At 71.1% G+C, this 57,496-nt stretch carries 49 protein-coding genes, 1 tRNA gene and 1 pseudogene (2 of these 51 running past the window's edge); 25 read left to right on the forward strand and 26 right to left on the reverse strand.

Going from position 1 to position 57,496, the window contains the following annotated elements:
- Positions 1-1,125: the 3' portion of an acyl-CoA dehydrogenase family protein gene (locus tag ACIBSV_RS04885; RefSeq protein ID WP_395859535.1), read on the forward strand. Its footprint begins 21 nt before the window's first position; the window shows 1,125 of its 1,146 coding nt (coding positions 22-1,146); the start codon falls outside the window, past its left edge; it ends in the stop codon at positions 1,123-1,125.
- A gap of 85 nt (positions 1,126-1,210) precedes the next feature.
- Here ACIBSV_RS04885 and ACIBSV_RS04890 read toward each other — a convergent pair whose 3' ends face one another.
- From ACIBSV_RS04890 to ACIBSV_RS04915, 6 genes are all read right to left on the reverse strand, one after another.
- On the reverse strand, positions 1,211-1,354 hold the full coding sequence (locus ACIBSV_RS04890; RefSeq protein WP_395859536.1) for a hypothetical protein: 144 nt from the start codon (positions 1,352-1,354) through the stop codon (positions 1,211-1,213).
- Between the two features lie 96 nt (positions 1,355-1,450).
- Positions 1,451-1,975, reverse strand: coding sequence for a hypothetical protein (locus ACIBSV_RS04895; protein WP_395859537.1), 525 nt, complete (start codon positions 1,973-1,975; stop codon positions 1,451-1,453).
- Positions 1,976-2,033: 58 nt separating this feature from the next.
- The gene (locus ACIBSV_RS04900; protein WP_395859538.1) at positions 2,034-2,780 is read right to left on the reverse strand and encodes an ABC transporter ATP-binding protein; all 747 of its coding nucleotides are present in this window, start codon (positions 2,778-2,780) and stop codon (positions 2,034-2,036) included.
- Positions 2,777-3,538: an ABC transporter ATP-binding protein gene (locus ACIBSV_RS04905; protein WP_395859539.1), complete on the reverse strand. Its 762-nt coding sequence runs from the start codon at positions 3,536-3,538 to the stop codon at positions 2,777-2,779. The genes ACIBSV_RS04900 and ACIBSV_RS04905 overlap by 4 nt, the downstream gene beginning before the upstream one ends.
- The gene (locus tag ACIBSV_RS04910; protein ID WP_395859540.1) at positions 3,528-5,756 is read right to left on the reverse strand and encodes an ABC transporter permease; all 2,229 of its coding nucleotides are present in this window, start codon (positions 5,754-5,756) and stop codon (positions 3,528-3,530) included. Before ACIBSV_RS04910 ends, ACIBSV_RS04905 begins: the two co-directional genes overlap by 11 nt.
- Before the next feature lie 251 nt (positions 5,757-6,007).
- On the reverse strand, positions 6,008-7,564 hold the full coding sequence (locus tag ACIBSV_RS04915) for an ABC transporter substrate-binding protein (protein ID WP_395859541.1): 1,557 nt from the start codon (positions 7,562-7,564) through the stop codon (positions 6,008-6,010).
- A 459-nt stretch (positions 7,565-8,023) separates the two neighbouring features.
- Here ACIBSV_RS04915 and ACIBSV_RS04920 point away from each other — a divergent pair, with 459 nt between their 5' ends.
- The 4 genes from ACIBSV_RS04920 to ACIBSV_RS04935 all read left to right on the forward strand — a co-directional run bounded on the left by ACIBSV_RS04920 (position 8,024) and on the right by ACIBSV_RS04935 (position 11,568).
- On the forward strand, positions 8,024-8,863 hold the full coding sequence (locus tag ACIBSV_RS04920) for a spermidine synthase (protein WP_395859542.1): 840 nt from the start codon (positions 8,024-8,026) through the stop codon (positions 8,861-8,863).
- A 217-nt stretch (positions 8,864-9,080) separates the two neighbouring features.
- Positions 9,081-9,566, forward strand: a complete 486-nt coding sequence (locus tag ACIBSV_RS04925; protein ID WP_395859543.1) for a nuclear transport factor 2 family protein — start codon at positions 9,081-9,083, stop codon at positions 9,564-9,566.
- On the forward strand, positions 9,563-11,050 hold the full coding sequence (locus ACIBSV_RS04930; protein ID WP_395859544.1) for an MFS transporter: 1,488 nt from the start codon (positions 9,563-9,565) through the stop codon (positions 11,048-11,050). The genes ACIBSV_RS04925 and ACIBSV_RS04930 overlap by 4 nt, the downstream gene beginning before the upstream one ends.
- Positions 11,051-11,064: 14 nt before the next feature.
- The gene (locus ACIBSV_RS04935; RefSeq protein ID WP_395859545.1) at positions 11,065-11,568 is read left to right on the forward strand and encodes a tetratricopeptide repeat protein; all 504 of its coding nucleotides are present in this window, start codon (positions 11,065-11,067) and stop codon (positions 11,566-11,568) included.
- Between the two features lie 468 nt (positions 11,569-12,036).
- Here ACIBSV_RS04935 and ACIBSV_RS04940 read toward each other — a convergent pair whose 3' ends face one another.
- The 5 genes and pseudogenes from ACIBSV_RS04940 to ACIBSV_RS04960 form a co-directional block, all read right to left on the reverse strand.
- On the reverse strand, positions 12,037-13,035 hold the full coding sequence (locus tag ACIBSV_RS04940) for an LLM class F420-dependent oxidoreductase (protein WP_395859546.1): 999 nt from the start codon (positions 13,033-13,035) through the stop codon (positions 12,037-12,039).
- Positions 13,032-14,228, reverse strand: coding sequence for an acetyl-CoA C-acyltransferase (locus tag ACIBSV_RS04945; protein ID WP_395859547.1), 1,197 nt, complete (start codon positions 14,226-14,228; stop codon positions 13,032-13,034). Before ACIBSV_RS04945 ends, ACIBSV_RS04940 begins: the two co-directional genes overlap by 4 nt.
- Before the next feature lie 70 nt (positions 14,229-14,298).
- Positions 14,299-15,453: pseudogene (locus ACIBSV_RS04950) on the reverse strand (acetyl-CoA acetyltransferase); the annotation flags it as partial.
- Positions 15,450-17,243, reverse strand: a complete 1,794-nt coding sequence (locus ACIBSV_RS04955; RefSeq protein WP_395859548.1) for a class I adenylate-forming enzyme family protein — start codon at positions 17,241-17,243, stop codon at positions 15,450-15,452. The pseudogene ACIBSV_RS04950 and the gene ACIBSV_RS04955, both read right to left, overlap by 4 nt.
- On the reverse strand, positions 17,240-18,697 hold the full coding sequence (locus ACIBSV_RS04960; RefSeq protein WP_395859549.1) for a carotenoid oxygenase family protein: 1,458 nt from the start codon (positions 18,695-18,697) through the stop codon (positions 17,240-17,242). Before ACIBSV_RS04960 ends, ACIBSV_RS04955 begins: the two co-directional genes overlap by 4 nt.
- Positions 18,698-18,863: 166 nt before the next feature.
- Between ACIBSV_RS04960 and ACIBSV_RS04965 the strand changes: the two genes are divergently transcribed.
- The 6 genes from ACIBSV_RS04965 (at position 18,864) to ACIBSV_RS04990 (ending at position 24,274) form a co-directional block, all read left to right on the forward strand.
- Positions 18,864-19,778 (forward strand): winged helix-turn-helix transcriptional regulator, encoded by a 915-nt coding sequence (locus tag ACIBSV_RS04965; RefSeq protein ID WP_395859550.1) that lies wholly within the window; start codon positions 18,864-18,866, stop codon positions 19,776-19,778.
- A gap of 172 nt (positions 19,779-19,950) precedes the next feature.
- Positions 19,951-20,481, forward strand: coding sequence for a hypothetical protein (locus ACIBSV_RS04970; RefSeq protein ID WP_395859551.1), 531 nt, complete (start codon positions 19,951-19,953; stop codon positions 20,479-20,481).
- A 137-nt stretch (positions 20,482-20,618) separates the two neighbouring features.
- Positions 20,619-21,842, forward strand: coding sequence for a sensor histidine kinase (locus ACIBSV_RS04975; RefSeq protein ID WP_395859553.1), 1,224 nt, complete (start codon positions 20,619-20,621; stop codon positions 21,840-21,842).
- Positions 21,839-22,507, forward strand: coding sequence for a response regulator (locus ACIBSV_RS04980; protein ID WP_395859554.1), 669 nt, complete (start codon positions 21,839-21,841; stop codon positions 22,505-22,507). Before ACIBSV_RS04975 ends, ACIBSV_RS04980 begins: the two co-directional genes overlap by 4 nt.
- Before the next feature lie 121 nt (positions 22,508-22,628).
- The gene (locus tag ACIBSV_RS04985) at positions 22,629-23,531 is read left to right on the forward strand and encodes an ABC transporter ATP-binding protein (RefSeq protein WP_395859555.1); all 903 of its coding nucleotides are present in this window, start codon (positions 22,629-22,631) and stop codon (positions 23,529-23,531) included.
- Positions 23,528-24,274, forward strand: coding sequence for an ABC transporter permease subunit (locus ACIBSV_RS04990; protein WP_395859556.1), 747 nt, complete (start codon positions 23,528-23,530; stop codon positions 24,272-24,274). The genes ACIBSV_RS04985 and ACIBSV_RS04990 overlap by 4 nt, the downstream gene beginning before the upstream one ends.
- Positions 24,275-24,424: 150 nt before the next feature.
- Here ACIBSV_RS04990 and ACIBSV_RS04995 read toward each other — a convergent pair whose 3' ends face one another.
- Positions 24,425-25,186, reverse strand: a complete 762-nt coding sequence (locus ACIBSV_RS04995; protein WP_395859557.1) for a hypothetical protein — start codon at positions 25,184-25,186, stop codon at positions 24,425-24,427.
- Between the two features lie 251 nt (positions 25,187-25,437).
- On the opposite strand from ACIBSV_RS04995, the gene ACIBSV_RS05000 reads away from it, so the two are divergent.
- Entirely contained in the window at positions 25,438-25,944 is a 507-nt protein-coding gene (locus ACIBSV_RS05000; protein ID WP_395859559.1) for a hypothetical protein, read from the forward strand.
- 324 nt (positions 25,945-26,268) lie between these two features.
- Here the strand turns inward: ACIBSV_RS05000 and ACIBSV_RS05005 are convergent, their stop codons facing one another.
- Positions 26,269-27,855 carry an amidohydrolase gene (locus tag ACIBSV_RS05005; RefSeq protein WP_395859560.1) on the reverse strand — a complete coding sequence of 529 codons (1,587 nt, stop codon included), beginning with the start codon at positions 27,853-27,855 and terminating at the stop codon, positions 26,269-26,271.
- 340 nt (positions 27,856-28,195) lie between these two features.
- Between ACIBSV_RS05005 and ACIBSV_RS05010 the strand changes: the two genes are divergently transcribed.
- The 5 genes from ACIBSV_RS05010 (at position 28,196) to ACIBSV_RS05030 (ending at position 34,467) form a co-directional block, all read left to right on the forward strand.
- Positions 28,196-29,218, forward strand: a complete 1,023-nt coding sequence (locus ACIBSV_RS05010) for a FecCD family ABC transporter permease (RefSeq protein ID WP_395859561.1) — start codon at positions 28,196-28,198, stop codon at positions 29,216-29,218.
- Positions 29,215-30,252 carry a FecCD family ABC transporter permease gene (locus ACIBSV_RS05015; protein ID WP_395859562.1) on the forward strand — a complete coding sequence of 346 codons (1,038 nt, stop codon included), beginning with the start codon at positions 29,215-29,217 and terminating at the stop codon, positions 30,250-30,252. The genes ACIBSV_RS05010 and ACIBSV_RS05015 overlap by 4 nt, the downstream gene beginning before the upstream one ends.
- A complete protein-coding gene (locus ACIBSV_RS05020) occupies positions 30,249-31,046 on the forward strand; it encodes an ABC transporter ATP-binding protein (RefSeq protein ID WP_395859563.1) in 798 nt (265 codons plus the stop codon). Before ACIBSV_RS05015 ends, ACIBSV_RS05020 begins: the two co-directional genes overlap by 4 nt.
- A 108-nt stretch (positions 31,047-31,154) precedes the next feature.
- Complete coding sequence (locus ACIBSV_RS05025) at positions 31,155-32,108, forward strand: ABC transporter substrate-binding protein (RefSeq protein ID WP_395859564.1); 954 nt, start codon at positions 31,155-31,157, stop codon at positions 32,106-32,108.
- Positions 32,109-32,250: 142 nt separating this feature from the next.
- Positions 32,251-34,467, forward strand: coding sequence for an ATP-binding protein (locus ACIBSV_RS05030; protein ID WP_395859565.1), 2,217 nt, complete (start codon positions 32,251-32,253; stop codon positions 34,465-34,467).
- 8 nt (positions 34,468-34,475) lie between these two features.
- Here the strand turns inward: ACIBSV_RS05030 and ACIBSV_RS05035 are convergent, their stop codons facing one another.
- Both ACIBSV_RS05035 and ACIBSV_RS05040 read right to left on the reverse strand, forming a co-directional pair.
- The gene (locus ACIBSV_RS05035) at positions 34,476-34,868 is read right to left on the reverse strand and encodes a hypothetical protein (protein WP_395859566.1); all 393 of its coding nucleotides are present in this window, start codon (positions 34,866-34,868) and stop codon (positions 34,476-34,478) included.
- Entirely contained in the window at positions 34,865-36,088 is a 1,224-nt protein-coding gene (locus ACIBSV_RS05040; RefSeq protein ID WP_395859568.1) for a hypothetical protein, read from the reverse strand. The genes ACIBSV_RS05035 and ACIBSV_RS05040 overlap by 4 nt, the downstream gene beginning before the upstream one ends.
- A gap of 343 nt (positions 36,089-36,431) precedes the next feature.
- On the opposite strand from ACIBSV_RS05040, the gene ACIBSV_RS05045 reads away from it, so the two are divergent.
- Positions 36,432-39,566 carry a BTAD domain-containing putative transcriptional regulator gene (locus ACIBSV_RS05045; RefSeq protein WP_395859569.1) on the forward strand — a complete coding sequence of 1,045 codons (3,135 nt, stop codon included), beginning with the start codon at positions 36,432-36,434 and terminating at the stop codon, positions 39,564-39,566.
- 231 nt (positions 39,567-39,797) lie between these two features.
- Here ACIBSV_RS05045 and ACIBSV_RS05050 read toward each other — a convergent pair whose 3' ends face one another.
- From ACIBSV_RS05050 to ACIBSV_RS05060, 3 genes are all read right to left on the reverse strand, one after another.
- On the reverse strand, positions 39,798-40,664 hold the full coding sequence (locus tag ACIBSV_RS05050) for a RimK family alpha-L-glutamate ligase (RefSeq protein WP_395859570.1): 867 nt from the start codon (positions 40,662-40,664) through the stop codon (positions 39,798-39,800).
- A gap of 16 nt (positions 40,665-40,680) precedes the next feature.
- On the reverse strand, positions 40,681-41,637 hold the full coding sequence (locus ACIBSV_RS05055) for a RimK family alpha-L-glutamate ligase (RefSeq protein ID WP_395859571.1): 957 nt from the start codon (positions 41,635-41,637) through the stop codon (positions 40,681-40,683).
- Positions 41,638-42,203: 566 nt separating this feature from the next.
- Positions 42,204-42,869, reverse strand: a complete 666-nt coding sequence (locus tag ACIBSV_RS05060) for a hemerythrin domain-containing protein (protein WP_395859572.1) — start codon at positions 42,867-42,869, stop codon at positions 42,204-42,206.
- A gap of 1,228 nt (positions 42,870-44,097) precedes the next feature.
- Between ACIBSV_RS05060 and ACIBSV_RS05065 the strand changes: the two genes are divergently transcribed.
- Positions 44,098-44,976, forward strand: a complete 879-nt coding sequence (locus ACIBSV_RS05065; RefSeq protein ID WP_395859574.1) for an acyl-CoA thioesterase — start codon at positions 44,098-44,100, stop codon at positions 44,974-44,976.
- Positions 44,977-45,076: 100 nt separating this feature from the next.
- Here the strand turns inward: ACIBSV_RS05065 and ACIBSV_RS05070 are convergent, their stop codons facing one another.
- The 3 genes from ACIBSV_RS05070 to ACIBSV_RS05080 all read right to left on the reverse strand — a co-directional run bounded on the left by ACIBSV_RS05070 (position 45,077) and on the right by ACIBSV_RS05080 (position 48,520).
- On the reverse strand, positions 45,077-45,691 hold the full coding sequence (locus tag ACIBSV_RS05070; protein ID WP_395859575.1) for a zinc ribbon domain-containing protein: 615 nt from the start codon (positions 45,689-45,691) through the stop codon (positions 45,077-45,079).
- A gap of 507 nt (positions 45,692-46,198) precedes the next feature.
- The gene (locus ACIBSV_RS05075) at positions 46,199-46,903 is read right to left on the reverse strand and encodes a hypothetical protein (RefSeq protein ID WP_395859576.1); all 705 of its coding nucleotides are present in this window, start codon (positions 46,901-46,903) and stop codon (positions 46,199-46,201) included.
- Positions 46,904-48,076: 1,173 nt separating this feature from the next.
- Complete coding sequence (locus tag ACIBSV_RS05080) at positions 48,077-48,520, reverse strand: hypothetical protein (protein ID WP_395859577.1); 444 nt, start codon at positions 48,518-48,520, stop codon at positions 48,077-48,079.
- On the opposite strand from ACIBSV_RS05080, the gene ACIBSV_RS05085 reads away from it, so the two are divergent.
- Positions 48,520-48,813 carry a hypothetical protein gene (locus tag ACIBSV_RS05085; RefSeq protein ID WP_395859578.1) on the forward strand — a complete coding sequence of 98 codons (294 nt, stop codon included), beginning with the start codon at positions 48,520-48,522 and terminating at the stop codon, positions 48,811-48,813. The genes ACIBSV_RS05080 and ACIBSV_RS05085 overlap by 1 nt on opposite strands.
- An 8-nt stretch (positions 48,814-48,821) precedes the next feature.
- Here ACIBSV_RS05085 and ACIBSV_RS05090 read toward each other — a convergent pair whose 3' ends face one another.
- Positions 48,822-49,025: a hypothetical protein gene (locus ACIBSV_RS05090; protein WP_395859579.1), complete on the reverse strand. Its 204-nt coding sequence runs from the start codon at positions 49,023-49,025 to the stop codon at positions 48,822-48,824.
- Between the two features lie 297 nt (positions 49,026-49,322).
- Positions 49,323-49,406 (reverse strand) — tRNA-Leu (locus tag ACIBSV_RS05095).
- A 190-nt stretch (positions 49,407-49,596) separates the two neighbouring features.
- Between ACIBSV_RS05095 and ACIBSV_RS05100 the strand changes: the two genes are divergently transcribed.
- From ACIBSV_RS05100 to ACIBSV_RS05120, 5 genes are all read left to right on the forward strand, one after another.
- Positions 49,597-49,767, forward strand: a complete 171-nt coding sequence (locus ACIBSV_RS05100) for a hypothetical protein (RefSeq protein WP_395859580.1) — start codon at positions 49,597-49,599, stop codon at positions 49,765-49,767.
- Positions 49,764-50,420: a hypothetical protein gene (locus tag ACIBSV_RS05105; RefSeq protein ID WP_395859581.1), complete on the forward strand. Its 657-nt coding sequence runs from the start codon at positions 49,764-49,766 to the stop codon at positions 50,418-50,420. The genes ACIBSV_RS05100 and ACIBSV_RS05105 overlap by 4 nt, the downstream gene beginning before the upstream one ends.
- Positions 50,421-50,733: 313 nt before the next feature.
- Positions 50,734-51,078 (forward strand): hypothetical protein, encoded by a 345-nt coding sequence (locus ACIBSV_RS05110; protein ID WP_395859582.1) that lies wholly within the window; start codon positions 50,734-50,736, stop codon positions 51,076-51,078.
- Positions 51,079-51,305: 227 nt separating this feature from the next.
- A complete protein-coding gene (locus tag ACIBSV_RS05115) occupies positions 51,306-52,496 on the forward strand; it encodes an FAD-dependent oxidoreductase (protein WP_395859583.1) in 1,191 nt (396 codons plus the stop codon).
- 185 nt (positions 52,497-52,681) lie between these two features.
- Positions 52,682-53,815 carry a terpene cyclase gene (locus ACIBSV_RS05120; RefSeq protein ID WP_395859584.1) on the forward strand — a complete coding sequence of 378 codons (1,134 nt, stop codon included), beginning with the start codon at positions 52,682-52,684 and terminating at the stop codon, positions 53,813-53,815.
- Positions 53,816-53,887: 72 nt separating this feature from the next.
- On the opposite strand, the gene ACIBSV_RS05125 is transcribed toward ACIBSV_RS05120, so the two are convergent.
- The 3 genes in view from ACIBSV_RS05125 to ACIBSV_RS05135 are tightly spaced (each overlapping or abutting the next) and all read right to left on the reverse strand, a layout consistent with a single transcriptional unit that may run on beyond the window.
- Positions 53,888-54,793: a DUF4231 domain-containing protein gene (locus ACIBSV_RS05125; RefSeq protein WP_395859585.1), complete on the reverse strand. Its 906-nt coding sequence runs from the start codon at positions 54,791-54,793 to the stop codon at positions 53,888-53,890.
- Complete coding sequence (locus ACIBSV_RS05130) at positions 54,790-56,127, reverse strand: toll/interleukin-1 receptor domain-containing protein (protein WP_395859587.1); 1,338 nt, start codon at positions 56,125-56,127, stop codon at positions 54,790-54,792. Before ACIBSV_RS05130 ends, ACIBSV_RS05125 begins: the two co-directional genes overlap by 4 nt.
- A protein-coding gene (locus tag ACIBSV_RS05135; protein ID WP_395859588.1) for a hypothetical protein crosses the window boundary here: on the reverse strand, positions 56,124-57,496 show its final stretch. 1,570 nt of this gene lie beyond the right edge of the window; the window shows 1,373 of its 2,943 coding nt (coding positions 1,571-2,943); its start codon lies beyond the right edge, outside the window; its stop codon occupies positions 56,124-56,126. Before ACIBSV_RS05135 ends, ACIBSV_RS05130 begins: the two co-directional genes overlap by 4 nt.

Genomic DNA, 57,496 nt, shown 5'->3' on the forward strand with positions numbered 1-57,496 from the left:
TCGCTGCTGTACGGCGAGGTCGAGGAGGATCTGCGCGCGACGTTGCGCGAGTTGTTGCGGGATCGCTGCGGGTGGCACGACGTGCTGGCGCGGATCGACACCGACGAGGCGTACGACGACGGGCTGTGGAAGGCGGTCGCGGCCGAGCTGGGCCTGGCCGGGCTGTTGATCCCGGAGGAGTTCGGCGGGGCCGGCGCGGGGCCTCGGGAGGTCGCGGTGGCGCTGGAGGAGCTGGGGCGCGCGGTGGCGCCGGTGCCGTTCCTGGCCAGCGCGGTGCTGGCCGGCTCGGCGCTGCTGGCCTGTCCGGCCGGCGAGGCGCGCGACGGCGCGCTGCGCGTGCTCGCGGACGGCACCCGCACCGGCACGCTCGCGGTGACCGCGAGCACCTGGCCGGGGGCCGCCTTCCCGCTGTCGGTGACCGGTGCGCCGGACGGGCCGGGGTTGTCGCTGACCGGTGCGGTGACCGGGGTGTTGGCCGCGGATCGGGCCGAGTTGTTGGTGGTCCCGGTGATCGTGGCCGGCGAGCCGCACCTGGCCCTGGTGGCGGGCGACGCGGCGAACCTGACCCGGCGCGCGGTGACCTCGCTGGACGCGACCCGCCCGGTGGGCGAGTTGACGTTGGATCAGGTGCACGGCCGGGTGCTGGCCGGGCCCGAGCACGCCGAGGCGGCGTTCGGGCACGCGCTGCGGTACGGCGCGGCGCTGCTGGCGTCGGAGCAACTGGGGGTGGCCGAGCAGGCGTTGGCCGAGGCGGTGGCGTACCTGAAGGTGCGGCACCAGTTCGGCCGGCCGATCGGCTCCTTCCAGGCGTTGCGGCACCGCGCGGCCGATCTGTGGTCGGACATCGCCGCCGCCCGGGCCGCGGCGCGCTACGCGGCGGCGTGTCTGGCCGAGGACTCGGCGGACGCGGCGGTGGCCACCGCGCTGGCCCAGGCGTACTGCGGCGACGTCGCGGTGCGCGCCGCGGAGGAGTGTGTGCAGATGCACGGCGGGATCGGCTTCACCTGGGAGCACCCGGCGCACCTGTACCTCAAGCGGGCGATGGCGTCCTCGCTGCTGCTGGGCACCTCGGACCGGCATCGGGCCACGCTGGGCACGCTGGTGGACCTGCCGCCCGCGATCTGAACGGGCGTCGACGCGGCTGTGGCCGGCCTCCGTGCGGAGGCCGGCCACAGCCGGGTCACGAGCGCGCTGTGCGAAACGGGCACGCCTAGCTGCGCAACATCAGGATGATCATCACGACCGCGACCGTCATCAGCACGGCCCACACCACCGTGACCAGCCGGAGGCGCTTTCCGTCCCGGGCGGGGGTGTCGGTCGGACCGGGGTCCGCCGGTTGCGGGTTGTCGCTCATGTCCTCGCTGCCCTCCACGGGTGCTGCGCGCGGCGTCCGTCCCGTTCAGGATGACACCGCGCGCGGCCCGTTGAGGAGTCCTCCCCCGAATGTCGCTCAGTGCCCCGCCGGGGTGGCGGGCAGCACCGCCGTGGCGTCCGTGCCCGGCCCGGCGACCGCCGGGGCGGCCTGCGGCGTCTGCTGGGCGGCGATCAGCCGGGCCAGCCAGAACCGCAGATACGTGGACAACGAATAGCGGATGAAGAGGGCGAACCCGAGGAGCGAGACCGGGATCGCCGCGAGACCCAACGTGATCGCGTCGTTCTGGGTCAGGATCAGCGTCGTGCCGTGCGACATGAAGTAGGCGCCGATGCCCATGCCGATCCCGAGCACCATGAGACCGACGCCCAGCCACATCAACTGGGTGTCGAGCATGGTCTTGGGCGCGCGCAGTTTGAGGGCGCCGACGTCGGCGGTGAACTGCCGGGTCCGATCCTGAGTGGCCGCCGGGATCGCCGCGTGGCGCGGGGCGAACGCCGGTGGTGGTCCGGCCGTCGGCACCCCCTGCGGAACCGTCGGCGGCTCGCCGCCGGGCCTCGCGGGTGCGGGGTGCCCGTCGGCGTTCACGCTGTTCATACTCATAAAGTGCTCACCTCGTGGGTCGCCGTGAGGTTGGTACGTACCCGACGGCCATGTGCGCTCAGCCGCCCAGGTACGCGCTGTGCAGGTCGCCGGCGATCTCGTCCGGGGTGCCGACCTGAAGGATCCGGCCACCGCTCATGACCGCGGCGAGGTCGGCGACGGCCAGGGCCGTGCGCGCGAACTGCTCGACCAGGAGCACGGTGACGCCGGTCTCGGCGATCTTGCCGACCACGTCGTACAACTGATCGACGACGAGGGGCGCGAGGCCCATCGAGAGCTCGTCGAGCAGGATGATGGCCGGGTTGGTGGCGATCGCCCGGGCGACGGCCAGCATCTGCTGTTCGCCGCCCGACATCGTGCCCGCGGCCTGCGTCCGGCGCTCCTTGAGGCGGGGGAAGATCGGGAAGACCTTCTCCTCGATCTCCTTGCGGGAGACCCCTCGGTAGGTCGCCATCCACAGGTTCTCGGACACGGTGAGATTGGGGAAGACGCCGCGGCCTTCCGGGATGCTGCACAGGCCGATCCGGGCCAGGTCCACCGGCGCCGCCCCGGTGACGCACCGCCCGGCGAGGTGGATGTCCCCGCCGGTGGGCTCGTGCAGCCCGGTGATCACCTTGAGCATCGTGGTCTTGCCGGCGCCGTTGGGCCCCAGGACCGCCATCACCTTGCCGGTGGGCACCGCGAGGTCCACCTTGTGCAGCACCTCGACCTGCTCGTACGCGGCGCTGATGCCGCGCAGTTCGAGCAGTGGCGGGATGCCGCCGCGCGGGCCGGCCGGCGGCGCGTCGGCCACGTTCAGCGTCATACGGTCTCCTGCAGGACTTCGGCGGCCTCCGCGGCGTCGGCGGTGCCCAGGTATGCCGCCTGTACGGCGGTGTTGGCGCGGATCTCGTCGCACGTACCGTTGGCGATTTTTTTGCCGAAGTCAAGCACGTGCAGTTCGTCGCAGGTGTTCATCACCAGATCCATGTCGTGCTCGACCAGGAGCACCGCGACCCCGTCGTCGGCGATCTCGCGCAACAACTGTCCGAAGCCCCGGGTCTCCTCGTCGTCCTGGCCGGAGGCGGGCTCGTCCAGGAGCAGGATCTTGGGCCGGGACGCCAGCGAACGCGCGAGCTCGACCACGCGGCCCTGCCCGGTGGGCAGTTGGTCGGCGCGTATATGCGCGATCTCGGTCAGGTTCAGGCGGTGCAGCAGGCGCGCGGAGGTGTCCTGCGGGGTCTCCTTGGTGCCCCGGTGCAGCCGGCGGTACTGCGCGGCGGCGACCTGGATGTTCTCCCGGACCGTCAACGAGCCGAACAGCTCCAGGCGTTGGAAGGTACGGGCCATGCCCAGGCGGGCCCGGCGGTAGGGCGCGAGCTTGCTGACGTCGCGCCCGTCCATCCTGACCCGGCCCGACGACGGCGGTTGGAGACCGGTGATCACGTTGAAGATCGTGGTCTTGCCCGCGCCGTTGGGTCCGATCAGGCCGGTGACCTTGCCCTCGTGGGCCCAGATGTTGACGTTGTTCAGGGCGGTGTGGCCGCCGAAGCGGACCGTGACGCCCTCGACCTCAAGCCCCATGACGCGCTCCAGGCAGGGTGGGTGACGGTGTGTCGGCCATCGCGACCGTCGGCAGCGAGGGCATCGCGATCAGCTTGTCCAGGGCCTCGATGTCGGCGGCCGCGAACCGGGCGCCGTTCAGGCCCAGCCCCTCGGGCTGCTCGGACAGGCCCGGCGGCAGCTCCTGTTCGGTGCGCGGTGCCTTGAGCATCAGTTCGGCCTTGACCGCGGCGGGGATGCCGATCACCGCGAGCAGGATCCCGATGACGAAGACCCAGTTCCCGATCACGTCGGTGAACCGCAGTACGACCAGCGCCAGTTGCGCCGCCGCGCTGGCGGCCAGGATGACCGGCCGGCGCAGTGCGGGCTCCCATTCCGGGCGAATCTTGGCGGCGATGAAGCCGTTCGGGTTCTTGCCCAGCGCGATGCCGTTGAGGCCGATCAGGATGGTGGTGAGCTGGGCGTAGTCGGGGAAGAGGTTGGTCATCAGCGGGGTGCCCAGGAAGATGCCCGCGAACAGCGCCGCGCCCGGCGAGGTCAGACCGGCGATCACCATCAGCATCAGCACCGAAAGCCCGGCGGTGAAGTCGAAGTTGACCGGCGACAGGGTGCCCAGCGCACCGCCCATGATGCCGCCACCGACGCCCGCCATCGCGGCGGACAGGCCGAAGACGGTGAGCGTGGTCAGCTTGTGGTTCATCCCGATCGTCGCGCACGCCGCCGGGCTGTCCTTCATCGCCAGCAGCCTGCGGCCGAACTCGCCGCGCCGGATCCACACCACCACCAGCGAGGACAGCGCGAAGAAGACCGCGCCGAAGATGAAGTAGGCCCGGTCGGAGGAGATGTCGATGCCCGGCCAGTCGAAGCGCTCGAAGTTGAGCGTGCCGCTGTTGAACAGGTCGATCTTCGTGTCGCCCCAGGTGAACGCGGGCAGTTGGAAGATCCAGCGGTCCAGCATGACCGCGAATGCGGCGGTGGCCAGGGCCAGGTAGATCCCGGACAGGCGCAGTGCGGGCAGCGCGACCAGTACGCCGATGCCCGCGCAGATCAGCGCGGCCCACAGCAGGCCCAGCGGGTTGCCGCCGGAGCCCAGGTGCGACACGCAGATCGCGCCGATGCCCGCGAAGCCCAGTTGGGCCAGCGACATCTTCCCGGCGTAGCCGACCAGCGGAATCACCGACAGGCCGATGATCGCGAAGCCCCACATCTTGGTGCTGGCGAACAGGTCGGCGGCACCGAGGGTGTTGGCGGCGACCACCGCGCCCGCGATCACCAGGCCGGCGAAGACGAGCGAGCCGGTCCAGGTCGGGCGGTGCGCGATCTCGCGGGTGCGGGAGGAGGCGTGGCCGCGCAGCCGGGAGGTGGGCAGCAGCAGGATCGCCACGAACAGCACCAGCACCGGCATCGAGTCGGTGAGGCCGGACAGGTAGGGGCCCGCGGTGGGGAACCTGGTCTCGGTGAGGTAGCCCTTGCCGTACTCGGTGACCAACCCGATGATCATCGCGCCGACGAAGGTCCACGGCAGGCTCTTGAGCCGGCCGATCACCGCCGCGGCGTAGGCGTTGACGATCAACAGGGTCAGCGGCAGCGCGGCGAAGGAGAGCTTGGGCGCGATCAGGATGCCGGCGACCGCGGCCAGCATGGTGCCGGTCGCCCAGGCCAGCATGCCGGGCACCTCGGGGCGCGAGCCGTTGAGCACCGCGAGGTTGCGGTCGTCGACGGTGGCGCGCATGGCCACGCCCGCGCGGGTCGAGCGCAGCAACACCCACAGGCCGATCGCCACGATCAGCGCCACGGCCAGGGTGATCAGGTCGTGGTAGGACACGCGCGTGCCGCCGATGTCCACGGACTCGCCGGGGAAGAAGTTGACCACGTTGCGCGGGGTCTGCGGATCCCAGATCCACATCACCGCGGCGAGCAGGCTCAGCAGCACCGCGACGGTGACCATCAGGCGCGTCGTCTCCGACGTGCCCTCCAGCCGTCGCATGATGGCGAAGTGCAGGAAGACCCCGAACGCGGGGGCCAGGATGCCCAGCACCACGACGATGGACAGCCATACCGGCCAGCCCCAGTCGAAGTGCAACTGCCAGTAGGTGAAGGCGGCGAGCGCGCCGGTGACACCGTGGGCGAAGTTGAAGATGCCCGTGGTGGTGTAGGTCAGGGTCAGGCCGCCGGCGGTGATGGCATAGATGCCGCCGGTGACCAGGCCGCTGATGGTGAGGATGATGAACTCGTGCACGCGCCCTCCGTTCGGGCCGGGCCGTGTCGCGGGGCGATCGGTCTCGGAGACTGGTGCGGCACGGCTCCTGACAGGTCGTCAGGGCCGCTGGGCCGCCCTCCCGCCCGGTGCGGGGCGAGAGGGCGACGGGTGTCGCTGGGTCGGACCGACCGGAGTGAGCGGCCGACGGGTGCAGCGGTGGTGCGGGTCGTGCGGTTGCCTGGTGGTGCGGTGTCGCGGGTGGCGCGGTGTCGCTCGGGTGTGCGGGCGACTCAGGCGTTCTCCTCCGGCGGCGCGGCCGGCGGCGGCTCGCCCGAGTCGGCGGGCGGCGGGCTGCCCCCACCGGAAGTCTCCGCGGGTGGCGGCGTACCGGCTCCCGGAGTGGTCGGCGGCGTCGAGGCCGGCGGCGCGCTCGGCGCACCTGGCGCGACCGCCACCACGTTGGCCGGGTCGCAGTTGAAGAACTCGGCCTTGTTCGGCTTGGTCAGCGCGGCGTCGTACTCGAAGCCCTTGGCGGTCGCCTTGACCATGGTGAAGCAGTCGGCGGCGCGCACGTCCTTGGTCTCCACGATCGGACCGGGCGCGAACAGGCCGCCCGCGTCCCAGTTGGCGCGCTTGCCCTTGGCGAGCACGCACTCCGTGGTGAGCTCCGTACCGCACTCCTTGACCGCGCTCGCCCACAGCAGCCAGGAGTTGATCCCGGACATGTGGAAGAACTCCAGGTCCTTGCTCGGCTCGGCCAGGTGCAGGATCTCCAGCGCCTTCTGCACGGCCGGGTTCTTGTCGCCGAGCGACTGCGGCACGAACGTCGGGTAGATGTAGGTGTCGGGGATCTTGGAGTTCTTGGCGGCGGCGAGGGTGTAGCGGTTGTAGGCCGAGGCGTCGCTGACGATGACCTTGGGGTGCCAGTTCATCGCGTCCATCTCGCGGAACATCGACGACGAGTCCACCGCGAGCCACGTGGTGATCAGCATCTCGACCCCGGCGTTCTTCATCTTCTCCAGCGTCGTGCGCCCGGGGGGCGGCATGACGGGGACGTCCTCCTTGTAGACGATCGTGCCGCCGGCCGCCTCCACACCCGCCTTGTAGCGGGCCATCGAGGGCCGCAGCGAGGCCATGTTCTGGCCGAGCAGGCCGACCTTGGCCTTGACCTCGGGGTGCGCGGCGAAGACCGCCTTGTACGCGCCCACGACCGTGGTGGACACCGGCAGGCCGACCGCGAGGTCCTGGAGGTCGGCCTTGGCCGATTCCTCGCCGACCACGTAGGCCGGGAAGGCGCCGAGCTTGCACCCGGTACGCGCCTTGACGCCGTCGTTGTCGAACGGGTTGCCGCCGCCGACCACCATGAAGTCGCTCTGGCAGGCCGCCGTCATCACGGTGCCGACGTTGCTGAGCGCGGCGTCGCGCTGGGTCAGCTTGATCGTGCGGCCGTTGATCCCGCCGAGGCCGTTGCACCACTTGGTGAAGCCGTCGGCCATCTCGAAGAACTCTTTGCCCAGGCCCGGTTGTGCGGGGGCGCCGGGGTCGCCGGTCACGCTGACCGAGATCTGCTTCTCGGTGACGCCTCGGTCGGCCTTCTTGGTGAGCGGCTTGCCGTCGCCCTTGCCGCAGACGTCCTTGAGCGTGCCGAAGTCACCGGGCGCGCCGGTGCCGACGGGAGCCTTCGGGTTCTGGGATCCCGCGGTGCCGGAGCCCCCCGATCCCGGACCCTTGGCCACCGCGTCGTCACCCGAGCGGCTACAGCCGACCGCCAACAGGAGCGGCACGACCAGCAAGCCGGCCGCCGCTCGGCGGCGCGTCCCACGCCGCCCGGCGGAAGTTGATGCCATCAGCCCTCCCGACACTTCGTTTCCGCGGGCCGGGCCGATGTGCCCGGTGCGCTCTCACGTACTTCTCCTGCGCTGTGCTCGCGTCGTTCTCGTCTTGTGCTTGCCCTGCCCCGGGCTCCGCCTGCGAGGCGTCCCTGCGACTGGATCTGACATGCCATCAGTCAATGGGCCATGAAGCAATGGCCGGGACCTTAACGGGGTGTCCTACAGGGTGCAAGAGTCACCGAACCGGCGAAAACCGCTGGCCGGCAGCCCATGCCCGGCCCTGTGCGAGGTGGGGCGCAGCACTGCACACGTGTCACCGTTCGGCCCCTCGGGATCGGACTTCCCCGGCTTCGTGATGGCACTGTTATGAGGTGCTCGCGATCCGCCGCACACGGCATGTGAAGGCGCCCGGGAGGCGAGAAGGCGACACGGCGACACCCGTTCTCCATAAAGCGACAAGGAGTCAGTGAACCGATGTACACGATCGATCCGACCACCGACGCACACGAGATCGAACGCGTCCCGGCGGCGGACGGCGAACTCGTCCTGCGGCAAGTGGGCGAGCACTACGAGATCATCAGCAACGGCTGCTTCCTGATGGACACGCGCGCGGGCGCGTCGGAGCGGCTGCTGGTACGCACGGCGTTGGACGCGCTGGAGGGGGTCGACGCGCGCGGCGCGCTCGCCACTCCCGAGGCACCCGACGCACCCGAGACGCTCGGCGTCGCCGGAGGGCTGCGAATCCTGGTCGGCGGACTGGGTGTCGGATTCACCCTGCGCGAGGCACTGACCGATCCCCGGGTCGAGCAGGTGACCGTGGTCGAACGTGAACCCGCCGTGGTGCGGTGGGGTCGAGGGCCGCTCGCCCCCTTCTCGGGGCACGCGCTGGCGGATTCGCGGGTGAGGGTGATCACATCGGATCTGGTGGCCTGGGTGCGCTCCCCTTCCATCGCGCCCGCCGACGGGGTGTCGGAGCGGGCGGACCGCGAGGCGGCGGCCCGGTCGGGCAAGGGGTCGGACGAGCGCCCCCACATGTCGCGCGAGGGGTCGGACGAGCGCTTTCACGCGTTGTGCCTGGACATCGACAACGGGCCGGATTGGACGGTCACCGACGGCAACGCGTCGCTGTACGACGACGCGGGACTGGCCGCGCTGCGGGCCAGGTTGTTGCCGGGCGGAGTGCTGACGGTGTGGAGCGCGACCGCGAGTCCGGCCTTCGCGGACCGACTGCGGGCCCGGTTCGCACAGGTGACCGTGCATCAGGTGCCGGTGCCGCGCGGGGAACCGGACGTGGTGTTCGTGGCGCGGGGGTAGCCGGCCGGCCGCGGCGCGGGTCGGCCGCGACCGGGACTCGGGCGCTTCGTACGCACCGACCCGGGCGCCCGGTCGGGTCGACCCCGGGCGCCCGGTTCGGACCTCCCGAACAGGTGGTTCGTTGCGCGGAAGATGTAACTGACGCGACGTCAGAGAAACTTGCGTGTGTCATCCAACTGCTGTCAGCATGCGATCGACGGCTGGTGAAAGGGTGGACATGCACGACGACGAGGCGGATTCGCCCGCTCTGCACGATTCGGGGGAACTGCGCGATCGCAGCGAGATCCGGGACGTGGCGCAGACCTACGCACACGGCGCGGATCGCCGCAAGCCCGACCTCGTCGCCTCGATGTTCACCCCCGAGGGCCGCCTGGTGATCCACCGCGACCCCGGATCCACCGAGCCGCCGGCGGTACGCACCGGCCGGGCCGAGATCGCCAAGGCGCTGACGAGCCTGGACCGATACCTGGCCACCACCCACCTGATCGCCAATCAGCTCGTCGCCTTCGAGCCGGGCGGCGATCGGGCGAACGCCGAGACGTACTGCATGGCGCACCACATCTACGAGTCGTGCGGAGTACGCCGCGACCGGGTGATGTCGATCCGCTACCTCGACACGTTCGCGCGCACCGACGAGGGCTGGCGCATCGAGACCCGCACGCTGCACTGCGACTGGGTCGAGGACCGGCCGCTGACGGCATGAGCACGGGCACCAAGGGGGCCGCGCGCACACCGACCAAGCGCCACGGCCCGACGATGATCCTGGTCGCCCTGTCCTTCGCCGCGACCACGATGGCGGTCATGCAGACCGTGGTCTCGCCGATCCTGCCGCAACTACAGAACCGTCTCGGCGTCTCCAGCTCGGCCATCGCGTGGGTGCTCACCGGCAACCTGCTCGCCGCCGCGGTGGCCACCCCGCTGCTGGGCCGGCTCGGAGACCTGCGCGGTCGTAAACGTTTCCTGCTGCTCGCGCTCGCGGCGGTCGCGGTCGGCTCGGTGCTGGCCGCGTGCACCACGTCCTACGTGATGCTGATCGCCGGCCGGGTGCTCCAGGGCATGGGCGGCGGCGTGGTCCCCCTCGCGCTGAGCGTGGTGCGCGACGAGTTCCCCAAGGAGCGCTCGGCGGGCAGCATCGCCACCATCGGCGCCACGATCAGCGTCGGCGCCACGTTCGGCTCGGTGATGACCGGCCTGATCGCCGACCGCTGGGACTACCACCTGCTGTTCTGGCTCTCCGCGCTGGTGGCGGCGCTGTCCATGCTGATGGTGTGGCGGGTGGTGCCGGACACCGCCGAACGGCGCCAGGGGCACGTCGACCTGATCGGCGCGCTGACCCTGTCCGCGTGGCTGGCCGCGCTGCTGGCCGCGGTGAGCATGGGCAGCCGGTCCGGATGGGGCGATCCGCTGGTGCTCGGCGGGCTGATCCTGGCCGCGCTGATGTTCGCCGCGTGGATCGCCTGGGCGCTGCACCACCCCGAACCCCTGGTCGACCTGCGGGTGATGGCCCGCCGGCCGGTACTGCTGGCCAACCTGTCCGGGGTATTCACCGGCATGGCGATGTACGGCTCCTCGCTGCTGTTCCCGCCGTTCATCCAGGCGCCGTCCGCGCTCGGCTACGGCTTCGGCAAGTCGGTGCTGATCGCGGGCCTGATCATGCTCCCGGGCACGATCGGCAACCTGGTGGCGGCGCCGGTGGCGGCCCGGATGACCAATCGGTACGGCCCCAAGCCCGCCCTGGTGCTCGGACCGCTGCTCAGCGGCGCGGCGTTCGCCCTGCTGCTGCCGCTGCACGGGCACTGGTGGGCGTTCTCGATGGTCGGTGTGCTGTTCGGCTTCGGCCTCGGGCTCGCGTTCTCCGCGATGCCCGCGCTGATCAACGACAACGTGCCCGCGGACATGACCGGCGTGGCCAACGGGATGAACGCGGTGCTGCGCACGGTGGGCGGGGCGACCGGTACGGCCGTGCTGGGCGCGATCCTGAGCGCGACCCTGGTCGACTCGGGCACCGCGCGGGCGGCGGGCGTGGCCCAGGCACCGGAGCTGACCGGCTACCTGATCTGCTTCGGCATGCTGGGCACCGGCTGCCTGCTCGCGGCGCTGCTCGCGTGGTCGATCCCGGCCACGCACCGAACCGGGCGGCCGGTTCGGGTGGTTCCCGAGCCCGACCGTGTGCGGGCCGCCCGATAGGGAACACTGCCCGGATGATCGACAACGAACGGGACACGGCCCTGGCCGAGGCCATCGCGCTGCGCGAGGCGGGCTTGGTGGAGGAGGCGCGGGCGCGGCTGGTGCCGCTGGTCGAGCGGTATCCGGGCGACGCGCAGGTCGCCTATCAGGCGGCCTGGGCACACGACGTGCTCGGCCTGGAACGCGAGGCCGTGCCGTTCTACGAATGGGCCCTGATCGGGGACGGGCTGCCGGCCGAGGACCGCCTGGGCGCGTTCCTGGGCCTGGGCAGCACGTACCGCGCGTTCGGCGCGCACGACAAGGCGGTGGCGATCCTGCAACGAGGTCTCACCGAATTCCCCGACGACCCGGGCCTGACCACGTTCCTGGCCATGGCGCTCTACAACGCCGGTGACCCCAAAACCGCGGTCGAATCCCTCCTCCACGTCATCGCCACCACCAGCACCCACCCCCACCTGACCCCCTACCGCAAAGCCCTGACCCTCTACGCAACCGACCTGGACGCCACCCACCCCTGAACAACCCGCCGCCCCAAGCCAACTCCCCCGCAACCCGTCCGGCGCTCGAGGACAAAGCGAGGTCGGGCCCACCCCAGCCCGCCGACCCACCGAGCCAACCCCCGCCAGCCCGTCCGGCGCTTGAGGACAAAGCCGGACCAGGCCCACCTCGGCCCGTCGACCGAAACCGACCCCCTCAGCCCGTCCGGCGCTTGAGGACAACGCCGAACCAGGCCCACCTCGGCCCATCGGCCAAAACCGACCCCCCTCAGCCCGTCCGGCGCTTGAGGACAAAGCGAGACCGGGCCCACCCCAGCCCGCCGACCCACCGAGCCAACCCCCGCCAGCCCGTCCGGCGCTTGAGGACAAAGCCGGACCAGGCCCACCTCGGCCCGTCGACCGAAACCGACCCCCTCAGCCCGTCCGGCGTTTGAGGACAAGGCGGGACCGGGCCGATTCCAGCCCGTCCGGCGCTCGAGGACAACAGCGTCAACAACCCACCAACGCCGACAACGTCGCAGAGCCACCCGGATCCCCAGCGGTAGCCGAAGGCACAAGGACGACCTCGTCCACCCCCGCCGCCCGATACGCCGCGATCCGCGAGCGCGCGTGCGCCACCGACCCCACCAACCCCACCACCGACACCGCCGCCTCCGGAATCGCCGCCAGCAATTCCCGCGGATGCGGCCCCGTCCGCGCGTACGCGACCAACTCCCCGAAGCCCGCACGCGCGAACATCTCGCCATACCCGGGTGCGGCCAGATACCCCACCAGCCCGCGCCGCAGTTGCTCCGCCCCCTCGACCGCGCCCGCCCCCACCGCCGCGCACACCCACGCGGCGACCCGAGGCCGAGGCCGCCCTGCCTCCTTCGCCGCTCGCGACAGGGAGACGATCAGATCCGCCGCGGTCTCCGGCGCGACCAGGTTCAACACCAGCCGATCCGCGTATCGCGCCGCCGTCCGGATCGCCGCCGGCCCGAACGCGGCCACGGTCAGCCCCGACCCGCCCGGTGCCGGCAACCGCAGCCGGTAGCCCTCGGAACGGACCACCTCCCCGTGCCCATCCGACCGAGCCCCGTCCAGCAACTCCCTGGTCTGCCGCGCCGATTCGGCCAGCGCGACGCCCGCACGGGCCCGCGAGCGCCCATGCCATCCCTCCACCACGACCGTCGAGGAGGTGCCCAGCGCCACCGTCACCCGCCGCCCGGTCAGTGCCCGAACCGAGGCCGCTCCCATCGCGATCGTCGCCGGATCACGCACGGTCACCGCCAACGGCCCCACGGTCAGCGGGATCCGCTCGGTGCCCCCGGCCACCGCGGTGGCCAGCGCGAACGCGTCATAGGTGGCCATCTCGCCGATCCACAGTTCGGCGTAGCCGAGTTCGTCCGCCAGCCGCGCCGTCGTCAGCGCCTCCTCCGCCGGCCGGTCCTGCCACAACCCGAGGGAGACCGACAGCCTCGACCCGCGGGATCGCACGTCCTCGCTCACGGCATCCTCTCCAATACCACTGCCGTCCCCAGTCCCGCCGCCCCACTCACCGCGGCCACGCCGAACCGACCTCCCGAGCGCGCGAGTTCGTTCGCACACGCACCGGTCAGGATCGCCCCGGTGGCACCGAACGCGTGTCCCATCGCGATCGTGCCGCCATTCACGTTGAACCGGTCGTCACCGAAACCCAGTTCGCGCCGGATCTTCAGACACAGCGCGGCGAACGCCTCGGCGAACTCGACCACGTCCACATCCCCCGGTCCGATCCCGGCCCGGGCCAGCGCCTTGCCGACGGCCCGCTGACCGGCCGTCAACATCCGGACTGGATCCACACCCGCCGAGGCCGAGGACACCACCCGCGCCACCGGTGGCAATCCCAGCCGCTCGGCCCAGCCGAGCGTGCCCAGCAGCAGTACGCACGCCCCGTCGGCCACCGACGGCGAGGTTCCCCGAGTGTGCAGGTGTCGGACCTCGCGCAGATGCGGCAGATGCCGAAGCGCGAGCGCGTCCTGACCACTCGCGCCCAACTCGGCGAACGCCGGTTCCAGTTCCGCGAGTTCCTCGACACGCGTGCCGGGCCGCACGTGTTCGTCGTGCGCCAACCCGCCCGGCAGCGCCGCCACCGCGTCGGCGAACCGGCCCTGGGCCCAGGCCCGCGCGGCGCGTTCCTGGGTATGCGCCCCGTACGCGTCCAACTCGGCCCGGTCGTACCCCTCCTCGGTCGCCACCACGTCCGCCGCGATGCCCATGTGCACACCGCCCACCCGCTCGATCACCGCCGCGTCGGTCCACAGCGGCCCCCGATCCGCGAACATCGGTACCCGGGATGAGGATTCGACCCCGCCCGCGATCACCAGGTCGGCCTGTCCGGCCCGGACCAGCGCCGCGGCCGAGGCGACCGCGTCGATCCCGGACGCGCAGAACCGGTTGATCATCTGGCCCGGAACGTTGTCCGGCCAGCCCAGCGTGAGCACGGCAGTACGCGCCGGGTTGGCGCCCTGCTCGTCCACCTGCCCCGCGCAGCCCAGCACCACGTCGTCCACCCGCGCCGGATCCACTCCGGTACGCGCCACCAGCGCCGCCGGCACGTGCTCGACCAGAGCCCGCGCGGGCAGCCCGGCCAGCCCGCCGCGCGGCGAGGCCTTCCCGCGCGGCGTGCGCACCGAGTCGAGGATGTACACATCGCCGCTCACGCCTCCGCCCCCGGCCCACGACCGTGGTCACGATCGTCGTGAAGGAACCGCCCACGTTGACCGTCAACGCCGTACGCGCGTCCTCGACCTGGATCGGCCCGGCCCGACCGGTCACCTGCCGCGCCGCGTCGAGCACCATCCGCACACCGGTCGCGCCCACCGGATGCCCCAGGCCCAGCAGTCCACCGCCGGGATTGACCGGCAGTCGCCCGCCCGGCCCGAACACCCCGTCGGCAACCAGACGACCCGCCTCACCCGGACCGCACACACCCAGGTGTTCGAGAGCCACCAGGCCGGTGATGGTGAAGCAGTCGTGCAGTTCGGCCACGTGCACCTCGGTGGCCCCGCGCAACCCGGCCCGCCGGTAGGCGTCCGCAACCGCGCCGGCCAAGTGCGGGAACATCACCGCCTCTTCGGCCCGACTCAGCTTGGCGGCCAGGGACAACGTGTCGGTGCGATGCCCGAAGCCGCGTACGCAGGCCAACTCCGCCGGGTCGAGTCCATGTTCGGCGACCCAGGCGGGGGAGGCCAGGACCAGTGCGGCGGCGCCGTCGGTGATCCGGCCGCAGTCGGTACGCCGCAGTCGCCCGGCGACCGGCGGATTGGCCGTGTCGTCGGCGGTGAAGGCCGCAGCCGGGAAGTCCCAGTCCCGGGCCTGCGCGAGCGGGTTGCGCGCGGCGTTCGCGAACGCGCCCGCCGCGAACGCGCCCAGGTGTGCGGGGTCCAGGCCGTATCGGGCGTCGTAGGCGTCGGCTATCTCGGCGAACAGCGCCGGCCACGGGAACCGCGCGTGCGACGCCTCGTGTCCGGCCCACGCGGCCGTGCCCAGATGGGCCGCACCCTCGTCCGCGGGCACATTGCGCATCAGTTCGACGCCGACCACGAGCGCGAGGTCGTAGCGCCCCGCCCCGAGATCGGCGCCGGCCGCGAGCACCGCGCAACTCCCGGACGCGCACGCCGCCTCGTGCCGCATGCTCGGCCGGCCCGCCAGCTCCGGTACAGCGGTCACCATCAGGCCGCCCAGGTGCGCCTGCCCGGCGAACAGTTCGCCCGCCAGGTTGCCCACGTGCACGACCTCGATCGCGTCCAAATCCACCTTCGCGTCCGCCGCCGCGGCCAGGGCGACCTCACGCATCGGGTCGACCAGGCCCAGGCCCTCCTTGGTCCAGTTGCGGGCGAAGTCGGTCTGCGCGCCGCCGAGGATGTAGAGGGGGGTCAAGGTCACGAGTCGGCTCCTTCCGGATGGTCCTCCACCGGAGCCGCGGACGAGCCGGGCCCCGATACCGAACCGGCGCCCGCCGCCGACGCCGAACCGGCCCCGAAGTCCACCAAGCGGGTGCGCAGTTCGGCCTTGCGCACCTTGCCGACCGGGTTGCGCGGCAGTTCCTCGACCAGTTCGAGCCGCTCGGGCAGCTTGTACACCGCGATGTGACGTTCCCTCAGGAACGCGCCCAGTTCGGTCAGGGACGGTGCGCGCTCGCCCGGCGCGACCACCACGACCGCGCAGGCCCGTTCGCCCATCACCGGGTCGGGCACCGCGACGATCGCGACCTCGGCGACCGCCGGATGCGCGCCCAGATGGTTCTCCACCTCGGCCGCGGAGATGTTCATCCCACCGCGCACCACGATGTCCTTGGCCCGGTCGACGTAGCGCAGCCGGCACGGATCCCCCGACGCGTCGGCCGCGTACGCGAACATGTCCCCGGTCCGAAACCAGCCGTCGTCGTCGAACGCTTCCCGCCGCGCCCGCGGATCGCGCGTGACATACCCGGCGAACACCCCCGGTCCCTGGAGCCGCAACTCCCCCGGTACACCCACCTCGGTGATCTCGACCTCGGTGGCCGGATCCACCAACCGGCTGCGCAGGCCGTGCGAGGCACGGTTGGACCAGGTGTGGTCGGGCGAGCCGAAACGCGGGAAGTAGTGCGCGCGGTCGCGGTGGTCGGGCACGCTGCTCGGATCCGCCGCCAGGCTCGCGCCCTCGTTGGAGCCGAAGTAGTTGATCACCTCGATGCCGAACCGCTCGGCCCAGCCGACCGTCATCTCCTCGGTCAGCGGCGCCGATCCCGAACCCACCACGCGCAGCGACGCGAGAACCCCGTCCGGCAGGGCGTCCTGGCGCAACAGCATCGCCAACAGCGCGGGCGGCACCACCGTGTAGGTGACCCGCTCGGCGGCCAGTTGGCCGAGGAACACGCCCGCGTCGAACGGGTGGTGCTGCACCAGGACGGCACCGGTGATCAACCACGGCAGGAACATCCCGGCGATGCCCGCCATGTTGACCATCGGGAACGGATTGAGCAGCACGTCCGCGCCGGTCAGCGAGGCGGCGTCGACACTGCCCAGCGCCATCGGCGTCCAGTCGTCGGCGCAGCGCGGAACCCCCTTGGGCATGGCCTCGGTTCCCGACGTCCAGCAGATCGTCACACAGTCGCCGGATTCGCTCTCCAGACCCGCCAGGTAGCGGCCGAGCGGCAGTGTCGAGACCCTGGCGCACGCGGCGTCGAGCGCGGTGACGCCCTCGGGGACGTCGTCGCCGAAGGCCAGTACCGCACGCGTGCCGGAGAGCGGCAGTCCCGCGATCACCCGCGCCGCGGGCCACGAGGCCGCCCGGGTGGCGGTGACGAACACCCGGACGTCGGCCAACCCTGCCAACTCCGTCAGTTCGTACTCGCGGTACTGCACCGGGAACGGCGTCGCGATCGCGCCGAGCCGGGTGATCGCCAGGTAGACGGCGGCGAGTTCGACCGAGTTGGGCAGGAGCACGCCCACCACGGTGTCGCGCACCACCCCGTGATCGAGCAGTACCGCGGCCAACGTATCCACGTAGACGTCGAGTTCGGACCAGGTCAGCCGCTTGGGCGGACCGTCCATCGACGCGATGCGGTTGGGCGGGTCGACGATCGCGGTGCGGTCCGGGTGTTCGGCCACCCGATCGCGGAACATCCGGTCCCAGGTCGGGCCGCCCCACCACGGCGCGTAGCGCGCGGCCCGCTCGGCGGTGTGCAGTCTCATCCTCGGCCTCCGAGCTGATCGGCGCGCACCCATGTGGCGTGGAAGCCGACCGGCACCCGCACCGGAAGCAGGATCCGGCACACCGGCCCGGCCGCCAGGTCGGCGGCGTCCAGAACCACCACCTCCGAGCGGTTCTCGCGTTCGTCGGTCACGAACGACACCAGGTAGCCGTCGTCCTCGCCGGTGCCCCCGTCGCGCGGGGCGAACGGCGCCTCGGACCCCCAACGCCCGGCACCGAAGCGATGGTCCTGGCGTTCGCCGGTGTGCAGGTCGTAGCGCACGATGCCGTCGAAGAGCAGGGTGTCCTCGCGCGCGATGTGCACGTTGTAGGCGAAACGGTTGCGCCGGCCCACCATGCGCAAGTCGATGGAGGGGAACTCGGTGTTGTCCTCGTCGCGCGGCCCCTCGACGGTGCGTCCGGTGGTCACGTCGAAGCGGTAGCGCCACAGTTGGGCATCCAGGCGCAGGTAGGCGAGCATCCGGGCGAGCGGGTGGGAGATCCTCGGCTGGTGCTGCGGGTCCTTGACCCGGCACACGTCCAGCACGATCTCGCCGTCCTCCTCCCAGGAATTGACGACGTGGTAGATGTACCCGGGCGCGGCCTCGAACCAGCGCACCCGCGAACCGTCGCCGTATCGGGGCAGGACCGCGAACCGGGACGGCAACGATCGCTCGAAGTGCAGCTTGTACCGGCCCTGTCGACGCGCCTCCTGGTCCTGGATCAGCGGCAGGTCCATCAGGATCGCGTGGTTCTCGGTGATCGCCATGTCGTGCGGCAGGCGCGGGCCGGGCAGGTCGACGTGCGTGGTGTGCGCGACCCTTCCGTCCGCGCCCACCACGCCGTAGCGCAGGTAGGGCGGTTCGGGTCCGTAGTCGAACCAGAACAGTTCACCGGTGGCCTCGTCCACCTTGGGGTGCGCCATGAAGTCGCCGGTGAGGGTGCCCAGGAAGGTCTCGGGACCCAGCGTCGCCAGCGACAGCGGGTCCAGTGCGCGCGGCGTACCGCACAGATACCAACTCGCCAGCAGCCTGCCGGCGAAGAACGTGACGTCGGTGTTCGCGGAGTCCTTCAGGCCCAGGCCGTGTCCGTTGCCGAACGGATTGCCCTTGGGATCCTCCATCACGCCCGTCCACAACCCGCGTCCGGCCCGGCTCTCCGCCTCGAACGCCTCGGTGCGCACCCAGCGGTTCGCGTACCGCGCCCGGCCGTTCTCGAAGTGCACCGCGTGCACCATGCCGTCGCCGTCGAACCAGTGGTGCCGGCCGGTCGCCGGGAACCGGCGGTTCGGGCCGTTGCGCACGTACACCCCGTTGAGATCGGCCGGAATGGAGCCGATTACTTCCAGATCGTCTGCGGAGATCTCATCCACGACCGGCGCGTACACGCCGAGCAGATAGGGATTCTCCTCTCCGTCTTCGACCGGCTTGAGCACTACGTGGGCTTCGTCGTTCATGGCCACTCCGAGGTCGATGGAGACTCGCCGGCAGGGAACCAGGTATGCCGGGAGGCTAACCCGAGGCGTCAAATACTTCTAGAGTGGAAGTAACCGGATCAGGCACTTCCCACTCGTATGGAGGGCTCGCCACGACCGGGGGAACGACCGAAGGAATACTTCGCCCATGGAGACTGCCCCCGCCCCGACCCCCGCCCACACCTCACTGGGGCACGGCCTGCTGGTGATGGGCGACCTGTGGAACCTGCTGATCGTGCGGGCCGCACTGGCCGGTCCGGTGCGATACGGCGACCTCAAGTCGGCGCTGGCCATCTCCGACCCGGTCCTCACCCGGCGACTGCGCGACCTGCTGGCCGACGGCGTACTGGCCGCGACCGGACCGCGCCAGGAGTACCGGCTGACCGACGCGGGCCGGGACCTGTGGCCGGCGTTCGTGGCGATCAACGCGTGGGACCGGCGCTGGGCACCCACCTCACCGCTTCGGATCCGGGCCCGCCCCCGACACCTGACCTGCGGACACGGCTTCGATCCGATCTTCGGCTGCGGCGCGTGCGGGGCGATCGGCGTGAGCGCGCGCGACACCGCCGCGGTCCGCGACCCCGCCGTCCCGGCCGAGGCCGCCAACCCCAGGCGGCGCTACCACCGCTCGGCCGCGGCGACCGGCGAGCACTCCCCGATCGCCGCGGCCGCCGTCCTGGCCGATCGCACCTCCACCGCGATCCTGGCCGCCGCGTTCCTGGGCGTGCACCGCTTCGGCGACTTCCAACGCCTCATGCACGACACCGCCCCGCACACCCTGACCACCCGATTGGGCCTACTCACCGACGAGGGCATCCTGACCCGGGTACCGCTCCAGGAGGGCGCACGCCGCACCGGCTACCGGCTGACCCCCAAGGGCCACGACTTCTTCCCCACCTTCGCCTTCCTGATCGCCTGGTCCGAACAACGCTTCAGCGCCGACGGCCTGGCCGGCGTCCGGATCACCCACGTCACCTGCGGCGACCCGCTCCGCCCCCGCTGGACCTGCAACGCGTGCAACGCCGAACTGTCCGCCGAATCGGTCGACCCGGGCACCTCCTGACCTCTCGACCCCGCTCCGCCACGCATGCGCCGCACAGTCGACGCGCCTGGCGGGTGGTGGGCTGAGGGAGTCCCCTTGATTGCCCGGATTTCGGTTGCCCGAGCGGAATGGGGACCGTCATGGTTTACCGGTGCCGCCGGTAAACGACGCGGTACGGAAAAGGGGCATCCTCATGACCAATCGGATCGGGTCGTTCGGCGCACGCACGCCATTCGCGGTGATCGCGGCCGTGTCGGCCACGTTCCTGCTGGTGGGAGCCTGCGACGGGAACGACAAGAAGACGGCGCACGTCGGCACCTCGAGCACGGGAACGCCCTCCGCGTCCTCGATGTTCACGCCGCGCACGGCACCGGCCACGTACCCCGTCTCGACCCGCGGCACGACGGGCCAGTCACCGTCCGCCACGAGCCGGAGCACGCGGACCGCCGAGACCTCGGCGACGCCGGAGAGCACGAAGACCGCGTACGACAAGGGCGAGTGCCTCAGCGGCAGCATCACCACGGGCGGCAGCCAGGAGGAGCTGACCTCGGTCCGCTGCTCCGACCCCAAGGCCAACTTCAAGGTCCTGCGCGTGTTCCCGTACACGATGTCCGGTCGCCCGTGCGACAACGTGAGCGGCGCGGACTACACGTACTCCAGCTACTGGACCCGCAACGGAGTCCCGACCTACGGCAGCACGTACTGCCTCTCCGAGATCGGCTGAACCCCGGTGGACCCGGCTCGATGTGCGCATCGGGCCGGGAACGGCCGCCGCCCGGCCGCGATACGTCGACCAAAGTCGATGCCCGCGTCGACCCACGACCACTGCCGGACCCGCCGAACCGCTGCCTACGCTGAGATGTGATCAAGACCCGAGCCCGTCGCACCGACCCGGCACAGGAGCCGACCACCCCCGCGCCGGCCGTGACCCGCCGCGCCCGGACCCACCGCGAATGGGCCGCCGATCTCGGTTACGCCCTGAGCGCGTTCGTGCTCGGCTCGATGATCCTCGTCACCGCGCTCCAGGAGGACGACAAGCCGCCGAACGTATGGGTCGAGGCCGTCCTCGGCGGCATCATGTTCGCGGGCATGCTGCTGTTCCGCCGGGCCCGGCCGACCCGACTCGCCGTGGTGTGGGTGACCGTCGGCTTCTTCTCGGCCGCCGTCACCGGCTCGGCCCCGGTCGTCCTGCTCAACCTGGCGATCCACCGGCCCTGGCGGACCAGCGTCTCGGTCGCCGCGTTCCAGGTCGCGCTGATCGCGGGCACGTTCTGGGTCGGCGCCGACTCCGCACGCAGCTACTGGACCTCGCTCCTGGCCATGTTCCTGCTGATCACCACCTCCGTGGTCACCGGCATGCTCATCCGATCCCAGCGGCAGCTGACCGCGAGCTGGCGCGAGCGCGCCCGGCAGGCCGAGGAGGGCCAGCGGCTGCGCGTGGAGGAGGCCCGCCACCTCGAACGCGAGCGACTCGCCCGGGAGATGCACGACGTGCTCGCGCACCGGATCTCGTTGCTGGCGATCCACGCCGGCGCCCTGGAATACCGGGCCGGCGCGTCACCGCAGGAGGCCCGCGCCGCCGAGGTCATCCGCCAGTGCGCGTTCGAGGCCCTGGAAGACCTGCGCGAGGTCATTGGCGTACTGCGCGCCCATCCCGACGAGACCGACGGCGACGGCGACGAACCCGAGCGCCCGCAACCGGTGCTCGGCGACCTGCCGGCGCTGATCGAGGAGTCCCGGCAGGCGGGCGCGACCGTGCACCTCGACCTGGCCGAACTGCCGTCGGTGTCGGGGCGCACCGGGCGGCACGCCTACCGGATCGTCCAGGAGGGCCTGACCAACGCCCGCAAGCACGCCCCCGGCGCACACGTACGCGTGCTGGTCGCGCCCGCTCCCGAGGACGGCCTCGCGATCGAGGTGGTCAACCGGCTGCCGCGCGGTCGCGCCGGCAGCGGCATCCCCGGCGCGGGGGCCGGGCTGATCGGGCTGCGCGAACGGGTGGCGCTGATCGGCGGCCGACTCGAGCACGGTCGCACCGGTGACGGTGACTTCCGGCTCCGGGTCTGGCTACCGTTGGCCAAGTGACTACTGCCGACGGCTGCGTACGGGTCCTGGTCGTCGACGACGACGCTCTCGTCCGCGCCGGACTCTCGATGATGCTCTCCGGACTGCCCGACGTGCGCGTGGTGGCGGAGGTGTCCGACGGTGCCGACGTCCTGGTCGCGGTCGACGAGCACCGACCGGACGTGGTGCTGATGGACATCCGGATGCCCCGGGTGGACGGACTGGCCGCCACCGCGACGTTGCGGGCCAGGCCCGAGGCCCCGGAGGTGATCGTGATGACCACCTTCGACACCGACGACCACATCCTCAAGGCGATGCGCGCGGGCGCGAGCGGCTTCCTGCTCAAACACACCCCGCCGCCGGACATCATCGACGCCATCCGCCGGGTCGCGGGCGGCGAACCGATGCTCTCCCCCGACGTGATGCGCCGGATGATGTCCTACGTCGCGGCAGCCGGTGTCGATCCGCGCCGAACCCGGGCCCGGGCCGCCCTCGACCGACTCAGCGAGGGTGAACGCGCGGTGGCCGCACTCGTCGGCAAGGGCCGCACCAACGCCGAGATCGGCAGGGAACTGTCCATCAGCATCGCGACCGTCAAGGCGTACGTCTCCCGGTTGCTGACCAAACTCGACCTCAACAACCGAGTGCAGATCGCCCTGCTGGTCCACGACGCGTGCGATTCCTGAGCCACCCGCGACTGTCGATCGTCGGTCCCCAGTCCTTGGTCGCGGCGGATATAGACCAAGGCCGCGGATCCTGGCCCCTCGGCCGCTGCGCACGAGCACCCGGCGCGGCCACGCTGGAGCCATGATCACAGTCGAGCACCTGACCAAGCGCTACGGGGAGCACGTCGCCGTCGACGACGTCTCGTTCCGCTGCGAGCCAGGCACCGTCACCGGGTTCCTCGGGCCCAACGGCGCGGGCAAGTCCACCACGATGCGGATGATCTGCGGCCTCACCCCACCCACCCGCGGCAGCTCCGCGATCCAGGGCGTGCCCTACCGGCAACTGGGCAACCCCGGGCGCCACGTCGGCGTGCTGCTCGACGCGGCCGCCCAGCACGTGGGCCGCAGTGGGCGCGAGACGTTGGCGCTGTGTGCCCGCGTGCTCGACGTGGACCGGGCCCGGGTCGAGGAACTCCTGACCCTGGTCGGCCTGTCCGGCCCGGCGGCCAAGCGTCGCGTCGGCGGCTACTCGTTCGGGATGCGCCAACGGCTGGGCGTCGCGCAGGCGCTGCTCGGCGATCCCGCCGTGCTGATCCTGGACGAGCCCACCAGCGGCCTCGACCCCGAAGGGGTCTACCAAATGCGCACGCTCCTGCGCGACTTCGCCGACCGGGGCGGCACCGTGCTGTTGTCGTCGCACCAACTGCGCGAGATCGAGGCGGTGGCCGACCGGATCGTGATGATCGCCAAGGGCCGCGTCGTGGCCGACGGCGCGAAGGGTGACCTGCTCACCACATCCGGCGGCACTCGCGTCGTCGGCCTCGACCCGGTCGCCCTGCGTACCGCCCTGGTCGCGGCAGCGCTGCCGCATCGCCCGGCCGACCCGGCCGGCGCCTACCTGGTGGATGCCCCGGCCGAGGCGGTCGGACGAGCCGCCGCGCACGCGGGGGTGGTCCTGGTGGACCTGCGGCCCGCCGAACACGAAGGACTCGAAGAGATGTTCCTGAGCCTGATCAACTCCGTGCCCCAGGAGATCGGGTCATGACGGTCGCCGCCCCCACGCTCGGCCGACTGACCGAGGTCGAACTGCGCAAGATGACCGACACTCGCGCGGGCAGATGGCTGCTGGGCGTGGTCGGGCTCGCCGCCGTGGCCCTGGTGATCGTGAACCTGACCGCCGCACCGCGCGAGAACCGCACCGTGCAGGACTTCCTCAGTTCCTCCCAGGCGGGCGTCGCCGTGCTCTTCCCGGTGATCGGCATCCTCGCGGTGACCGGCGAATGGTCCCAGCGCACCGCGCTGACCACCTTCGCCCTCGTACCGGACCGCCGCCGGGTGCTGACCGCGAAGGTCGCGGCGGGAGGAGTGTTGTGCGTGATCGGGCTCGTGGTGGGCCTGGTGTGCGCGACGCTCGGGCACCTGGTCGCCACGGTCACCGATCGCAGCGCGGGCACCTGGTCCATACCGCCCTCGGTGATCGCGTCGACATTGCTCGCCGCGGTCCTCGCCATCACCATCGGCCTGGCATTCGGCACGGTGTTGTTGAACGCGCCGCTCGCCATCGTGGCCTATTTCATGATCCCGAGCCTGTTGGGCATCCTCTCCGGCCTCGTCTCCGCCATGGAATCCACCAACCGCTGGATCAACCCGGGTTCGGTCCTGGAACCGCTCTACACCACCGGCATCACCGGTACCGAGTGGGCCAGACTCGGCACCGCGATGGCCATCTGGTTGGTACTTCCGCTGTTGATCGGCACGATTCGGGTCATCCGCACGGAGGTGCACTGACCCCCCGCACCACCTGCTCCGGGTCGGCGTGCCCGGACCGTGTCCCGCTACCCGCCGGGCATGCCGACCCGATGCGATTGCGCGGTGTTGTCGGTGTGTTGCCTCCAAGGCCCGTTATCAGTGATCCACTGCTCCGGCATTCCCGGGCCGCTATCCGGAGCCGGGGAACAGCGTGACGAAGGCGTCCGACGCCGCCGTCATCCCCCGCCCGAAGGGGGCGTCCAGATCCCAGATCAGGAACAACAGAAAGGCGATCAACGCGCTGAACAACCCGGCCACGATCAACTCCGGCGCCGATCTGCGGATCTGCAGCGTGAAGATCATGCCCACTGTGACCATGGCCCCGATGATCAGGCCGAACCACACCAGTCCCGGCATCGACGAGCCGGCCTGTCCGCCTCGTGCCTGCCGCGCGTCGTCCGCGATCGCGACCTGGTCCAGGATCGGTTGGTACATCTGCATTTCCTGGTCGCCCTGCGGCACGTAGTCGGTGGCGCCGTGCCGGATCGTTTCGAACAACTTCGAGCCCCGGTCGGACAGTTCGCCATGGTCGGCCATATAGGACCATTCCTTCCGGACCACGTACTTCACGTAGGCGTCGACGTCCGCCCGCAGGCGATCGCGCACCGGCTCCGGATAGACCCGAACCCGCTCACTGACCTCGTGCAACGCCTGTGCCTCGCGCCGGACCTCGTCCTCGGCCGCGCCCCGCCCCTCCCACACGCCGGCGATCGCGAGACCGAGCACGATCGCGTAGACGACGCCGATCATCATCGTCATGTATTCGAGCACGTCCGGGGTGGCCGACGGGTCGTCGTCGTCCGGCAACCGGCGCTGCTTGAGCACGACGACCGCCAGGACGACCGTGCACACCGCGACCATCGCGAGTGCCAGTACAACCCAATGCGTCATGGGTGACCTCCGGATCGAAGAGTCCGATGGAGTCGGGTGGAGTGGAGCGAGGGACACGGGTGGAAGGCCCCCGAGGAGGCCGGCCGCCGCCCGGCGGGAAGCCGGAACAGCGGTCCACACGACGGGTTCGGAACGTCCGTCGCAGCAGGCGGAATCGGGTACGGCCGGCGCGGCCCGGTCGTCCCGGGCGAAACGAGTCGGCTCAGCCGGATCCACCGCTCGACCCACGCACGCCCGCTCGCCCTCGGGGCTTGAGCGCGGCGCCGGCCAGGATCGCCGGCGCGGTGATCAGCAGCGTCGTCGTGACGATCGACGTCCCACGCGCCGGCGGCGGCGCCGCAGGAGGCCGAAGCACCGGCCGCCGGACCGCGATCGGTTGCAGCGGCGGCGGTGTCATCACCGGAGGAGTGGTGGGCGGCGGAGTGGGCGGTGGGCTGGGGGGCTTCGAGACCGGTGGGGTCGGCCGCGGCGGAGTCGGTTTGGGCACGACGATCGCCACCGGCGTGGGTCGCACCTCGGGCGGCGGAGTGGTCCGCACCGGCGTGGGCTTCGGTGGCGGCGTGGGCTTGGGCTTCGTGGGTGTCGGCGACGGTTTGGGCGTCGGCCGACACGAGCCGTCCCGCACCAACCGGAAGTCGACGGTGAGCCCGATCCCATGGGTCGGCGGCCCGGTCGCCTCGGTCACATCGACTTTGACCACCGCTCCGGGCGAACGGCCGATCGAGACACACACATCCACGTTCGTGCCCGGCGCATGACCACTCCCGGCACCCGACCCCGCCCACGCCACACCTGCCGGAGCAGCCAACAAGGCCCCCGCCCCGACCACGCACCCCCACCGGCGCGCCCGACCCCATGCGCTCATGGGATCGATCTTCCGGCACAACCGTCAGCTTTAGCCCGAATAACCTTCAGATTCACTCGTAAGGGTCATAGGGCTGGAAAATGTGGCCACCCACGGCTGATTTGCCCAACAATCGGTCGGCAAGCTCGAAGACTGCTCTCGCGCGGCAGCCCCGCACGCCGAGCGAGGCACTTGCCCCGCGTCGCCGGCCCCGCGTCGCCCTGCCCCGCCCATCGATTCAGTGCGTGCGTGTCCCCGCCAACCACGTCCCCAGCACCGCGATCCGCCGCAGCCTCATCGGGTCGACCACGCGCGGATCCGCGCTCAGCCACACCAGATCGGCCGCACCGCCCACCTCCAACACCCGCCGGTCGTCCGCGAATGCCTGATGGGCGACCCCACCCGTGTAGGCGTCCAACGCCTGATCCACCGTCAACCGCTCGCGCGGCGTCCAGCCCCGACTCGGCGTGCCCTCGAACGTCCGTCGGGTGACCGCGACTTGTATGCCCTCCAACGGCTGATGCGAACTCACCGGCCAATCGCTGCCGAACGACACCGGCGCGCCCGAGTCGACCAGACCGCGCATCGGGTACTGCCGGTCAGCCCGCTCCGGGCCCACCCGGGGAATCGACAACTCGGTCTGAAGCGGGTCGAGTTGGGCCCACAGCGGCTCGAAGTTGGCGATCACCCCGAGCCGTGCGAAACGATCCAGGTCGGCCGGGTCGACGATTTGCACGTGCGCAATCACCGGCCGCCGATCCCATGTCGGGTTGGCCGACGCGGCGGCCTCGATCGCGTCCAGCGCGGTCCGTACCCCCGCGTCGCCGATCGCGTGGATGTGCACCTGGAACCCGTCCGCATCGAACGCGGTGACCGCCTCGGCCAGCGCGGCCGGCGGCCATACCGGCATCCCACAGCTGTGCGGCGCGTCGCAATAGGGTTCGAGCATCGCGGCCGTACCGCCCTCGATCACGCCGTCCGCGAAGAACTTCACCGTCCGCGCGGACAACAACGGCCCGCCCTCGGCCGCCACCGACGCCCGCGCGGCGACGAACTCGGCACGCTGCTCCCGCCACCGGTCCGGGTCGGCGCGGAAGGCCAGATTGGCCCGGAAGGCCAACGCCCCGCGCCGCGCCGCCTCGACGTACGCCGGCACCATCTCCGGCTCCACCCAGGCATCCTGAACCCAGGTCAGCCCCGCGCTCGCGTACGCCGCACCGGCCACCCGCAACGCGTCGACCAGTTCGTCCAGCGGTCGTCCCGGCACCCGGTCCAGCACCAGATCGCACGCGTGCCATTCGCGCAGCGTGCCCAGCGCCGAACCGTCCGGGCGGCGGACGATCCAGCCGAGCCGAGGGTCGGGGGTGGCGGCGGTGACCCCGGCCCGGCGCAGCGCCTCGGTGTTGCACCACACGGTGTGATAGTCGTACGCCCGCAACACCACGGGTCGGTCGGCCACCGCCGCGTCCAGCCAGCGGGCGTCGAACTCGCCGTCCGGGACCAGGGTCGGGTCGTAGCTCGCACCGACGATCCATTCCTCGTCCGGATGTTCGGCCGCCCAGCGCCCGACCTCGGCGGCGATGGCCTCGACGCTGCTCAGACCCTTGACCTGCGGCCCGAAGTGTTCGAGACCGCCGAACAGGGGGTGGGCGTGTCCGTCACCGAAGGCCGGCAGCAGCAGGCCCGCACCCAGTTCGACGACCTCGTCCGCGTCGAGCGCGAGCGCGGCCGCCCCGAGCGCGACGACCCGGCCGTCGCGTACGGCGAGCGCGTCGGTGTCGCCCGCGCCGGTGCGCACGGCGCCCCGGAACAGGGTGGTGGTCATGGTGCTCACTCCATAGATCAAGGTGATTCGGTTCCGCTCGGGTGTCTCGGCCGATACGGATCCCACCACTGCACGGATCGGATCCGCTCGACCGTTTCGGTCGAGGAGTCGAGGGACCAAGTATCGAAGGTCGAAGGGTCGGAGAACGGGGCCGTCGGCAAGGCGATCGGTGCCGAGGCGGCGTTCACGGTCGACCCGGACGCGCTCGTGCGCGAGCTCGGTCGCCCCGGAGGCGATCGTGCGCGAGCTGCGGGCACAGCCGGCGAAATCGTCCGGCGACCCTGCGTGAACTCGGGCCCCCGGCCCACTCGGACATATCAGGTAAGCCTAGCCTTCTCCAGTGAATGTCCTCCCGACGCGGGGTCGTGCGACCAAGCGCCGAGTCCTCTACCTGGTCTCGGTCCTGTTCGTGCTGGCCGCCGCCTGTCTGCTCAGCCTCGCCGTGGGCAGTCGAGCCATCGCACCGAGTGTCGTCCTGGACGCGCTCGTGCACGGCGGCGACTCCACGGACGCGATCGTGGTCAACTCGATGCGCGTGCCGCGTACCGTGGTCGCGCTCCTGGTCGGCGCGTCGCTCGGCATCGCCGGCGCCTGCATGCAGGGGCTGACCCGCAACCCGATCGCCGAGCCCGGCATCCTGGGCATCAGCACCGGCGCGGCCACCGGCGTGGTGACCGCGATCGCGGTGTTCGGCGTGACCAGCCTGACCGGATACGTGTGGTTCGGCTTCGCCGGCGCGCTGTGCACGGGGGTGCTGGTGTACGCGGTCGCCGCGCGTGGGCGCGGCGGCGCCACCCCGGTCAAGCTCGCGCTGTCCGGGCAGGCCCTGGCGGCCACCCTCGGCGCGGTGATCACCCTGGTGCTGACCACCGACCAGGGCACGCTGGACCAGTACCGGTTCTGGCTGGTCGGCTCGCTGTCCGGGCGCACCGACGACGTGGCCTGGCAGATGTTGCCGTTCGTCGCCGCGGGCCTGCTCTTGATGGCCTCGGTCGCCCGGGGCCTGGACGCGCTCGCGCTGGGTGACGACGTGGCCAAGGGGCTGGGCCACAAGGTGAACCGCATCCGGATCGTCGGTGGCCTGGGCGCGACCGTGCTGACCGGCGTCGCGGTGGCCGCGACCGGCCCGATCTCGTTCGTCGGGTTGGCCGTCCCGCACGCCGCGCGGGCCCTGGTGGGTACCGACCACCGCTGGGTGCTGACCATGTCGGCGCTGCTCGCGCCGATCCTGTTGCTGGTCGCCGACGTGCTCGGCCGGATCATCTTCCCGCCCGCAGAAGTCGAGGTGGGGGCGATGACCGCGCTGATCGGCGTACCGATCCTGGTCGCGCTGGTGCGCCGCAAGCCGGTGGTGGCCGGATGAGCTACCGCCCGTACGGCCATGTCCTGGTCCGTCGCCCGCGCTTGTCGTTCCTGCTGCACCGCCGCTCCACGATGGTCGCGAGCGTGCTGGCCGTGCTGCTCGCGGCCGCGTTCCTGCTCAGCCTGTGCGTGGGGGTGCGGTTCATCCTGCCCGGCGACGTGCTCAAGGTGGTGTTCGGCGTCGACGACAGTATCGTCGTCGAGACGCTGCGGCTGCCGCGCACGACGGCCGGGCTGTTGGTCGGCCTGTCCTTCGGCATCGCCGGCGCGCTGATCCAGACCGTGGCGCGCAACCCGCTGGCCAGTCCCGACGTCATCGGTGTCTCGCACGGAGCGGCGGCGGCCGTGGTGTTCGGCCTGGTCTTCGGTTTCGGCGGGCCCACCGCGACCCCGCTCACCGCGGTCGCGGGCGGCACCGTCGCGGCCTTCCTGGTCTACCTGCTGGCCTGGCGCCGTGGTCTGAACGCGCAGCGCTTCGTGCTGATCGGCGTCGGCATCTCGGTGGCGCTGTACTCGGTCACCAACCTGCTGCTCACCAAGGCCGACATCACCTTGGCCCAGCAGGCCAAGGTGTGGATGTCGGGCAGCCTGAACGGGCGTGGCTGGTCCCAGGCCGAGCCGCTGTTCTGGGTACTGGTCGCGCTCACGCCGGCGATCGTGTGGGCGGCGCGGGCGTCCCGCTCGGCCGGTTTCGACGACGACACCGCGATCGCCCTGGGCGTGCGGCTCGGCCGGATCCGGCTCGGCCTGGTCGTGGTCGGCGTGTTGCTCGCGTCGGTGGCCACGGGGGCCGCCGGTCCGGTGGACTTCGTCGCCCTGGTGGCGCCCCAACTGGCCCGCCGGCTGACCCGAACCCCACAGGTGCCGCTGGTGTGTTCGGCGCTGCTCGGCGCGCTGATCGTGGTCCTCGCGGACATCGGCGCGCGGATGCTGATCCCCGACGCCGAGTTGCCGGTGGGTGTGCTCACCGCCGCCGTCGGCGGCCCGTACCTGTTGTGGATGTTGACCCGTTCCCGTGCCGGAGGCGCCTCATGACCACCCATCAGCTCGGCGCGCGCGATCTGACGCTCGGTTACGAGGACCGGATCGTGGTGCGCGACCTCGATCTGGACGTGCCGGCCGGGAAGGTCACCGTCGTGGTCGGCCCGAACGCGTGCGGCAAGTCCACCCTGTTGCGGTCGCTGGGCCGGCTGCTCAAGCCGGTCTCCGGCAGCGTGCTGCTCGACGGCGCGGCGCTGCGCGACCTGCCCACCCGCGAGATCGCCCGGCGGATCGGCGTGTTGCCGCAGAGCCCGGTGCCGCCCGAGGGCATCACCGTCGCCGACCTGATCGCGCGCGGCCGGCAGCCGTACCAGCGCTGGTGGCAGCAGTGGTCCGACGAGGACGAGGACGTGGTGGCGGACGCGATGCGACGCACCGACGTGCTCGAACTCGCCGACCGCTACGTGGACGAACTCTCCGGCGGCCAGCGACAGCGGGTGTGGATCGCGATGGCGCTCGCCCAGGGCACCGGCATCCTGCTCCTGGACGAGCCGACCACCTTCCTGGACATCGCGCACCAGGTCGAAGTGCTCGACCTGGTGCGCGAGTTGAACGCCACCCGGGAACGCACCGTGGTCGCGGTGCTGCACGACCTCAACCAGGCGTGCCGCTACGCGGACCACCTGATCGCGATGCGCGACGGCTCGATCGTCGCGCAGGGCACGCCCGCCGGGATCGTCACGGCCGACCTGGTGCGCGACGTCTTCGGACTCGACTGCGTGGTCATCCCGTGCCCGGTCACGGGCGCGCCGATGGTGGTGCCGGGACAGCCGCGCAAGGCGGGGTAGGCACACTGGGCGGGTGGCAACCACGGTGCCGTCGCGCATCCGTGCTGCCGCTTCGGCCCGTCTCGTTCCCGTTGGCGACGTTCCCGTCACCTTCCGCAAGGAGCCTCCATGCCTTCCGTGTCCCTGCTCCGCGTCACGGCCGCCCTCGGTGTGGCCCTCGCCCTCGGCCTGACCGGGTGCTCCGCCGAGGGCGCCGATGGGGACAAGGACACCAAGGCGTCCGCGGACACCCGCGAGGTGCGTACCGCCAAGGGCTCGGTCAAGGTTCCGGTCGCGCCCAAACGTGTGGTCACCCTCGACCTGGGCGAGTTGGACACCGCGCTGACCCTGGGCGTCAAGCCGGTGGGGTCGGTCGTGGGCAGCCCCGGCGCCGGATTCCCCAAGTACCACGGCGACAAGACGGCGGGGATCAAGGACGTCGGCGCGATCGGCGCGCCCAACCTGGAGACGATCGAGGCGCTCCGGCCGGACCTGATCCTGGGCAACCTGGTGCGCGACGCCGACCGATACGACGCGTTGAGCAGGATCGCCCCGGTGGTCTTCTCCGAGCAGGCCGGCACCCGGTGGCGGCAGAACTTCCTGTCGGCCGCCGACGCGCTGAACAAGAAGGCGGAAGGTGATCGGGTGGTGGCCGAGTTCACCGCGCGGGCGAAGGCTCTGGGCGCCGCCCAGAGCGATCCGGCCGCGGTGAAGGTCAGCGTGTTGCGCTTCGTCGCGGGCCAGAACCGCCTGTACGGCAAGGACACCTTCGTCGGCAGCATCCTGTCCGAGGTCGGCCTCGGCCGCCCCGCAGTGCAGAACGTCGACACCTTCATGGTCGAGGTCGGCGCGGAGCAGATCGAGAAGGCCGACGGCGACGTGATCTTCGTGGCCACGTACGGTCCCAAGGACAAGACCGACCACGACAAGGTCTTCGGCGGGCCGCTGTGGAAGACCCTGAAGGCGGTCCGGGCCGACCGGGCCCACGAGGTCGACGACGAGTACTGGATGGTCGGCACCGGCTACTCCGCCGCCGGCCACGTGCTCACCGACCTGGAACGGTACCTGCCGAAGCGGGTCTGAGCGGCGGAATCCGCGGTCCCCGGCCAGCGAATCCGGCGTCGACCCGTCTCCGCCCCCGAGGCGGGCACCGATGCCCGATACCCGGTGCCGGGCGATATGGCCGGAAAGGTTTCGCGAGCCGTCCAAGCGACAAACATCCAGAATGCCCTTCCCGCCCACCGGGCCGGGTTCGGCCACGCGCGAGGGCAGCTTCGACCGCGACGAACGGGGGCGGCACGTGTCGGGGGTCGACCACGAGCGCGCCGACGGGCCCGCCGCGAGCCGCAACGAACTCGGCGGCACCGTACACGGCCCCAGCGTGCAGGCGGGGACCGTGCACGGCGGCATCCACTTCTCGATGCGGCAGGCGGACAACACCGTCGTGCCGTGGCAGTTGCCACCGGGCCCGCCGATGGTCAACCGGCATCGCGAACTGGACGCGCTGAGCCGGCTGCGCCACGACAACGGCACGATCGCGCTGCTCAGCGGGTTACCCGGGGTGGGCAAGACGACGCTCGCCCTGGCCTGGCTGCGCGAGTTGGGCGAGGCGTTCCCCGACGGCCGGTTGTACGCAGACCTGCGCGGGCACGGCGGTGACCGGCCGGCCCTGGCGAGTGAGATCGTCGGAGGCTTCCTGCGCGCGTTCGGTGTGCCGGCCGATCAGGTGCCACACGCGCCCGCCGAACAGCTGGGCCTGTACCGGTCGTTGACCGCGCGTCGCCGGTTGGCCGTGCTGCTCGACGACGCGGCCACCGCTGCCCAGGTCAGACCGCTGCTGCCGGCCGGTCCCAACGTCACGGTGGTGACCAGCCGCAGCAGACTCTCCGGGCTGCTGGTCGACGGCGGCGTGCCGATCCACCTCGAACCGCTGGATCGGCAGGCCGCGGTGGACCTGCTCGCGGCCACCATGAACGACCGGAGAGTCGACGAAGAGCCGGTACAGGCGGGCGAGTTGGTCGACCTGTGCGCACGCCTCCCGCTGGCGGTGCAGGTGGCCGCGGCACGACTGGCGGCGCGACCCACCCGGCCCATCACCACGATGGTGCGCGCGATGGCCGACGAGCGCGGCCGCCTGAACGCGCTCGCGCTCGACGGCGACCACACCGTACGAGCCGCGCTGGACGTCTCCTATCGCGACCTGCCCGAGCTCTCGGCCCTGCTCTATCGCAGTCTCGGCGTGCATCCGGGGCCCGACTTCGGGCCGATCGTCGGGGCAGCCGTGCTCGGCGCCCGTGCGGTCCCGGACCCCGAGGAGGCGGCACGATCCGTTCTCGAATCCCTCCTGGATCGGAACCTGATCACCGAGGCGACGGATGGCCGCTACCGGTTCCACGACCTGATCCGACTCCACGCGGTGGCCAAATTGTCCGATCGCCCGAGCCAGGAACAAGACGACGCGGTGCGCGCGATGCTCGACCACTACCTGGCCACGGCGACCCGGGCCGAGGAGATCCTCGAACCCCAACATCGCTCATTGGCCCGCGACTACGCCGACGACGGCGTCCCGTATGTGGAGTTCGCCGACGAGAAGGAAGCGCTGGCCTGGCTGGAGGCGCACCGGGTCACCCTTGTGGCCGCGGTTCGCACCGCCGACGAAGCCGGACTCCACTCCGTGGCGTGGCAGTTGACCGACGCGCTGTGGCCGCTGTTCCTGCGCGGCAAATATCTGGCGGACGCGCGTACCGCCCACGTGATCGGATTGCGCGCGGCACGCGCCTGCGCCGATTCGGCGGCGGAGTCACGGATGTTGACCTCGGGCGGGTTGTGCGAGTCGAGCGCGGGCGGCCATGCCGAGGCGCTGCGGATGTTCACCGACGCGATCCGGGTGTGTGTGGATTCCGCAGACGCGGTCGGCGCCGCTCGGGCTCGCAACTACACCGGTCTGGCGCTGCTTCGCCTGGGTCGACTGGACGAGGCGGCCGAGGCGTTTCGCGAGGCCGAGACCCGGTGTCGGGCGTTGGGTGACGATCGTCCGGCTGCGCTGGCCCGCTTCAATCGGGCCGACGTGGCGCTGCGTTCGGGCCGGCTGGACCGGGCTCTCGAACATGCCGAGGCGGCCCGGGCCGAACTGGCCCGGGTGGGCGACGAGTACAACGCCGCCCGTGCCCGGGCCCTGATCGGCCGCGCGTTGTCGGCCTCGGCCCGGCACGATCAGGCCGAGCGACACCTGGCCGCGGCACTGGATGTGCTCAGAGACCACAACGCGCGGGTGGAGGTCGCGCATGTGCTCACCGCGCTCGGCGAAACGGCCGCGCTCCGGGGTCGTCCCGAGCACGCGCGGCAGTTGTACACCGAGGCGCTGGACCTGTACGACGCCGCTCGGGCCCCGGCGGCCGAGGATGTTCGCGCGCGGCTGCGCGACCTCGGGCCGCCGGGGTGATCCGCGACTCAGCGCGGCGCGGCCTCCCGGACGGCCAGCGCGTGCAGGATCGAGGCGTACACCGGCCACGAGGGATCACCGCTCGACCGCCGCGCCGGGCCGGCCGTCGCACCGCCGATGCGGACCAGGGCCAGCGTCGGTCCGCAGACGATCATCGTGACGAGAGCGCCGGGATGGCTCGTGGCCAACTCGCGGTCGCGAGCCCCGACCCGGGACCACGACGGCAGGCCGGGCTCGTCCACCACCAGGACATCAGCCAACTCCGCTTGATCGCAGCACAGTTCCGCGCGCAGATGCCGGTCGACGACGACCCGCCCGTCCTCGGAGCGGATCAGCACGGCGACCGAGACGGCGCCGCGATCGGTCGGTCCCGAGTTCGGGCAGGCCCGAGCCCCCGTCATCGGATCGGTCCCGGCAGGTCCGCGACCCGGACGAACGGTCGCCCCGGGGGCACCTTCAGTTTGAGGTGCCGGTACATCAGGGCGCGGGTGTTGCGGGCGAACCTGCCGGGTTCGGAGGTGATCCGCGCGGCCACCCGGGCGTAGTCCGACTGTCGGAATTCCGTCGGGATCCGGGACAGTTGCCCCACCATCGACCGGCGATGGCGGATCCGCGGCGCGAAGGCCGCCAGATCGCCCAGCGGGGACGCGGGATCGATGTCCTGTTCCGGGTAGGTCGCCAGCGCCACCGGAGCCCCGGTGGCGGTGCCGTACAGGCTGAGCGAGCCGTGATCACCGACCACACAGTCCGCCGAGACCAGCACGCCACGCCAGTCGTCCTCCGGCGGGATCAGCACCAGGCCCTCGCGCAGCGACTCGGCCAGCCAGGACCGCACCTGCCAGGCGCCGTGCCCGCTCCACACGTTCGGGTGCATCAACGCGGTCACCCGGTAGGCGTCGCGCGGCAGTTCCGTGGTCATTCGATGCAGCAACTCGGGTGTTCGGCCGAGCAGCGAGTTGCCACCCCAGGTCGAGGTGACCACGACGTGTCGTTGTCGGGCGCCGATGCGCAGTGCGTCGCGATAGCGCGCACGATCGGGGCGACTCGCCACCAGGCAGTCGTAGTTGGGGTCGCCGGCGACCACTGCCGCCGATACCGCCTCCGGGCAGGCGACACCGAGCCGGGCCAACTCCTCGGCGTGCGCGAGCAGGATGCCGGCCGGCACCAACCGCCCGTCCCTGATCAGCCATTGCGCGGCCAGTCCGTAGGTTCCGCGCGGGGCCACCATGCGGCCGCCGCGCGGAGCGGACACCAGCTTGTTGTGCCCGGCACCGTGTGCCATCACGAGCACCGGCGCGTCCAGTTCGTGCAGTCCCTCGTGCCCGGCCGCCAACGCGAGGTCGAAGCGCATGTCGACCGCGCGCTGCCACGGCAGCGTGGTGGCACCGAGCCGATCCAGGAATTCCGCGACCCCCGAAGCGAAGACCGTGGGCGCCATGGTGAAGAACACGTGTACTCGCAGATCCCCCTCCAGGAGCCGAACGGCGTCGATCAGGCGCTGCCCCGACGTGACGTTGTGCACCACGACGAGCACCCCCCGCACCGCCGATCGGGTCGTCCACCGTGCCGCGTCCGGTCGGACGGGTACGGGTCTCCAATCGTTGTTCGCCATGATCGTCATCCATGCCTCCATGAGCGTCGTCACCACCGGACGGGCCCCGTTCCCCCGCGGCCGGGCGGTCGGTTCGGTCGTTGCGGCGAAGCACTGCCGCCGACTCGGACATCCCCGATGAAGCGGATGAATTCATTGCAGGTCGCCTGCAATGCGCCTGCAGGAACGCGGCCAACCGGAACGCGCCGTCACGCATAGGCGATTTCCGGTCGATTGCGGGTGCCGGCGTTCTGGTGGCGCTGTGGCGGGACGTGCCACAGTGGTTGGACGACACCTCGGCACCGGGCGCGTTGGCCAGGGAGGACTGGGGCGGGGGGATAACGCGGTGCTATCGATCCACGTGCTGGGACCGATGGAATTGTGGGTGGACGGTACGCGGCAGCCGTTGGGATCGCTGAAGGAGCGGTGCGTGCTGGCCGTTCTCCTGGGTGCCGAAGGAGCCGCGGTCTCCACGGACTCGGTGATCAGTCGGGTGTGGGACGACGAGCCGCCGATCACCTCGGTCGAGACGCTGCGCAGCTACATATCCCGACTGCGCAACCGGCTGCGCGCCACGGGCGACGCCGCGCGATTGTCCTCGGATTCGCGAACGTACCGACTGCTCGTGGATCCCGAGTCGGTCGACTTCCGTCGCTTTCGCCGACTGCACGAACAGGCCAACGCCACCGAGGATCCGGCCTCGGCCGCCGAACTCCTGCGCACGGCCGAACAACTGTGGCGCGGACAGCCGTTCGCCGGGCTGCCCGGGCTGTGGGTGGAGTCCATGCGGGACAAGCTCAAGGAGCAGCGCCGGCAGATCCGCGAACGTCGCATCCACCTGGAGCTCGTCCTGGGTCGACACGCGGAGGTCGTGGGCGAGTTACGGGATCTGGCCGCGCGTCACCCCGTCGCCGAACCGGTGGTGGCCGATTTGATGCTCGCGCTGTACCGCTGCGGGCGATACAGCGAGGCGTTGGAGACCTACCGGCGGACCCGCGCCCGGCTGAACTCCGAACTGGGCGCGGATCCCGGACCGGACCTGGAACGGCTGCACACCCGGCTGCTGCATCGGGATCCGGCCCTGTCGGTGCCCGCCCGGTTGCGCACGGAGCCGCCGGTGCGGGCGTTGTCCGCCGAACCGGCCGTAACGGCGCCCGACACGCTGCTGCGGGACACCCGGCACTTCATCGGCCGACGCGCCGAGGTGGCCGCGCTGTTGCGCAAGGACGATGTCGGGAACGCGCTGCCGATCACGGTGATCTCCGGCCTGGCCGGGGTCGGCAAGACCTGCCTGGCGATCCACGCCGCGCACCGCATGCGGGCGAGCTATCCGGACGGCCGGCTGTATCTGAACCTGCACGCGCACGATCCGCACGAGGCGCCCGTGGAGCCGACCGAAGCACTGGGGTCGCTGCTGATCTCGACGGGCACGCCGGCACAACACTTGGCCCCCACACTCGATCTGCGCGCGGCCCAGTGGCGACGGGAGATGTCCGACCGGCGCGCGCTGATCGTGCTGGACGACGTGCGAGACGCCGCGCAGGTGCGATTATTGCTGCCGGGGAGCCCCAGTTGCCGGGTCCTGGTGACCAGCAGGCGGCGGCTCACCGATCTCGAAGGCGCCGGTTCGCTCTCCTTGGAGGTGCCCGACACGGCGGACGCGGCGGCCCTGTTCACCCGGATCGCGGAAGAGTCCCGGAAGCTGGACGACGCGGACCGCGCGCTGGTCGACGAGATCGTGAATCGGTGCGGCAACCACCCGTTGGCGGTGCAACTGACGGCGAATCGCTTTCGACACCGCGCCTGGCGGGTCCGCGATCTGGCCGCACGCCTGGCCCAGGCGACCCGGCGACTGGACGTGATCGACGCTCCCCCGGGAATCTCGATGGCGTTCGACCTCTCCTACGCGGAACTGGGCCCCGCCGCGCGATCGGTTTTCCGCCGCCTCGCCCTGCACCCCGGTCCCGACCTCGCGTGGCCGGCGGCGGTGGCGCTGTGCGGCGTCGGACCGGACGAAACCCGGCGGGCCATCGACGAGTTGGTGGAGACCCACCTGCTGGACGAGCCCGCCCACGACCGCTATCGCTTCCACGACCTGGTGCACGACTTCGCGATCCACTCGGCCCACCACGAGGAGCCGGATCGAGAGCGCGCGGACGCGCTGGGACGGCTACTGGATCTGTACCTGGACCTGGCCGATCAGGCCGATCGGCTGGCCTACCCGCACGGGCGGCGCTCGGGCCTGGTGCCGGTGCCGGCGCGTCGGACGACTCCGCCGTTCGCGACGGCCGAGGAGGCGGAGGAATGGCTCGGCGGTGAACGGCTCAATCTGGTGGCCGCGACGCGGTCGGCGGGCGTCGAGTCGCCCGAGCACATTCGCTTCCTGCCCGAGGTGCTGGCCCGGTCCTTGTTGAAATGGGGCTCGTGGGAGGTTGCCCGCGACCTGTACAGCGCCTCGCTCGAAGCGTGGCGCCGCGACGGCACGCCGAATCCCCGGGCACAAACGCACTTGCTGATCGAGCGCGCCTCGATCCAGTGGCGCCTGGGCGCGCACGACGCCGCGTTCCGCGACGCCGCCGAGGCACTCGCGCTCGCCGAGGACGCGAAGGACCTGCGCGGCCGGGTCGAGGCCCTCGCCGAGATCGGCGCGACCCACGTGCGCGCGGGTCGGCTCACGGCCGCCCGGGAACATCTGGAACGGGCGTTGGCGATGCACGGCGGTATGGACAATCCACACGGACGGGCCGGAATTCTGCTGCACCTCGCCGTGACGTTCGGCCATCTGCGGAAATTCGATCGGGCGGCCACCCACTTATTCGCCGCGCGAGACATCTATGAATCGCTCGGCGAATGGCGCGAACTGGCGAAGATCCTCAACAACATCGGCGAGCTCTATTTTCTCCAGGATGATTTCGACAACGCCGAGCGCTACTACCTGGAATCGCTCGACGTGGTCCGGCGAAGCAATGCTCGGGCCGAATACGCGGTACTGATGAACAATCTGGGTCAGGTCGATCTCGCGCGCGGTAATCCGACCGGCGCCTTGGCGCGCTACGCGCAGGCGCTCCGCGTCTACGCACAGATCAACGACCTGCGCTGCGAGGCGGACACCCGGATCAACGTCGGCCTCGCGCACTTGGCGATGAACGCTCCGGACGAGGCCCTCGAACACTTCGCCCGGGGCCGCGAGATCGCCGAGCGCATCGACGACGACCTGCACCGGCAGCGGGCCGCCGCCGGCTTCGCCCGGGCCCGCCGCGACTTGGGCGACCTCATCGGCGCCCGTACGGAATATCGGACGAGCGCGGAACTGGCCCGTCGAATGGGCATCGAACTCGAGGAAGCGCACGCACTGGCCGGTTTGGCACGGACGACCGAGGCAATCGACGGCGCGCTCGCCGCCCGTCCGTACTGGTCGTCCGCGCTGGCCTGCTATGAGCGTCTGGGCGCCGCCGAGGCGGACGAGGCACGCACCGCACTGGGCCGCATCGACGACGCGGCGGGCTGACTCAGACCCAGAACGCGAACGTCGACCAGAAGTCGGCCGCGCCCATCATGAAAGTGGCAGGCAAAAAGTAGAGGCTCTCGAGCATGATTGGTTCGAACCTTTCAACGTGCGATTAAGGCCGACAATTAATTCGGTCGGCAGCAGAACCGTAGCAGGGAAATTGCGTTCTCCGCATCCCCGTCACCACGTTCGGTGATCATGGTTCTTCGACACGTTTCCCGAAGGCCTCGATCAACGGATCGGTTTTGTACGATTGCCTCGATTGATGCCGATCGAGGAGGTCGCGGATACCTGCGCCCGGCTTATTCTTTCCGCCCGATCCGCCCTTTCGGGCGGATCCACCAATTCGGCCAACGCCTCGGGTGCTCCGCGCATCTCGCGCATGCCGGGGAAGGCGTTGACGTCGATGATCGACGGGGAGCCGTCGACCTCCAGGATGTCGACGCCGTACACGTCCAGCCCGAAGGCGATGCCGACCCGACGGGCGAGTGTGGACCAGCCGGTGGGGAGGTCCTCGGGCGCGATCGGCTTGGTTTCGGCGGGGCCGTCGAGGGCGGTACGACGCAGGCCGGCGAAGACGTGGCCGTCGACCACCCACAGCTTGTGGTCCCAGCCGCCGTTGTCGACGAACTCCTGGGCCACGATCGGCTCGTCGGGCCACTCCCGGGCGAGCGCGCCCAGTGCGTCCGGGTCGTCGACCCGGGCGACCAGGTCGTGTCGGCGGCTGTGCCGGCTCTTGACCATGAGCGGGAACGCCGGGCCGGTCGCGAGCAGCCCGGCGGGAGAGACGAACGCCGTGGTATCCGGGAACGGCAGCCGGGCCGCCCAGGCGAGTTCGGCCATGCGTACCCGGTCCTGGCACGCCCGCGTGGCCGCCGCGGAGTTGAGCACCCGGGCGCCGTGCCGCTCGGCCCGCTCCGCGAAGGCGAGCGCCTTCGCGGTACGGGCCTTGAGCAGGTAGACGTCGGCGGTGATCGGGTGTCGGTCGGTGACGGTGTCCGGATCGAGCGCGACCACCTCGTGACGAGGTGTCAGCAGGGCGCGGGCTTCCGCCAGGAGGGGGTGGTCGGGCCGATCGGTGACAAGGCAGATCCGCACGTGTGCACGCGCCCCGTCAGCCGACGTACGCGGGCGGCGCGGCGTCGACGATCGGAGTGGTACCGGCGCGGGCGGGGGTGATCACGGGCCTGGCGCGCAGCGGCGTGCGGGTGACGCCGTTCGCGGCGACACTCGTACCCACCGCGGCACCGATGCCGGCGCCGGCGCCGCTCGCGAGGTCGAGCACCGCGCGGGCCACCCGGGCCACCCCGTCGGGCACGCAGCGGAAGCTCGGGAAGTCGTTGATGTCCACCACCATCGGCCCGTCCGGCCCCTCGATGATGTCCACGCCGAACAGGTCGAGCCCGAAGGCCGCGCCGATTCGGTGCACGAGCGCGGCCGTTCCGCTCGGTAGCGGTACCCGACTCTCGCGGACGGGATGCTCCGGATGCAGCGGTGAGCGCCGCACGGTCGCGTGGAGTTCCCCCGAAATCGAGTACACCTTCAGGTCCTGGCCCGAATTGCGCACGTACGCTTGAGCCAACAACGGCCCTTCATCGACGAGTTCGCCGCCCAACCGGGCCAGTTCCGCGGGCGTGGACACCAGGTGCACCGAACGCCCGGAACTGCCGCCGACCGGCTTGACCACCAGCGGGTAGCGATCGGCGGGAATCGAGGAGAGCAACTCGGGAACGGCGGCGAAATAGGTGACCGGCATCGGCAACCCGTGGGCACGCGCGATCACCGCGGCCACCGCCTTGTCGCGCACCGATCGAATCGCGCGCGCGTCGTTGATCGTGGTCAGCCCGAGCGCCGCCGCGGCCTCCAACATGCTCAGCCCCGGACCGCCGGAAACCGTCTTGAGCACCCACGCGTCGTGCGAACCGGCCCGGATCAGGTCGGACAACTCGATCAACGAACTGCCGGGCCGCACGATGTCGACGTGATGCCCCCACGCGTCGAGCTGTCGGACCACGTCGAGCGGCATGCCGTCGTGGCGGTAGTGCTCCTCAACGAGGAATGCCAGTTTCATCGATATCCCCCCGGGACGGCCGCCGTTCCCCCATCCGGCAGAACATTGACGGCACAGCATGCCACGCGCGCCGTGGACGACCGGCACACACCCCACCAAACTCCACGGGTGACCACCATCATGGGCCATTTGGGGGGTGATTCGTCATCAGTCAAGAGTAGAGAGGAATCGGGTGCTCCGCTCGGACGCCCGGCATAGAGCAGGTCAAGGCGTACGCGGAGGTGCGGCGCGGGGTACGGGGAGCGGGTCGGGGGACGCGGGGGTGGGTCGGGGGCAGGCGGGGTGGGTCGGGCGGGCGCGGCACGGGCGAGACGGGGCGAGGCGGGGCGAGGCGGGGCGTACCAGGTGACGGGGCGTGCGCGGGGCCGGGTGGGCGCGACGTGGGCGGGGTCAAAGCGGGGGCGGGGTAAGCGGGTGCGCGACGGCGGCGGCCGTGCCCCGTGGACGAACGGCGACGGCCGTACCGGGGACGGAACGAGGACGGGACGAGGGCGGGACGGGGCCTGGGGGATGGAGACAGCCCGCGTCGGGGACCGGGACCGGGAGCGGGAGCGGGAGCGGGCCGCTCACGCCGAGTGTGGCCCCGGGTGCCGGCCGGGGGTCGGCCCGGCGGGGAGATCGGACGCGCCGGCGACGCCGGTGATTCCGGCGATCCCATCCAGCAGCCACGTGATCGCGTCGATCGGCGCGCCGCGCACCGGCGCCGGGACGTCGAACACCTCGGCCGCGTCGATCGCCGCGAGCGAGGCGCCGAGAGTGCCGATGTGCTCGCCGGCCGCGACCACCGCGGCCAGTTCGGGCAGTACCTGCACCTCCTCCACTCGCAGGTGCGCGTCGATCGTCTCCACCACGGCCTCGACGGCGGCGGCCACCATCCACGCACGCTCCGGATCACGGGCCAGGCTGCCGATCATCGCGGTGACCACGGTCAGGTCGTGGTCGATCCGGTGGTGATCCGCCTCCAAGCGGTTGAGCAGCAATCGCAGTTCCGGACGGGCCACCCGCAACACCGGCCACAGGCACGCGTCCTCGTAGTCATGATGGGCCATCAGGATCCGGGCGAGCAGCCGCCATTGGGCCAGGACGTCGGCGACGGGCGCGCCCTCGTCGGTGTGCGGCCCCCGGATCCGCCCCGCCATAGGAGCTAGGTCGCGGCGCAGCGCGGTGTGTACGAGCCGGATCCCGGTGAAGCGCAGGAGCGGGGAGGAGGCGGCCTGGGTGGCGGCGGGCATGGGGCGGTTCCTTTTGCGAACGGCGACGGCGCGGGCGTCCGGCCAACGCGTGGCGCGGCCGAGGCCGCGTGGACGCGTCAGTGTCACGCGCGTCAATCAACGTCCGATGCACATTCGATCAACGCCTGTCCGCAGGGTGCGGGAAGCGCGAGCCGAGTCGGGCCCACCCCGATCGGGCGGTCGGGCGACGGTCGATCGGCGGCCCGGCGTGCGGGCTCCCCGCGCGCGCCGGGTTCGTCAAGCCATCCGACAGCAGCATGCGGCTGTCCTCAAAGGCCGCCGCCTCGGCATCCACCAAGTCATGATCCCCACCACAAAGCGGCGCCCCGGGCCCGCCCGCCGATCACGAACGAACCACAACCTTCGCGGCCCCGCGATCGCGCGACCCACGACACACGGACCCGCCGCACACGGCACCGACGAACCGCCGACCACCGCACAGGCGGCCGACACCGCCCCCGGCGGCCCTCGGCGACTCCACATCGACATCAATAGGGCAACGGGCGCCCGGAAGGTGTACGCAAATCCGCCGGCGGCTGCGGCCGCGGGGAAACGGGGCGTTTGACGATCCTGATCCGCGTCATGGCCACGTCCTCCTGGTCGTTCCGGTCACCGGCACAATCGCCGTCGTGCGCGCGCCGCGCACTATCTGCTCCTTCGATACCCACCGGGACGCGCCGAACCCCACCTCCGACGAACAACCGCCTCATTCCGCCGGCCGATTCCCGATTTTCCCGCCTCACCACCCCGAATCGCCCTTATCAACGGGCACTTGAACACCTTTCGACACCGGGCCGCGCCGTGTCGCCCGACGCCGAACAGACCACCTTGGGCAGTCCGCGCAGAACCACGCCCAACTCGACCGCACCCCAGTGCAGTTGCCACGCCCCTCGCGGGCGTCCACGCGTACACCCGCGCTGATCGCGGTCCTCGCGGGGCTTCCCGACCCACCAACCTCCCGAACGACGCCAGGGGGAGGTGCGCACCCCGGGGCACGGTCCGATCGACGCGCCGCGCCACCGCCCCGCCCCATCGGGCTCGGCCCGTCGCGCCAGGGCCTCGCCGCACCACAACCGCCTCACCGCAACATCGGATCACCGCACCACCGGATCACCGCACCACCGGATCACCGCGCCACCAGATCACCGAGGCGCCGCACCTCACGGTGGTCATCCTCACCGCGACTATAGTAAGTATGATTTTCCAACTTACTCGCGGAGGCGATGGTATGGATCATGCGGGAGTGGTGCGGGTGGGGGCGGGGCGAGGGCGGGGCGAGTCCGTACGTGAGATTGCTGTGGATCGGTCCTGGTGGGCGTGGGCCGGTGCACACGGTGGGCATCTCGCGGCGCTCGCGCTCGATGCGATGCGGGACACGTTGTTCGAGCGGTCCGACGCTGGGCGGTCGGTGCGGACCGTCAACGCGCACTTCCTCAGGCCGGTCGACGATCGGCCGTTCGTCCTGGCGACCACGGTCGAACACGCCGGACGAGGTACCTCGGTGGCCTCGTTCCGTGCCGAACAGGCCGGCGATCCGGTGCTGCTGGGTTCGGCGGTGTTCGGTGCCCGGCGTCCCGGTCCCGATCAGAACGGCGGCCCGGCGCCGACGGTGGCGCCGGTGGAGGCTTGCGCCCCGCTGGAGCTTCCGGTCGAACTCGTGCCGTTCACAAGGCGTTTGGAGATCCGGCCGGCGACCGCGACGCTGCCGTTGTCGGGTGCCGCGGACGCCGAGTTGACGGCCTGGATACGGTTCGCCGACGGCAGGCCGTTGGATGCGGCGGCCGTGGTTGTACTGGCCGATGCCCTGCCGCCGGCACTGTTCGCGCGCTGGACCAGGCCCAGGCCGGTCCCGTCGGCGGAGTTGACGGTGCACTTCGGCGACGCCTTGGACGAAGGCCCGGCGCCCGGGTGGGCCCTCGTCCGGATCCGCACCGAACACGCCGGCAGCGGCTGGGCCATGGACGACAGCGCGGTCTGGACGCCGGACGGCCGCCTCCTCGCCCTCGGCCGCCAGGCCCGCCGGGTCCTGCCCGACTCCGCGCCCGCAGACACGCCCGCCTCGCCCGCCTCCCCCGCCGCGGTGGCTACGTCGTCTGCCGGCTCCTGACCGTCGCGGCCGCGTCGCTCCGGTCGAAACGCCGAGATCCCGCCCACCCTTGCGGGCAGGCGGGATCTCGGCGGGGCCTACAGCCCCGCGTCACGACGTGTCAGCCGCGCCGCACGCTGCGCTGGGCCGTCTCGACGACACCCGTGACATGCGCCGGGGTCATCTGCAGCAAGCCGCCGACCTGATCGAGCAGCGCCCGCTCGGCCGAACCGATCCCGCCCTCCGCGGCGGCGATCAACGCCGCCCGGGTGAGCAGCCATTCCCGCCCCTGCGGCTGGAGTTGGTCGCCGAGCGGCACCAGCACCGGAGGCAACTCGAAGCCCGCACCCGCGAGATCCGCATCCAACTGGGCCACCGAGTACCAGGACACGCCCGCCTCGACCACCGCTTCGGTGGCCACCGTCCGCGCCGCCGTGGACGGCGTACCGGCAACTCGCAGCATGGTCACCGCAAGCGCCCGCATCCCCTGGCCCAACAACTCGGAGATCTGCGCGCTGGTCGCGCCCTGCAACACCGTGTCCTCGTACGTACCACCACAGGTCGCACACTCGACGTGCGTGCCCTGCTCCTTGAACGGGAAAATCGGAATGAAGAACAGCGTAAACCAGCGCCGAGCCAACTTCAGGTGATACTGCCGATCACCCCCGCACCTCGGACAGTGAAAAACGCCCTCGGAAAGCGTCTTGAATATGGTCTTGAAACCCCAAATGAGCATATTCCCAATCCCCGCTGTCAACGCAACGGCCCGATGCTCCCATACCGCACCCTCCGAGCCGATGCGCCGGGTGAACACGGTGCAGCCCCGGCGGCAGGAGGCGAGTTCGCGTTCCAGGCCGGCTCGACGACCGGCACCGGCCGGCCGGTCGGCACCCGCCGCTCTGCGACCCCATGGAGGTGATGAGCAACAGCGAGACCCGAGAAACGACAAACACCCGTCTCGGCCGAAGCCAAGCACGGGTGCCGATCGGTGCTGCTCGGAGACCGAACCGCATGTACTGAAGGTGTGGGGCGTTCACGAGTGGGGGCTGACCTGGAAAGTGACATCGAACGCATGCTCGGTTTACCGTGCAGTGGATGATCGTTTCCCGGGAGAGGCCTCTCGCGTGGTGGCTGAAGACGCACGGCCCGGCCCCGCACGAGCGACGTGTGCCCGTCTCGGGTGTCGATCCCAAGGTGTCCGCGTCTGGAGGTACTCGATGGGACACCGTCGTGGCGGGCAGTGTCAGGCAAGGTCCAGGGCTCGGACCACCGTGCCGTCTTCTGTGCGGCACTCGATGACATACGTAAGCATGCTCGCGTAGGACACGAATGCCGAGGAGACCGAATCCGTGCCCGGCCTGCCGTCGTGGAGGTCGTCCATGACATCCTCGTCGCACACGTCGACGATGTGGCGGTTGTCAGGATTTCCCAGGTCGGCGGCCAGCAGGTAGTTCACGCTGGTCGTCGCGGACAGGATCGGGTAGCACTCGGCTCCGTTCTTCAACAGGTCGCGTTCCTCGTCCTGTCGATAGCCGAAGAAATTGTCCTCGTACCACAGGTCGTCGCTGTCGCTCTCGTCGTAGTCGTTGCCGTCATGGTCCGCGGGCGGGTTGTGGCGGTCGAAGTCGAGGCGGACCTGCACTTCGGGTCCCGGCCCGGACAGTACTTGCCGGACCTCGCGGAGCCACGAGGGCAATACGACCGCGTTGCGCCGCTCCAGATGATCGAGCAGTGCCGCTTCGTCGCGGTGGAATACGATCCCGGGGAACCTGGCCACGAAGACGCGCAGCGCGGCCTTGTCCTCCTCGGGCAACGACGATCGGCCGATCCAGTCGAGGGCCTCGGAGGCCGAGCCCGTGACGCGGTGGGCCCCGTAGTCGAAGTCGTCGTAGATGATGTCGGCAATACCGCCAAAGTCGCGTGAACGGGCGTCTGTGTGGTCGGGCACGGGGCCTCTCCTGAGTGATCGTCAGAACGCCGGAGATCGTATATCGCCGCGGCGACAGCCGGCGGAGGCGGGCGGCGGCCCGTCACGAGCCGGGCTTGACCTGCGAAGAATCAACGAACGCGCAAGTGATTTCTCGCGCAGGCGGTGCACCTCCCGTTGCCGGCCGGTTGTCCCGCCGACTCTCCACGGCCAATGCACTTTTCGATGGCGACTGGCCGGTCACGCGGGCCGGATCCAGGCGCGTCGGACTGCCTGCGGCCCCGTTTGTGGACGGCCGCTCACGTTCTCAAGCGGGGCACACAAACCATGGTCAACTCCCCTGTCCGGACATCGAGTTCGCCCGTGCGCGGCTGTGTCGCAACGGCACACGAGGCAACTTGGCCGTTCCCCGGATGGATGTGTGCCTCCCTGTTGACGATGACTGGCGACACATCAGGGACGTGTGTGACCGGCGGTGCTGGAGGTGTTCGTCATGGAGGACACGGACATGGTTCCCATGCTCCGGAACGCGGTCGGTTTCTACTACGACCGAATCGAAGAACTCTACGAGCGGCTCGGGTTCCTGCGGGCGGAGATCGAGCGGGTCTAGGCCGAGCGGTCCCGCGCGTGGGAGGTGCACGAGCGTCTTTCCGAGGACCTGACCAGAGTCCTGGATGCTCGCGCGACCGACCAAGCGATCGATCCCGAGGACCGGGTGGACGATGACGCAGTCGAGGAGCCGACTGTTGTCGATGACGCCGGCGTTTCGGAGTCCGACGAGGTCTCGGCGGTGCGTCGCACGACATGGCGGGGTTCGCTTACCCAGGGAATCCTGCGGGTGCTCGCGGGGTCGGGTCGCCCGATGCGGGCACGTGAACTCAACGAGGCGCTCGGGCGGGAGGAGACGCGGTCCCGCCGCGAGACCATGCGAACGACATGCAAGCGCCTGGCGTCACGCGGTGAGGTCGTGGAAGTCGAGCCCGGGCTCTACCGGATCGCCTGGCAGGGGCGTGACGAGGAGGGGGTCGCCAGACGTAGTCGCCCTCATATGAAGTCGACCCCTCCCGAGGGAGGGGCCGCGGCGCCGATTAGAGGATTGCCGCCTCGCCGGTGCCTTCGACGTGGTCCCCAATCAGTGGCTCACGCGTGCCTTCGAGGTTAGAGGAAACACTCTCGCCTTGGGGGCCGCGTGGCCTATTTCGTCGTCTCCGGCGGCTCTTCGTCGCGGGGGCGGAGAGGCCGATCCTTGAGCAACGTATCGGATCCGACGCCGTCCTCCTCCTCGATGCCTTGGCCGAACTCGGCCTGCCCACACGGGTATGCGCGGCCGACCGCGCCTACACCGACCAGAAAGCGACGGTGTTTCAGACGCCCGTCAGGCGCCTGGGCTACCGCCTCGCCCTGGACTTCAAGGAAGGCGGACGCGGCCGCCAGGGCAGCTTCCGCGGGGCACCGCTGATCGATGGATGCCTGGCCTGCCCGCAAATGCCGGAACCGTTGCGCGAAGCCACAACTGGTTTGAAGGACAAACAGATCCGGATCCGCAGCAACGAGCTCCAGGCGTCGATCGCCGTGTGCGAGCCCTCCTACCTGCACCGCAAGGAAGGAGCCGACGAACGAGGCGCGATCCGGCTTCAATGCCCCGCTTCGGGCCCTCGCCCACGGTCAACTGCGGGCGCCGCGAGCGCCTGCACCCCACCGTTCGCGACCCGGGCTCTCGCCCGTCGGCGGCCCTGGACCTGAGCGACCGACGGCAACGGGCGGCCCACCCGGCCGCCCGCCCCACCGTGGTCCTCCCCGAGGGCGAAGGCGCGAGGCCGCCCGCGGTCGAGGGCCTGCCGACGATCTGCCGGCAGACCACGATGACGGTCCACGCGGACGCCGCCATCCCGAAATACCGGCAGGACTTCCCCTCCCTCTCGCCGGCCTGAGACGCCACCTACAAACCGATCCGCAGCCACACGGAAGGCATGAACGGCTGGCTCAAAGGCATCCCCATCGACATCGGGACAAGAAACACCGACCCGTGCGCGGACGCGTTGCCCAGCACCTCCCGGTCGCGATCCTGCTGGTGATCGCCAACCTCGACAAACTCGGCCGCCGGCTCGACCGAAACACCCAGCCGACGGACCTCGACCACCACAACGACGCGATGGACACGGGGCGACCCGACTGGGCCCCACTCACCGATGGCAGACCACCACCGCCACACATCGACTGCAACCCACACACCGGCAACCAGCCCCGACGCCCACCGGCCGCGAGGCGCACACGCACGCTGGCGACCGGGGCACGAGCACAGTCAGCAGCCATGAGCACCCGCCCCAGCCGGTCTCGGAGCCCTCAACAAGCCCCTGAACGCCGAAATCCCGCCCACCCTCACGGGCTGAACGGGATCTCGTCAATCGAACTCAGGCCATCTCAAGAACGGCCCCAGGTGTGTCCGAGGGGGGACTTGAACCCCCAAGCCCTTTCGGGCACTAGCACCTCAAGCTAGCGCGTCTGCCAATTCCGCCACCCGGACGAGTGGGCGCAGGGGTGGTGCCCTGCGTGCTTGGCAAGGATAGCAAGGTTCGGGAGGGCTTTGCGACACGGTTACCTGTTGGTTGGTTTGGCCGGCCCCGGTGGGCGTTTTGTGGGGATCAGGTGGTGGGTGTGGGTGGGGGCGTGGCGGGTGAACATTCCTGGGAGGAGTCGATCGGGAGGGGAATCCCATGCAGCTCGGCAGGCCGGTGGCGACGGGTGTGGTCGTGGAGCGGGTGACGCGGGAGGAGGAGCGGGAGCGGGACGTGGTGGCGTCCGAACCGAAGGAGGGTCGGGGGGCGGATGGGCGGGCCCCGGCGGTGCCTGCGGTGGAGGTGCCGCCGGTGGTCGCCGGGCGATGATCGGCCGGCGGCGGCTGCCCGAGGAGCGGGCGAGCGTCGCGCCCGTGGGGTACAAGGTCGCGGCGCTGTTGTTGTCGGTGGACGGTGATCGGGCGAGCTTCGCCGGCGTGTCGATCGGGCGCGGTCAGCCGTACGAGGTCGAGGCCGAGGCGCGCTGCGCGTACGGGCGACGGCATCGGCCGCCGGCGGCGCGCTGCGACTGCGGGTTCTATTGCCTGAATGCCGAATCGGACGCGCGCGACCTGATGTGCGTCACGGAGTATCGGCACGCCGCGCTGCTGCGGGTGGACGTGCTGGGCGGCTATATCCGCTTCGAGCGCGGCTTCCGGTACAGCCGGCAGCGGGTCACCTCGGTGTGGGTCGGGGCCTGCGGGTGCGGCAGTCCGGCCGAGTTGCTGGTCGACGCGGGTACGGGGGTGGTGGGCCGGCGCGGCCTGGTCGGCAGTTGTACCGGGTGTGCGTCCGGGCGAGCGGGGTTGTCGTTCGGGTCGTACGCCCGCCTCGCCGGGGTACCGGTGGCCGCCGACGCCAGTCCGTACGTGCGCGGCGAGTACGAGATCGTGCCGCAACTGGTCGCCGAGGTCACCCTGCTCCAGGCCCGGCTCGACCGCTGTCAGGAGCAACTCGGTCGGCTGCTCGGATCGGATCCGTGAAGGAGCCGCCGCGAATGAGTCCGGTGGGGCCGTGGGGCGTGAGGCCGGTTGGTCCGATGAGGCGGGCGGGCGCTGCACACTGCGTGAGAGCCGTAGGTCGTGGGGCTCCTGTGAGGCGTGAGCACCCTCTGGGCCCTGTGGGTCCCATGGTTCCCGTGCATCCGGTCGGTCCTGTCCGTCCCGTGGGTCCTGTCCGTCCTTTGAGTCCCGCCCGACCCGTGGGCCCCATGCATCCCGTGGGTTCCATGAGTCCGGCGAGCCCGGCCCCCAGCGAACCCGGCGAACCCGGCGAACCCGGGATGAGTTCCCGCCCATGAGCGCCCGCGAGGACGCACCGGGCCCGCGTGCGCTGCTGGTGGGCTGGGGGCTGTTCCTCGGCGCGGTCGTGCTGGTCATGGTGGACTGCACCGTCGTACTCGCCGGCTACTGGAACGCCACCGGCGACTGTCTGGAGCGATGGGGTTGCCGCGAACCGGCGGTCGGCCCGGCCGACGGTTCGCTGCTCGCCTTCGGGACGAGCCTGCTCGCGCTCTTCCTGGTCGCGGTCTCGACGGCGTTGCCGAGAGCGGGGCTGCGCGGCGTACGGCGATGGCTCGGCCTGGTCACCGTGGCGGGCCAACTGATCGGCGTCGCGACGGTGGTCGACGCCACGGGGTGATCGGGAAGGATCTCCCGGGTCCACCTGTTCTCGCTCGTGTGAGCGAGATGGTGAGCGTGACGACGACAGGGACCGGGACGTCGACCACGGCCGCGAGCACCGGTCCGCCCCGCACACGCCCCGAAGCCGGACGCGACCCGCGGACCACCGAAGGCATCGAGCCGGGAGGCGCCCGCCGGCCCGGGACAACTTCCGACTCCCCCGCCCACGAAGGCGTCCTCGACGTCGTGGTCATCGGCGCCGGGCAAGCCGGGCTGTCCGCCGCCTACCATCTGCGCCGCTCCGGACTGTCGTTCGTCGTACTCGACGCCGACGAGGGCCCGGGTGGAGCCTGGCGGCACCGGTGGCCCACGCTGCGGATGGAAGCCGTACACGGGATCCACGAGCTTCCCGGCCTGCCGGTACCGCAGATCGAGCCGGCCCGGCCCGCCTTCGAGGCACTGCCCGAATACTTCGCGACCTACGAGCGCACCTTCGACCTGCACATCGTGCGCCCCGTAGCCGTGACGGCGGTGCGGTCGACGCCTGCCCCGGACGCGACGCCCGGCCCCGGCACGGCGTCCCGCCCGACTCCCACCCCCGGCACGCCTCCCCTCGACAACGGCCCGCACGCCACCGACTCGCACGCCGCACACTCGCCCAACGCAATCACCACGACGCAACCCCGCGCCTCCGCCGACCTGTTGACCATCGAGACCGACCGGGGCACCTGGACCGCCCGAGCCCTGGTCAATGCGACCGGGACGTGGCGCCACCCGTTCATCCCGTACTACCCGGGCGCCGGCGAGTTCCGCGGTCGGCAGTTGCACATGGCGGACTATCGCGGGCCGGCCGAGTTCGCCGGACGGCATGTGGTCGTGGTCGGTGGCGGTACGTCCGCCATCCACGCGCTCGCCGAGATCGCCGAGGTCGGCACCACCACGTGGGTGACCCGTCGGCCGCCGGTGTTCCGCGACGGGGAGTTCAGTGCCGAGGTCGGTCGGTCCGTGGTCGCCCGGGTGGAGGAGCGTGTTCGTGCGGGGCTGCCGCCGGAGAGTGTGGTGGCGGTGACGGGGCTGCCGCCGACGGCCGCGGTGCGCGCCGCGCGAGAGCACGGAGTGCTGACGCGACTGCCGATCTTCGATCGGATCACCGCTCTCGGAGTGGAATGGGCCGACGGCTCGTCGGTGCGCGCCGACGCCATCGTGTGGGCGACCGGATTCCGCGCTGCACTGCGGCATTTGGCGCCGCTGGACCTGCGCGAGCCCGGCGGCGGCATCAGGATGGACGGTACGCACACCGCGCGCGACCCGCGCATCCACCTTGTGGGGTACGGTCCTTCGGCAAGCACGATCGGTGCCAACCGGGCCGGCCGCGCCGCCGTGCACGATCTGAAAGCACTGCTCTCCACCGAGAGCACCGCTCACATCGCGGCCTGACCCCCGAGCCCGTCCGCGAGAGCCTCGTGCACGCAGCACCACGACACGGCCCGCACACGCATCACCGCACGTGCCCGCACAAGCATCACCGCACGTGCCGAAGCGCCCGTCGACGTCACTCTCCGCACACGCAAAGGATCTTGCGCCGGCGACGCCGATGCGGCATAACAATGATCACGCAACGGGTGGGAGACCAGGTGCCGCAGGATGTGCTGTTCTCGATTCCGTTCGAGGCCCCGATCAGTCCGTACCTGGACCAAGCCCGGAGCCGCCACCTCGACTGGGTCCGCGACCGCGGCCTGATCCGCACCGACGCGGGTCTGCGCGAATACACCTCGTGGGACCTGCCGGAAGCCGTCGGCCGCACCTACCCGCACGCGTCGCCCGACGACCAGTTCATGTTGATGAACTGGTTCGCGCTCGCCTTCCTGTTCGACGACGACTGCGACGCCGACCCGGACGCCGACGCCCGCACCAGGGCCCGGTCCGGCACCGACAGCACCCCTCTCGGCAGCCCCGCCGCCCGCCCGCGGTCCCCCGAACGCCCGGACCGCGTCGCCGAGATCGCCCGCGAACTGATCACCATCCCGTTCCGCGAACCCGGCACCCCGCCCGACCTGGTCTCCCCGATCACCCTGGCCTGGTCCGAGGTCTGGGCCTCGATGTCCGACGGCACCTCGGTGACCTGGCAGAACCGGTTCGCGGCAAGCTGGGCCCGATTCCTCGCCTCGCACGCGTCCGAGCTGCGGATGAGCGCCTCCCGGGCGGTACCCGATCTGGACAGCTATCGCGTGATGCGCCGCAACACCGCCGGCATACCGCACTCGCTCGACGCGATAGAACGCAGCCGCAGGTTCGAGGTGCCCGCCCAGATCCAGGCCCACCCGCTCATGCGCAGGCTGCGCGAGGCCGCGACCGACACGATCGCCTACATCAACGACATCCAGTCACCGGGCCGCCGCGGCCGCCGGGTCGCGTCGCACAACCTGGTCATGGTCCTGCGCGACCGGCTGGACTGCTCACACGACGTCGCACTGCGCGAGGCGACCAGGATGACGTACGAGCAGCTCGACACGTTCATGACGCTCCAGGCGTACATGCCGCAGATCTGCGGCGAACTCGGTCTGGGCACGACCGAACGCATCGCCGTCGAGATGAGCGTCGAGGGGATGCGCAACTGGATCCGCGGCTACTACGACTGGGGCCTGCGATCCGCCCCCTACACCGTGCCCGACGTCGTCCCGGACGAACCCGCGCACGGCTACGCCGACGACCCGCACAACCCGGCCGCCACCCACCTGCGCACGCGGACGGCCTGACTGCGCGTCGGAAGTACCACACACAGACGGCCACTTCGCGACGCGGTCGACCAACCCCCGCCTCCGCGGCGCCTACTGCGGCGGCCCCGGATCCGCGTGCGCCGCCCGCGCCATCCACCCCTGCGTCTCGATCGAGATGACGTTCTCGCACCGCTCCACGAACCGCGCCTCCTCGGCCGGATCCAGCGGCATCCGCGCCACCCGATCGTCGCGCAACCGGCGTAACTGCTCGGCGGTCCGGGCGAACGAGATGAGGTTCTCCTGGTACCGAACGCCGTATCCGTACAACATCACCGACGCCGAGACCGTCGTAACCACCGGCACCCATGCCCCGAGCCGACCGCCACCCACCGTGCCCGCCACCGCCGCGAGCGCCATGCCGGTGAGCGCCAACACGAACTCGGCGAACTGGATCCGGGCCAACCCCCGCCGCATCCGCGACACCTGCGTCCGGTAGTAGCCGTCCGCCTGAACGTCGATCCGCTCGCGCACATAGCCGTCCACATCGTGCACGGCCGGCGGCGCCGGCTGTTCCGCCGGAGCCAACACCGGCAGCAAACCCAGCAGTTCGCCCGCCTCGTCCTCGAAAGAGGCACGCCGTGCGGACAATCGCGCCCGACGCTCGGCCACCGCGCCCGCGTACGGATCACTCACCGTCAGGTAGAGGTAGACCTCGCTCTTGAGCCCCTCGCTGACCGAACGCAGCCGCGTCCAGGCCTCGATCCGGGCCGGTGGCAGCCGCAGCGACGTCACCAGCGGAACCAGTCCCACACACAGCGCGCCGATCAGTGACAGCACCTTGCCCGGATCACCGGACACCTGCGTACCCGCCGTGACCGATACCGCGCCGGCAACCCCCAACATCAGCCGGACCAGCCGCCATCGCTGCACCGACGCCTTGGCCGCCGACGCGGCGAGCGACCAGCGACGCTGCGCGTGCCAGGTCTGTTCGAGCACCGGATCCGTACCGACGGTCACGCGGGCCTCCTGGGCGGATCGGGTCGTTCCGGAAGTCCGGCCAGAAGCATCGCCCGGCCGTGCGTACGCCTCAACTCCCCTTCACCGGAAGGTGTCAACGGCGCCAGTTCGATCGCCTCCACCGGTCCGCACGCGCCGACCCGGTCGGTGAGGAACAACAACAGCAGGCACGGGAAGGCCACCCGCAGCTCACGCACCAACGCCGCGTCCGGCAGGTGCCGGATGACCACCACGATCGGTCCGGTCTCCAGTGCGTGCGCCTCGATCACCTCACGGAACCCGACCTCGCCCTCCAACTCCGGGTCGTCGTAGCCGTCGTAGTCCATGTACCCCGCCACCGCGTCCCGGATCGCGGCGACCAGACCCGCCGCCATCCGGGCGCCGGCCGGCACCGTGACCTCCACATGCGGCCACGGACGCGGATGTCCGCTGGCGCGGAGCAGGTACGCCCGCAGGGTCCCGTCGCGCGTCGCGGTGAGCACGGCGACCCGCCCGTCCTCGCGCCCGCGCAACTCGCCCAGTTGCGCGGCGGCCAGCGTGGGCACCCGCGCGTACACCACACTGAGGTCGGCCACCGTGCCCGCCGGCTCCGACCGCAGCACCGGCAGCACCTCGCCCAGCGCCCGCACCAGCGGGTCGGGTTCGCGCCGGGGCGCAGGAGCGCGCTCGGTCAACAACGCCTCGCTGAGCCGTTCACGGAGCACTTCGCGGTCGAGCCGCTCACGCACCCCCAGCACCTCCGCGGCGGCCCGAAGCGGTCCCTCGTACGCCTCGCCCAGCGCGGAGGTCACCGCGTTGCGCGTGGGCGAGGAGCGGTCCAGGTGCCAAAGCCGGATCTGCGCCAGATCCGCACACAGCTTGGCGGGCAGCCGACCGCCGGCGATCTCGTCGTCGGCCCAGTCGCACATGTCCACCTCGCCGAGATGGATCGCCTTGAGCGCGCTCGCGGCGAGATCGACGCGGCGCACGTCCGGCAACTTCAGCGCGATGAAGCGATATCGGGCGTCGACCCGCCGCCTGCCGTCCGCGATGCCGGCCTCGTAGCCGACGTTCGCCGACTCCAGCGCGTGCCGGGACAGCAGCAGCACGGTGGCCTGACTGCCGTGCAGTTCCAGCGCGATCTCCTGCTGCCATCCGTCGCCGCTGCGCAGGAAGTCCTTGTCGTACACGGCCTCGAAGCCCTCGGCGCTCAACCGTTCGACCAACGCGTCGCGCGCTTCCAGGCATCGACAACAGACCTGTCCCGGCTTCGCCCGCGTGCTGTGGCTGACGAAGATCCGCGGACGAGGTGTCGGGGCGGCACCCGGCCGGTCGAAGGCGTGATGGGCCGTCACGAGCGGCTCGCGTAGAGCTCGTTGGACGTCAGCAGCCGGAACCAGCGGTATTCGTGGGCGGCGAGGGTGACCATCGCCGGCGACCTGTCGCCGAGCGTGCGCGTCGGTTGCGGCCCCGAGAGGTCCAGCAGGTCCACGAGCCTGCCGGGCGGCAGACTGGGCGTGGTCAGCGCGACGGTGCCTCGCCGTGTACCGAGGTTCGCCACGCAGACCACGATGTCGTCCTCGTAGCGCCGCGACAGCACAACCACGTCCGAGTCGCCGGAGCCCAGTCGTGTCGCGGTGCCCCGGGCAAGTGCCCGCTCCCGTCCGCGCACCCGCAGCAGCGCCGCGACGGCGTCGCCCGGGGGACCGACAGGCAGCCCGGCCACGGCCCGAAGTCCCGGTAGCGCGAGCGCGACCGAGGCCATCGCCCCCGCACGCGTCGGTTCCCTCCCGATCCCGGTCGACAGCGACAGGGTCCAATCCGGTACGGCGCCCGCGAACGGTTGCCCGGTCTCCATGAGCGCCAGCGCCTGCGGCACCGATCGAGTGCCCTGGGCGAGCACGAGATGGCAACACTCGTCACCCGCACGCGGCGCCGACTCGCCGACCGCGCCGCGATCGAGCACGAGCACCCGCCCCGGATGCTCGTCCACCAACCGCCGCAGCGCCCGCAGGAATTCCACCGTCGGGTCGCCCCGGCCGGTCGAGGTGTCGCCGCCGGAAACCGGACGCGACGGCAACACCCGTACGCCTGCGGCGCCCGCCGCCAGCAACTCGGCGCAGTAGCGCAACAATCGGGGTCCGCGGCCGCTCCGGACCGCGTCCGAACCGGGCGCGACCTGCACATCGACCAGCATCCTGATGCCGGCCGCCCCGGCCGCGCGCAGGATCTCCCCGGCGGCCACCGAGCCGGGACGCCCGGGGGTCGATTCCCGTATCGGCACGGGTAGGCATACGCAGCCGATGCCCGAGCGCACGACGGACTCCAGGTCTGCGGCACGCACGGGCATCGTGGCGACCAGGGTGTCCAGCAGCCAACCCGTTTCCGGGTCCGCGTTCCGGGCCGGCGTGAGCAGCACGGTCCGGCCGTCCTCGGCCCGCAGTTCGACCGGGCCGCCTCGGCCGACCACGGTGAACTCCCACGGACTCGCCGCCGAGATGCTCACCGCCGGGAACGGCAGCGGCACTTCGCGCATGCGACCCGACATCGTCGTACCGTCCCATCTCAGCAACCGGCCCGCCCGGTCCACGGCCGCGGTCCCGGCTCCGCCGCGGCTGATCGCGACGGACACGATGTCCGTGCTCAGGCCGCCGCCCCGGACGACATGGGTCGTGTCGGGGGTCGGCATCAGCACGAGTTGCGGGCCGGTCTGCGCGAAGAGCA

The sequence above is a fragment of the Embleya sp. NPDC050154 genome, assembly GCF_044460165.1.
In the GTDB taxonomy this organism is placed as follows: domain Bacteria; phylum Actinomycetota; class Actinomycetes; order Streptomycetales; family Streptomycetaceae; genus Embleya.

Coding starts and splice junctions, on each gene's coding strand:
- ACIBSV_RS04890 (WP_395859536.1), bottom strand. CDS start 1,354: ATGAGCGACAACCCGCAACCGGCGGACCCCGGTCCGACCGACACCCCC.
- ACIBSV_RS04895 (WP_395859537.1), bottom strand. CDS start 1,975: ATGAGTATGAACAGCGTGAACGCCGACGGGCACCCCGCACCCGCGAGG.
- ACIBSV_RS04900 (WP_395859538.1), bottom strand. CDS start 2,780: ATGACGCTGAACGTGGCCGACGCGCCGCCGGCCGGCCCGCGCGGCGGC.
- ACIBSV_RS04905 (WP_395859539.1), bottom strand. CDS start 3,538: ATGGGGCTTGAGGTCGAGGGCGTCACGGTCCGCTTCGGCGGCCACACC.
- ACIBSV_RS04915 (WP_395859541.1), bottom strand. CDS start 7,564: ATGGCATCAACTTCCGCCGGGCGGCGTGGGACGCGCCGCCGAGCGGCG.
- ACIBSV_RS04920 (WP_395859542.1), top strand. CDS start 8,024: ATGTACACGATCGATCCGACCACCGACGCACACGAGATCGAACGCGTC.
- ACIBSV_RS04925 (WP_395859543.1), top strand. CDS start 9,081: ATGCACGACGACGAGGCGGATTCGCCCGCTCTGCACGATTCGGGGGAA.
- ACIBSV_RS04930 (WP_395859544.1), top strand. CDS start 9,563: ATGAGCACGGGCACCAAGGGGGCCGCGCGCACACCGACCAAGCGCCAC.
- ACIBSV_RS04935 (WP_395859545.1), top strand. CDS start 11,065: ATGATCGACAACGAACGGGACACGGCCCTGGCCGAGGCCATCGCGCTG.
- ACIBSV_RS04955 (WP_395859548.1), bottom strand. CDS start 17,243: ATGAGACTGCACACCGCCGAGCGGGCCGCGCGCTACGCGCCGTGGTGG.
- ACIBSV_RS04960 (WP_395859549.1), bottom strand. CDS start 18,697: ATGAACGACGAAGCCCACGTAGTGCTCAAGCCGGTCGAAGACGGAGAG.
- ACIBSV_RS04965 (WP_395859550.1), top strand. CDS start 18,864: ATGGAGACTGCCCCCGCCCCGACCCCCGCCCACACCTCACTGGGGCAC.
- ACIBSV_RS04970 (WP_395859551.1), top strand. CDS start 19,951: ATGACCAATCGGATCGGGTCGTTCGGCGCACGCACGCCATTCGCGGTG.
- ACIBSV_RS04985 (WP_395859555.1), top strand. CDS start 22,629: ATGATCACAGTCGAGCACCTGACCAAGCGCTACGGGGAGCACGTCGCC.
- ACIBSV_RS04990 (WP_395859556.1), top strand. CDS start 23,528: ATGACGGTCGCCGCCCCCACGCTCGGCCGACTGACCGAGGTCGAACTG.
- ACIBSV_RS04995 (WP_395859557.1), bottom strand. CDS start 25,186: ATGACGCATTGGGTTGTACTGGCACTCGCGATGGTCGCGGTGTGCACG.
- ACIBSV_RS05005 (WP_395859560.1), bottom strand. CDS start 27,855: ATGACCACCACCCTGTTCCGGGGCGCCGTGCGCACCGGCGCGGGCGAC.
- ACIBSV_RS05015 (WP_395859562.1), top strand. CDS start 29,215: ATGAGCTACCGCCCGTACGGCCATGTCCTGGTCCGTCGCCCGCGCTTG.
- ACIBSV_RS05020 (WP_395859563.1), top strand. CDS start 30,249: ATGACCACCCATCAGCTCGGCGCGCGCGATCTGACGCTCGGTTACGAG.
- ACIBSV_RS05025 (WP_395859564.1), top strand. CDS start 31,155: ATGCCTTCCGTGTCCCTGCTCCGCGTCACGGCCGCCCTCGGTGTGGCC.
- ACIBSV_RS05030 (WP_395859565.1), top strand. CDS start 32,251: ATGCCCTTCCCGCCCACCGGGCCGGGTTCGGCCACGCGCGAGGGCAGC.
- ACIBSV_RS05035 (WP_395859566.1), bottom strand. CDS start 34,868: ATGACGGGGGCTCGGGCCTGCCCGAACTCGGGACCGACCGATCGCGGC.
- ACIBSV_RS05040 (WP_395859568.1), bottom strand. CDS start 36,088: ATGACGATCATGGCGAACAACGATTGGAGACCCGTACCCGTCCGACCG.
- ACIBSV_RS05045 (WP_395859569.1), top strand. CDS start 36,432: ATGGAATTGTGGGTGGACGGTACGCGGCAGCCGTTGGGATCGCTGAAG.
- ACIBSV_RS05055 (WP_395859571.1), bottom strand. CDS start 41,637: ATGAAACTGGCATTCCTCGTTGAGGAGCACTACCGCCACGACGGCATG.
- ACIBSV_RS05060 (WP_395859572.1), bottom strand. CDS start 42,869: ATGCCCGCCGCCACCCAGGCCGCCTCCTCCCCGCTCCTGCGCTTCACC.
- ACIBSV_RS05065 (WP_395859574.1), top strand. CDS start 44,098: ATGGATCATGCGGGAGTGGTGCGGGTGGGGGCGGGGCGAGGGCGGGGC.
- ACIBSV_RS05070 (WP_395859575.1), bottom strand. CDS start 45,691: ATGCTCATTTGGGGTTTCAAGACCATATTCAAGACGCTTTCCGAGGGC.
- ACIBSV_RS05085 (WP_395859578.1), top strand. CDS start 48,520: ATGCCCCGCTTCGGGCCCTCGCCCACGGTCAACTGCGGGCGCCGCGAG.
- ACIBSV_RS05100 (WP_395859580.1), top strand. CDS start 49,597: ATGCAGCTCGGCAGGCCGGTGGCGACGGGTGTGGTCGTGGAGCGGGTG.
- ACIBSV_RS05105 (WP_395859581.1), top strand. CDS start 49,764: ATGATCGGCCGGCGGCGGCTGCCCGAGGAGCGGGCGAGCGTCGCGCCC.
- ACIBSV_RS05110 (WP_395859582.1), top strand. CDS start 50,734: ATGAGCGCCCGCGAGGACGCACCGGGCCCGCGTGCGCTGCTGGTGGGC.